The organism is bacterium (assembly GCA_018814885.1).
Taxonomy (GTDB): Bacteria; Krumholzibacteriota; Krumholzibacteriia; order LZORAL124-64-63; family LZORAL124-64-63; genus JAHIYU01.
This window is the reverse complement of the sequence record JAHIYU010000021.1, coordinates 1-40,680: the sequence shown is the minus strand read 5'-3', so window position 1 is coordinate 40,680 and position 40,680 is coordinate 1. Positions and strand designations below refer to the sequence as shown.

The 40,680-nt window shown below is 64.3% G+C and carries 32 protein-coding genes; 11 read left to right on the top strand and 21 right to left on the bottom strand.

Annotation, left to right across the window (positions count from 1 at the left end; genetic code table 11):
- The coding region (locus KJ554_01215) for a S8 family serine peptidase (protein ID MBU0740951.1) at window positions 1-2,080 on the bottom strand (2,080 nt) is incomplete at its 3' end.
- A gap of 173 nt (window positions 2,081-2,253) precedes the next feature.
- Here KJ554_01215 and KJ554_01210 point away from each other — a divergent pair.
- Window positions 2,254-3,438 (top strand): PLP-dependent aspartate aminotransferase family protein, encoded by a 1,185-nt coding sequence (locus KJ554_01210; GenBank protein ID MBU0740950.1) that lies wholly within the window; start codon window positions 2,254-2,256, stop codon window positions 3,436-3,438.
- Between the two features lie 10 nt (window positions 3,439-3,448).
- Window positions 3,449-4,726, top strand: a complete 1,278-nt coding sequence (locus tag KJ554_01205; GenBank protein MBU0740949.1) for a hypothetical protein — start codon at window positions 3,449-3,451, stop codon at window positions 4,724-4,726.
- 87 nt (window positions 4,727-4,813) lie between these two features.
- On the opposite strand, the gene KJ554_01200 is transcribed toward KJ554_01205, so the two are convergent.
- From KJ554_01200 to wecB (KJ554_01115), 18 genes are all read right to left on the bottom strand, one after another.
- Window positions 4,814-6,496: a hypothetical protein gene (locus KJ554_01200; protein ID MBU0740948.1), complete on the bottom strand. Its 1,683-nt coding sequence runs from the start codon at window positions 6,494-6,496 to the stop codon at window positions 4,814-4,816.
- Window positions 6,497-6,601: 105 nt separating this feature from the next.
- Complete coding sequence (locus KJ554_01195) at window positions 6,602-7,786, bottom strand: dehypoxanthine futalosine cyclase (protein MBU0740947.1); 1,185 nt, start codon at window positions 7,784-7,786, stop codon at window positions 6,602-6,604.
- Between the two features lie 12 nt (window positions 7,787-7,798).
- Window positions 7,799-8,653: a menaquinone biosynthesis protein gene (locus KJ554_01190; GenBank protein MBU0740946.1), complete on the bottom strand. Its 855-nt coding sequence runs from the start codon at window positions 8,651-8,653 to the stop codon at window positions 7,799-7,801.
- On the bottom strand, window positions 8,650-9,852 hold the full coding sequence (locus KJ554_01185; GenBank protein ID MBU0740945.1) for a glycosyltransferase family 4 protein: 1,203 nt from the start codon (window positions 9,850-9,852) through the stop codon (window positions 8,650-8,652). The genes KJ554_01190 and KJ554_01185 overlap by 4 nt, the downstream gene beginning before the upstream one ends.
- A 2-nt stretch (window positions 9,853-9,854) precedes the next feature.
- The gene (locus KJ554_01180; protein MBU0740944.1) at window positions 9,855-11,678 is read right to left on the bottom strand and encodes an AAA family ATPase; all 1,824 of its coding nucleotides are present in this window, start codon (window positions 11,676-11,678) and stop codon (window positions 9,855-9,857) included.
- A 167-nt stretch (window positions 11,679-11,845) separates the two neighbouring features.
- Window positions 11,846-13,810 (bottom strand): sulfatase-like hydrolase/transferase, encoded by a 1,965-nt coding sequence (locus tag KJ554_01175; GenBank protein MBU0740943.1) that lies wholly within the window; start codon window positions 13,808-13,810, stop codon window positions 11,846-11,848.
- A 374-nt stretch (window positions 13,811-14,184) separates the two neighbouring features.
- Window positions 14,185-15,756, bottom strand: coding sequence for a hypothetical protein (locus tag KJ554_01170; protein ID MBU0740942.1), 1,572 nt, complete (start codon window positions 15,754-15,756; stop codon window positions 14,185-14,187).
- A gap of 62 nt (window positions 15,757-15,818) precedes the next feature.
- Entirely contained in the window at window positions 15,819-17,288 is a 1,470-nt protein-coding gene (locus KJ554_01165) for an O-antigen ligase family protein (protein MBU0740941.1), read from the bottom strand.
- A gap of 19 nt (window positions 17,289-17,307) precedes the next feature.
- The gene (locus tag KJ554_01160; protein ID MBU0740940.1) at window positions 17,308-18,723 is read right to left on the bottom strand and encodes a hypothetical protein; all 1,416 of its coding nucleotides are present in this window, start codon (window positions 18,721-18,723) and stop codon (window positions 17,308-17,310) included.
- An 18-nt stretch (window positions 18,724-18,741) separates the two neighbouring features.
- Window positions 18,742-19,560 carry a polysaccharide export protein gene (locus KJ554_01155; GenBank protein MBU0740939.1) on the bottom strand — a complete coding sequence of 273 codons (819 nt, stop codon included), beginning with the start codon at window positions 19,558-19,560 and terminating at the stop codon, window positions 18,742-18,744.
- Between the two features lie 140 nt (window positions 19,561-19,700).
- The gene (locus KJ554_01150) at window positions 19,701-20,402 is read right to left on the bottom strand and encodes a hypothetical protein (GenBank protein ID MBU0740938.1); all 702 of its coding nucleotides are present in this window, start codon (window positions 20,400-20,402) and stop codon (window positions 19,701-19,703) included.
- A gap of 315 nt (window positions 20,403-20,717) precedes the next feature.
- Entirely contained in the window at window positions 20,718-21,455 is a 738-nt protein-coding gene (locus KJ554_01145; protein MBU0740937.1) for a sulfotransferase, read from the bottom strand.
- 56 nt (window positions 21,456-21,511) lie between these two features.
- Window positions 21,512-22,342: a WecB/TagA/CpsF family glycosyltransferase gene (locus KJ554_01140; GenBank protein ID MBU0740936.1), complete on the bottom strand. Its 831-nt coding sequence runs from the start codon at window positions 22,340-22,342 to the stop codon at window positions 21,512-21,514.
- A 44-nt stretch (window positions 22,343-22,386) separates the two neighbouring features.
- Window positions 22,387-23,517 (bottom strand): glycosyltransferase family 4 protein, encoded by a 1,131-nt coding sequence (locus KJ554_01135; protein ID MBU0740935.1) that lies wholly within the window; start codon window positions 23,515-23,517, stop codon window positions 22,387-22,389.
- Window positions 23,518-23,561: 44 nt separating this feature from the next.
- Complete coding sequence (gene wecB / locus KJ554_01130; protein ID MBU0740934.1) at window positions 23,562-24,698, bottom strand: UDP-N-acetylglucosamine 2-epimerase (non-hydrolyzing); 1,137 nt, start codon at window positions 24,696-24,698, stop codon at window positions 23,562-23,564.
- Between the two features lies 1 nt (window position 24,699).
- Window positions 24,700-25,818 (bottom strand): NAD-dependent epimerase/dehydratase family protein, encoded by a 1,119-nt coding sequence (locus tag KJ554_01125; GenBank protein MBU0740933.1) that lies wholly within the window; start codon window positions 25,816-25,818, stop codon window positions 24,700-24,702.
- Window positions 25,819-25,822: 4 nt separating this feature from the next.
- Window positions 25,823-26,833 (bottom strand): polysaccharide biosynthesis protein, encoded by a 1,011-nt coding sequence (locus KJ554_01120; GenBank protein ID MBU0740932.1) that lies wholly within the window; start codon window positions 26,831-26,833, stop codon window positions 25,823-25,825.
- 227 nt (window positions 26,834-27,060) lie between these two features.
- A complete protein-coding gene (gene wecB, locus KJ554_01115; protein MBU0740931.1) occupies window positions 27,061-28,161 on the bottom strand; it encodes a UDP-N-acetylglucosamine 2-epimerase (non-hydrolyzing) in 1,101 nt (366 codons plus the stop codon).
- A gap of 139 nt (window positions 28,162-28,300) precedes the next feature.
- On the opposite strand from wecB (KJ554_01115), the gene KJ554_01110 reads away from it, so the two are divergent.
- The 8 genes from KJ554_01110 (at window position 28,301) to KJ554_01075 (ending at window position 39,264) form a co-directional block, all read left to right on the top strand.
- Window positions 28,301-29,284 carry a hypothetical protein gene (locus KJ554_01110; GenBank protein ID MBU0740930.1) on the top strand — a complete coding sequence of 328 codons (984 nt, stop codon included), beginning with the start codon at window positions 28,301-28,303 and terminating at the stop codon, window positions 29,282-29,284.
- A 121-nt stretch (window positions 29,285-29,405) separates the two neighbouring features.
- Entirely contained in the window at window positions 29,406-31,103 is a 1,698-nt protein-coding gene (locus KJ554_01105) for a DNA topoisomerase VI subunit B (GenBank protein ID MBU0740929.1), read from the top strand.
- Window positions 31,104-31,127: 24 nt separating this feature from the next.
- Entirely contained in the window at window positions 31,128-32,639 is a 1,512-nt protein-coding gene (locus KJ554_01100) for a carboxypeptidase M32 (GenBank protein MBU0740928.1), read from the top strand.
- On the top strand, window positions 32,632-33,897 hold the full coding sequence (locus tag KJ554_01095; GenBank protein MBU0740927.1) for a DNA topoisomerase IV subunit A: 1,266 nt from the start codon (window positions 32,632-32,634) through the stop codon (window positions 33,895-33,897). Before KJ554_01100 ends, KJ554_01095 begins: the two co-directional genes overlap by 8 nt.
- A 9-nt stretch (window positions 33,898-33,906) precedes the next feature.
- Window positions 33,907-34,707 carry a M48 family metalloprotease gene (locus tag KJ554_01090; protein ID MBU0740926.1) on the top strand — a complete coding sequence of 267 codons (801 nt, stop codon included), beginning with the start codon at window positions 33,907-33,909 and terminating at the stop codon, window positions 34,705-34,707.
- A gap of 19 nt (window positions 34,708-34,726) precedes the next feature.
- Window positions 34,727-35,380, top strand: coding sequence for an NUDIX domain-containing protein (locus KJ554_01085; protein MBU0740925.1), 654 nt, complete (start codon window positions 34,727-34,729; stop codon window positions 35,378-35,380).
- Window positions 35,381-35,493: 113 nt separating this feature from the next.
- Entirely contained in the window at window positions 35,494-36,483 is a 990-nt protein-coding gene (locus KJ554_01080; protein MBU0740924.1) for a malate dehydrogenase, read from the top strand.
- A gap of 147 nt (window positions 36,484-36,630) precedes the next feature.
- Complete coding sequence (locus KJ554_01075) at window positions 36,631-39,264, top strand: immune inhibitor A (protein ID MBU0740923.1); 2,634 nt, start codon at window positions 36,631-36,633, stop codon at window positions 39,262-39,264.
- Window positions 39,265-39,332: 68 nt separating this feature from the next.
- On the opposite strand, the gene KJ554_01070 is transcribed toward KJ554_01075, so the two are convergent.
- Both KJ554_01070 and KJ554_01065 read right to left on the bottom strand, forming a co-directional pair.
- Entirely contained in the window at window positions 39,333-39,926 is a 594-nt protein-coding gene (locus KJ554_01070; protein ID MBU0740922.1) for a YceI family protein, read from the bottom strand.
- Window positions 39,923-40,069 (bottom strand): CDGSH iron-sulfur domain-containing protein, encoded by a 147-nt coding sequence (locus KJ554_01065; GenBank protein ID MBU0740921.1) that lies wholly within the window; start codon window positions 40,067-40,069, stop codon window positions 39,923-39,925. Before KJ554_01065 ends, KJ554_01070 begins: the two co-directional genes overlap by 4 nt.
- 205 nt (window positions 40,070-40,274) lie before the next feature.
- On the opposite strand from KJ554_01065, the gene KJ554_01060 reads away from it, so the two are divergent.
- Window positions 40,275-40,680 (top strand): hypothetical protein (locus tag KJ554_01060; GenBank protein MBU0740920.1); only part of this gene is annotated, 406 nt, incomplete at its 3' end.

Below are 40,680 nucleotides of genomic sequence, written 5' to 3'. Positions count from 1 at the left end.
GGTTCCCGCCCGAGAAGACGAGCCTGGCGCCCGCCGCCGGGTCGGCGGCCTCCCCCACCACAACGGTGTTCCACAGCGAGAATTCGCGGGCGGGCAGGCCCGAGAGGTCGCCGCCGTCCAGGGCCGCGATCACCCGCGCGCTGTAGACGCCCGGGGCGGCCAGGCGGGCCGCGTCGTAGGTGACGTCGATTTCCATGGCCATGTCGCCGCGGATGTAACGCTGCGACGGCAGGACCTTCAACCAGGGCGCCTCGCTCTTGAACGAGAAGGAGCGGAAGAAGACGTCGCGCTCGTCGGGCGTCAAGTCGGGATGGAAGACGGGCCGCACCCTGAAGGTGACGCGCTGCGGCGCGGCCGGGAAGCCGCCGGGCGTGCGCCAGTACGCGGCGGGCGCCAGGCCGTCGGCCTGGAAGGGACAGGCGGTCTCGATCGCATAGTCGAGAACGCGGTGCGCGGACGCGCTCCGGGCCTGCTCGCGCAAGACCCGCCAGCTGCCTGGAATGTCGACCAGGCCGCCGCCCTGGTCGAACAGGTCGAGTCCCGGCACGCGCACGGCGCCGGCGATCAGGGCGCGCTTGACCATGCCCCAGTGCACGGTCAGGTCCTCCTGGAGCGCCGCGCTGAGCAGACAGGCGACGGCGCCGGCGGTCTGGGGCGAGGCCATCGAGGTCCCGTTGTAGCGGGCGCTGCCGTCCTCGAAGCCGGGCACGGTGGAGAGCGCCGATCCGGGCGCGACGACGTCGGGCTTGGGCGCCTCGCCGCCCCGGCTGGAGAAGGCGAACAGGGTGTTGACCGGCAGTTCGGCCTGGTAGAGCTCACGGGCCGTTTCGCGCGAGAGGTAGGCGCCCGAGGCGATCACGCTGCGGCTGGTGGCCGGAATGCCGCTGGTGGACAGCCCGGGGCCCTCGTTGCCGTTGCTGGTGCATACGTAGAAGCCGGGATGCTCGGCCAGCAGCTCGTCCAGCCAGCCGCCGATCGCATCCTCGTCCTCCTCGACGGAATTGATGCCGAAGCTCATGTTCACCACCACGGGCAGCCCGTAGCGCTCGCCGAAGCCCAGGGCGTGCTCGAAGGCCTTCTTCATGGACTCGGTGCGCGTGGCGCCGCCGCTGAGACGATTGTCGCCGAGCTTGCAGGAGATCAGCCAGGCGCCCGACGCCACGCCGTGCAGGCCGGGCTGTCCGCCGACCTCGTGCCCCGCGGCGATGCCTGCGCAGTGGGAACCGTGGGCGCCGGAGTCGTGGTGGAACTCGACCGTGGGCGCGACGAAGCGGCCGAGCCAGTCCTCGGCGTCGCGCACGTTGACGGACCAGGCCATCATCGAGCGGCTTTCCTCGTCCTGGGGGCTGCTCAGGCCGAAGACGTCCCAGTCCACGTGGTAGTCGCGCAGGGGCCGCTCGTCTTCCAGATGGCCGTCGCCGTCGGTGTCCACGACCACCAGCCAGACGCGCCGGGCGGCGCGTTCGCGCGCCACCGCGCCCGCCGCGGTCTCGTTGAGACCGGCCAGCAGGTCCAGGCCCCTGCCGGCTCCCAGCGCGGTCACGGCGTCCCCTTGCTCCGCCGTGTAGACCAGGAAGCCGAAGACGTCGGCGGCGTCGCCGTCGTCGTTGACATCGGGCACGTCTTGGTTGTTGATGAACTGCTTCTCGGAGATCAGGCCCATGTAGACCGGATACAGGTCGTCGCCGGCGACCGGCGCCACGGGCAGGCCATCGGCTCCCTCCAGCCGATGTCCGTCCGGATGCGAGAAGACGCCCTGCTCGAATTCGGCCTCCACGACCTCCCATTCCCCCTCGGGCGTGAAGTCGCGCACGTCCAGGATCTTGTGGGCGCCCGTCGCGGTGGTCTGCAGCCCCGGAGCGAACTCGTCGACGCCGGTGTCGAGGATCGCCACGACCACGCCGCGGCCATCCCAAGCGGGATGCGCGGCGCGCCAGGAAACGGCGCCGATGTCGCCGGCGGGCAGGTAGGGCCAGAGATCGCCGGCGGGCGGATCGGCCAGCGCCGCGGGACAGCAAGCCGGCGCGGCCAGCGACAGCGCGAACAGGATCCTGGCGAACGGGAACGTCATCCGGCTCATGGGAACCTCCAGCAATACGGGGGCCTTTTACAACTCGCGACGGGGAGTCTATTATATGAGCGGTAGCGGGGGCGAACAAGCCGGATCCCCCGTCGCGGATCGCCGGCAGCCCCCACGCGGACGCCGCCAGGAAGAGCGCCCCGCCGCATTGAATCGGAAAGGAAGCAGAGATGATGGACGCAAAGAACATGCGCATGCATACCAAGGTGGTTCACGCCGGTCAGCACCCGGATCCCGCGACGGGAGCCATATCCGTGCCCATCTACCAGTCGTCCACCTTCCGTTTCCGCGAAGCCGCCGAAGGCGCGGCCCGCTTCGCCGGCACCGACGACGGCTACATCTACACGCGCCTCGGCAACCCCACGACGGCGCACCTCGAGGAATGCATCGCCACCCTCGAAGGCGGCTGCGGCGCCCTGGGAGCCGCCACGGGCATGGCCGCCGTGAACACGGTGTACTTCACGCTGCTGGGCCAGGGCGATCACGTTGTCTGCACCGAGGCGCTCTACGGCCCGTCCCGCACGGTGCTGGAGACGGAATATTCCCGCTTCGGGATCGACGCTACCTTCGTCGACTCGTCGATCATCGAGAACGTCGAGAACGCCATGCGGCCGGAAACGAAGCTGGTCTATATCGAGACGCCCGCCAACCCCACGCTGAAGATGACGGACATCGCCGCCTGCGCTGCCATCGCTCATGCGCACGGGGCCCTGCTGGCGGTGGACAACACCTTCTCCTCCCCGATCCTGCAACAACCCTTCGACCTCGGCGCCGACATCATCGTGCACAGCATGACGAAGTTCATCAACGGCCATACAGACGTGGTGGCCGGCATGGTCGTCGCCAAGAATCCGGACGTCTTCACGCGGCTGCGCAAGGTGCACCGCAACCTGGGCGGGACCATGGATCCCCACCAGGCCTGGCTCGTGCTGCGCGGCGTGCGCACCCTGGCGCTGCGCATGGAGAAGGCGCAGGCCAACGCCATGGATCTGGCCCGCTACCTCGAGTCCCATCCCAAGGTCACCTGGGTTCGGTATCCCGGTCTCGAGAGCCATCCCCAGTACGAACTGGGACTGCGGCAGATGTCCGGCCCCGGGGCCGTGATCTCCTTCGGGGTAAAGGGCGGGTTGGAGGTGGGACGCACGGTGATAGACAACGTCCAGATCCCCACCCTCGCGGTGAGCCTCGGCGGCATCGAGAGCCTGATCGAGCATCCCGCGTCGATGACGCACGCCGGAATTCCTCAGCACGAACGCGAAGAAGCCGATATCACGGATGATCTGGTCCGCTTGGCCGTCGGCTGCGAGGACGTCGAGGACCTGCGGGAGGACCTCGCCAGGGTCCTGGACATGATCTGAAAGTCGAGCGATGCATCAACGCTGGGTAGACGCCTCGAGTCTGGAGACCAGGAACGCGTCCGGCGATCCCTGGGACGTGGACTACAGCGCCCACCCCCTGCTCGACCCGCGGTTCGTGCGGCGTTCCTCGCGCATCGGGCGCTTCTTCCGGCAGATGTACATCCGCATCCGCGACGACGACGACGCCTACCGGGCCGAGATCAAACGCATGCTCAATCCTCCGTTGCGCGACGGTGGCGGCAGCCGCGGGCCGACGGAGCTGATCCGCTACCTGACCGAAGCCGAAACCTACGTGCGGGACCTCGTGTCCCTGCTGCCCGCATCGTCGCGGGAGCACGCGCGTCCAGACGCCAACATATCTGCCTGCAACGACATGCGAACGCTGATGTCCTTCCTCTTCTCGCCGGAGGATCCGCGCACCCGCTACGAGGCGCAGCGCAAGCTCTATCTCGCCAAGCTGCTGCTGGACATCGATCATTCGCGCCAAGTCCAGCTGGGCCCCAAGCACAAGGCCTATTTCGAGCGTCTGCTGCGCGAGGGCCTGTGGGAATACGCCCTGGACACCAACGTCGTGGAGGTCGGTTTCCATATCGACGAGGACGGCGAGTCCATCCACTACAACCTCAAGCCCAAGCCCGGGCAGGAGCGCTTCGAGTTCAAGTCGATCTTCCTGGAGAAGGCGGTCAGCGGGCGCAAGATCGCCCTGGACGTGCTCTACTACAACTGCCGTTTCAAGCGGACGGTGGTGCCGATCTCCTACGAGATCGTCGATGGCAGCCACCGCGTCATCGAGCGCAAGCGCTGGGACGCCACCGGGGAGCGCAGCAGCGGCCCGCTCCTGTCCAAGATAATCCGCAAGGGAATCCAAGATCCGGACGAGATCAGCGATATTCTCGGCGCCATGTTCATCGTCCACGACGAGGACGCCATCAACGACCTGCTGACGCTGCTGGACAGCGTCTTCGGCAATCCCATCTCGTGGCACGACGTCACCGACACGCTGGTCGACAGCCACGACGAGCGGCATCTCGACCGCCACTCGGGCCGCGGCTACCGGGTCTACAAGGGGGATCTGGGCATCCTGCATCCGTCGGACGTTCCCGGCGGCCTGCCCTACCGGTTCCACGTCGAGGTGCAGACCTACGCCCTGGAAGGATTCCTGCGCACCGTCCACGGCGCGCACGACGCCAATCACCTGGCGCTCAAGTTGAGGCAATTCCTCCACGGCCTCGTGCCTATCATCTTCCCGCGCTCCATCTACGGCGAGGACTGGTTGCGCCTGCCTTGACAGGCCGTGGGCGGTCCGGCGCCGGATCTGCCCGATAACAGAAAGCCCGCCCTCGTCGGGCGGGCTTCGCGGACCGGGGACCACGGGTCAGATGTCGATCAGCTCCTTCTTGTCGAGTCCGACCGCCCGATCGGGCTCCAGGTTACCGCTCGCCTCCTCGTCCCAGAACTCGTCGATATCGAGATCGTCCAGGTCGAACCCATCGATGGCGGCGGCCTGCTCCGGACCTGCCCCGACCGGCCAGCACGCGCTTTGCCGATAGGCGGACCGCACAGGTTTCTCGCCGGGGCCGGCCTGTCCGGCGCGGCCGGATTCCCCCGTCCCGCCCCTGCCGCCGGCGATCTGCTGCAACACCTCGATCATGTACACCATCTCGCCGGCCTGGGCCGAGAGCTCCTCGCTGGACGCCGCGGTCTGCTCGGAATTGGCGGCGTTGGACTGGGTCACCTGTTCCATGTCGGCGACGGCGTTGTTGAGCTCCTCGATGCCCACGGCCTGCTCGCCGCTGGCGGTCGTCACCTCGCGGATCAATTCGGTGACCTGCGCGATGCTGTCCGAGATGCTGCGGATGGCTTCGGAAATCTCGGCGGTGACCTTGACGCCGCGCTCGGCGTCCTGCTTGGATTCGGCGATCAGGGCCGTGGTGTCCCTGGCGGCCTCGGCGCTGCGCTGGGCCAGGTTGCGCACTTCCTCGGCCACCACCGCGAAGCCCTTGCCAGCCTCGCCCGCCCGCGCGGCCTCGACCGCCGCGTTGAGCGCCAGCAGGTTGGTCTGGAAGGCGATCTCGTCGATGGACTTGATGATGCGCGCCGTATCGCCCGACGATTTCTGGACCTTGGAGATGGCCTCCTGCATGCGGCTGCCCGCCTCCGCAGAGCGCAGCGACGCCTTGGAGACCACGTCGGCCATGTCGTCCATCTTCGCCGCGTTGGCGGCGTTGAGACGGGTCTTGGCGGAGAGATCCTGCAGGGAGGCGGATATCTGCTCGAGGGTGGAGGCCTGGGTGCTCGCGCCGTGGGCCAGGTCCTGGCTCGATTCGGACAGGTGGGCAGAGGCCGTGGTCACCTGGCCCACGCTCTCGCCCATGCCGACGATCACGCGCTTCAGATCCTTGACGATGTTCCGGGTCAACGACACGACGAGGGCGCCGCCCACCAGCATGCCCAGGGAAACCAATATGAGCAGGACCATTTCGACGCGTTGGTGGAGAGCCTCGATCCGCGCCCGGTAGGTTTCGCAGTAGGCCTGGACCACCGTACGCATGCGATTCAGGATCTCGAACATGCCGTCTTCCGCGGGTATCACGCCATCCTGGTGCATCCGTCTCGCTGCCAGCCATGTCTCCGGCCGCGAGGTGTCGTGAGCCGCGAGCAGCGAGATGATCTCGTTGGCGGCGGCGTGCAATGCGGCGTGACGGTTCTCGATCTGCGCCAGCAGGGATGCCAGTTCGGGCAACAACGTGACGTCCCGGCGTCTGTCCTCGCTCCCGTACCAGACGCCGAACGCGCACCGTGCGGGATCGGTCTGGATGTCCAGGCCGGATACGTCGGCGTTGATGATGGCATCGCCGAGTTCGCGGGTCCAGCTGAGCTGGTCGACCTCGTAAGTCATGAGATCGGTTTCGAGCTGCTGGTTCTCCAGAAAGCGCCGGGTGTTCTTTTCGAGGGAATGGAACCCGAAGGTGGCAATGACCAGGACGATCACCATCAAGCCCATCAGCAGGCCGAAACCGAGACCCAGCTTGCGGCCCAGACTCATTTTCCTTGCCATGTCCATCTCCCACATAGTTCGACGCCGGAACGGTCGCGGGTCTCCGCGCCACAACCTGACTATCTGTTCACTGTATCGGTAGCGAAAGGGATTCATTGAGCGATATCAGGCATCGTCGACGGGGGGAGCGAGGCACCGGACGTTGTAGCCGAAATTCCGCTGGGCAGGGGAGAAACCGGCGCTGCGGATCATCTCTTCGAGGTCGGCCCCGGTCGGGGACCGCGCGACGCCGTCGGCCTGAACCACGCCCTCCTCCGTCATCGTGGCGCCCAGATCGTTGGCGCCGAAGGAGAGGGCGAGCCGGCCCACGCTCTTGCCCTGCGCGATCCAGGACGCCTGGATGTCGGCGAAGTTGTCGAGCGCGATACGCGCGATCGCCAGGGTGCGCAGGTAATCCGGCACCCCCGGATCGCCGCGGGCGGCGGTGCGCGCCATCGAATCGGGCGCGGGCGGGCGCTGCGTGCCGGCCGGCCGGAAGATCCGGGGAGCGAAGGCCGTGTAACCGGACGTCCTGTCCTGGCTCTCGCGCAGGCGCAGCAGGTGCTCGACACGCTCGGGATATGTCTCCATGTGCCCGATCGTCATGGCCGCCGTGGTGGGCAGGCCCAGGTAATGGGCTTCCTCGCTGATCTCGATCCACGCGCGGGCGGTGGTCCCGTCGGGCGCCAACAGACGGCGGACGCGATCGCTGAGGACCCCGGCGTCGTCGCCGGACATGGAATCCAGCCCCGCTTCCTGCAGGCGGCGCAGCACCTCCAGGGTCTGGAGCCCTGACCTCTCGGCGAGGCGACGGACCGCATCGGGCGAGAAGCCTTGTATCCACAGCCGGGGACAGGCCGCCTTCAATTCGCGCAGCATCTTTTCGCGGGTCTCGATCCCAGGGTCGGGAGGTTGCCCGACGTGCGGCAGGATCGGGCGTTCGCCGACGGCGAAGGCGGTGCGGATCTCGGCCATCACCTCGTCCAGCATCGAGCCGTGAGCGGCGACGGCGCCCCCGTGACGGTTGGAGGCGCTGAACCAGCAATCCCCGTGACTCAGACCGGTATCGGTGACGCGGCGGCCGACGACATAGGTGACGCGCCCGGGATCGCAGCGCTCCAGCCGCAAGGCATGAGCCGTGCGTCCCAGGTCGTGCAGGGCCGCTTCCTCGCACAGCAGCAACAGCTCGCCGCCGGTCAGGCGGCGCCGCAGGGACTCGTCGAGGATCTCGAGGGCATCCCCGCTCGAACGCCGGGGCACGCCGTAGGACTCGTCGGGGGCGGTGGGGCCGTCTCCCTCGGGTATGGTCATCGCGGTTCCTCGTCACGTACGTGCCGTGAAATCCACGCCACGGCCGGGTGGGCAGATGGCATGGCGCACACACAGGGTATGAAACCGCCGCAGCCCCGCCATTTCGCGTTCGCCGAGCGCGTAGCACATCGATTCCGCAAAGAACCCGCGGATGACGTCAGCCGAGCAGACGCCCCCCGGGCCGAGACATCCCTCGGCCGCCGCGCGGGCGGCCAGCTCATCTATCCTGGACAGCCCCAAGTCACGGGACCGGGTGAGCAGGGCGACGAGTTCCTCGCGCTCCGCGACGCCCGCTCCGGTCACGAAGCGCCGCCCCAGCGCCCACACCGCGAAAACGAAGGGCAGCCCCGTCATCTGGCGCCAGGTCTCGCCGAGATCGACGATGTGGACATCCTCGCGCCCCTCCGCGCGAAACCGGCCTTCGGCGGCGAAGCCGCGGTCGCCGATGACCAGCGCCGCCTCGTGGTCGTCCAGCAGGGTGTCGACACGGGGTTCGAGCACCTTGAAGTCCGGCTGCACGTCGTAGAGGTCGGCGAAAAGTATGCGCAGGAGCGCCACCGAGGTGCGGCTGCCGCGGTCCACGGCCACGTGGCGTATCCTGGTGGGAGCCACGCGGCTGAAAAGCTTCACGCTGTCCACGCGACGGCCCGTGGCGATGCCCACGCCGGGCACGATGCCGTCCCCGGCGCCGCGCCAGCACTCGACGACCGGGATCAGGGCCGCGTCCGCCTCGTCGGCGTGAAGCAGCTCCGGCAGGACCGACGGTACGGCCGAGATCACGCGCACGCGCTCCGGAGCGAGCTCGTCCAGGGCGTCAACCAGCGGCCGGGCCGCGAGGTAGGGGACCGTGGCGATACGGTAGGTCATGACTTTCCTGCGGTGCCGGCGACGCGGTGGTAGAGGTCGCCCAGATCCCGGCTGACCCTGTCGAGGGAATAATCGCGTCGTACGGACGCCAGGGCGGACGCGCGGCACCGGGCGCGCAGGTCTGCATCGGCGGCCAGGCGCGCGACGGCGTCGGCGAGTCCGGCCGCGTCCGCGGGATCGGCCAGGACGCCGTTGACGCCGTCCTCGATCACATCTTCGATGCCGGGAATGCGGGTCCCCGCGACAGGCAGGCCGGCGGCCATCGCCTCCAACATTACCAACGGCAGGCCTTCCCAAAGCGACGACATGACGAAGCAGTCGGCGGACTGCATCACCCGGGACAGGTCGTCCAGATTGCCGGGCATGACCACTCGCGCCGACAGACCCGACTCGTCGCACAGCCGTCGGTGTTCCTCGCTCAGCGGCCCCTCGCCCGCCAGCACCAGGCGCAATGGGACCCCCCTTGCCAGGAGCAGGACCATGGTTTCGATCAGCGTACGGTAATTCTTCTGCGCGTCGTGCCGCCCCGCCGCCAAGGCCAGGAATTCGCCCTCGCCGCAGCCGAAGCGCGCCCTGATTCGCGTAAGCTCGTCGGATGCCAGGGGTGGCGGTTCGCTCACACCATTGGGTATCACGACCAGCCGGTCGGCGGCGGCCTCCCCCACGCCCAGTTCAACCAGCAACGAGGCCTTCACTTTCTCCGACACGGCGACGACCGCATTACAGTCTTTCAGCATGCGCCGGTAGGCCCAGTGGCGCATCCGGGTCCGGAGAGGATTGGCCGTGTCGCCGTAGGCGAATTCCCGGTTGTTGTGCACCGTGGGGACGACCGCGCACCGTCTCCGCCTCGACAGCAGCAGACCCCAGAAATTGGCTCCGGGTAGATGGCTCTGCAACACGTCGACGCCGTCGGCGGCGAGGGAGGCGGCGAGCAGGCGGTATCCCTCGCGAACGGAGACGAGACATCGCCAGGGACGGGCTGGGGACGCCACGCGATGGTCGAAATAACGCACCGTCACGGCGGGCGAGATCTTGGCCGAAAGAGGGCCAGGGCCGCCCATCACATACAGGTGGGATCGGTCGCCGGCGACGGCGCGGGCGTTGGCGATCTGGACCGCGAGATGTTCGGCACCGCCCATCTGGAGGGCGCCTACCAGCTGGGCCGAGACCAGTGGGCGACCGTCCGCGCGCCCGGCCATCGTCAGCGGATCCTGACGATCATGGTCCAGGTGGAAAGCCTATTGCCTTGCACCACGGCCTGGGCTTGTTGCGCATCCGCCTGATCCGCGTACGGCCCCACATGTACCCGGTACCAGAGCTGGCCGTCGATCGTGACAGCCATGACTTGCGTCGGCATATCGTGGCCTGCGCATTCGGCGGCGAAAATCCGGGCACGCTCGATATCTCGGAACGAACCCACATGGACGTAAAGACCCGGCGGCGGCGCGGGCAGTTCCCTGGCCGCCGGAGTCTCGTCAAGTCCGGCGCCTGCGTCGGTTGCCATCTCGTCCGCGATCCGCGGAGCCGGCTCATCCTCGTCGACGGGCAGCGGGGCGGGTTCCCCCACCGAAAGGGTATCGGTGACTTCCCCGGCGACAAGTCCTTCGTTCCCGGCAACGGCGAGGCTGTCGTCAAGCCCGGCCGCGACGGCGCCGACCGAATCGAAGGGCGCAACGCCCTGCAATCGGTCCACGATTCCGGTGGTGAAACCGTTGTCAGCAACGCCTTCGTCGGCCTCGGCGACAGGACGGGGTTCTGGGAGCAGAGGCAGTTTGATAATGCCCTGGCGATGGGCCAGCAGGCCCAGTGCGGCGACAGAAACCGCCCCGATTATCAGGGCCGACACGAGGATACGCCGCGCGCCACGGGTACGACGCTTGACCGCCATCGGCGCGGACATCTCCGTCTCGACATCTACGCTTTCGTCCTCGTCACCGCCCGCAACGACTGCGGCCGAAACCGCGGGGGCATCAACCTCGCCGTCCGCCCCGGCGGGGGACTCGATCGTGTCGGGCCCCTCGCGTTCGTCCTCGATGGCTGCGGCGGAGGCGGCCAGGGCGGCTTCGGTGATCTCGTCCAGCTCGTCGTCGGAGGGCTGCGGTCCGTCGTCGGCGACAGAGGGCGCGGTTGCAGGCTCGGGTTTCGGCTTCGGCTCCGGCACGGGAGGGGGCGGAGACTCGGAGGACCGTGCGGCGATCGCCGCGGCGATCGATTCCGCGGTGGGCGACTTGGCGAGCGAGGTGTCCTCCTCCACGTGATGCAGGTGCACCTCGTCGTCGCCGTCCACGTAGGCGGCCAGCAGGGCCCTGTCCGCGATCACGTTCACGAGGCGCGGGATGCCATCGCTGAGCGCATGGATGCGTTTGATCGCGTCCTTGCGGAACAGCTTGCGGTCGCAGCCGGCCACCCTGACGCGGTGTTCGAGATAGTCGGCCGTCTCCTCGGGACCCAGCTTGTCGAGATGGTAATGGACCCTGATCCGCTGACGCACCTGGGCCAGCTGCGGCGAGTTGATCTTGGTGCGCAGTCCGGGCTGTCCCGACAGCACAACCTGGAGCGCCTGCTCCTCGGGCGGCCCCAGGTTGGTCAACAGCCGGACGCCCTCCATGGTGGCGTCGTCGAGATTCTGGGCCTCGTCGATGATCAGCAGCAGGCGCTGCCCGCGGCGCATGGTCGCCACCAGCTCCGCCTTAAGCGCGCTCAACAGGTCGGCGCGGTCGGCCGCCGCCGGCACCTGCACGCCCAGTTCGGACAGCAGCATCTTGAGCAGTTCGCGGAAATCCAGTTGCGTGACGTTGATCAGGGCGATCCGGTAGGTCTTGGAGATGTGCTGGGACAGGTTGTACAGCGCCAGGGTCTTGCCTGTACCGATCTCACCGGTGATGAGGATGATGTCCTCGCCGCCCTCGAGGCCGTACACCAGATGGGCCATCGTCTCCTCGAACGCACTCGACCTGAAGAGGAACTGCAGGTGAGGGCTCAGGGAGAACGGAGCCGTGAAAAAGCCGAAATGCTCGTGATACATGGCCAATCTTCGGTTCTATGGCAAATCCGCATGCGGCGCAGACAGACCCGGTAAGCCTGTGCAACGGCCAAACACCCTAAAAGCATCCGGGAGAAGGTACTTGATGATCGACGGCAGGGCAATGATTAGTCTGTCGTTCCCACTGAAGCCTCTCCATATTCCAGGTTCTAGTCGACGTATCCAAGTGCGCGCAATTGCTTCATTTGTTCAGGGTCGATCTTCTGTTCTTCGCCCCTGAACAGAGGCGCGCTGATTTCAAACCGCGCCAACTCACCCTCAAGCAGAGTCGTCATCTCGGTCGCCTTGTCCGATTTCGTTTCGGATAGGTCATTCTGAGCCAACGGGTCCTCAGCGAGGTCGAACAGCATGACCTTGCGTTTGGCCAGGCGGTCCGAATGGTCCAGCTCCTCCGCACCGGACGGTTCCCGGAATATGACCTGCCAATTGCCGGAGATTGCCGATGACCAGAGCTGTTTTTTGTCATCGAACTGGGCGAGCGCGAGATTGGTGCCGGTCGTGTCCGTACCGGAGATCAGGGGTACCAGCGACTCGCCCTCCCAGTACTCGTCGACAGGAATGTCGGCGATATCGGCAAAAGTCGGCATGATGTCGATGCTCTCGACAACCGAGTCGATAACCTGTGATTTCCTCTGCGAAACAGGCTCGACCAGGATTGCGGGCACACAGAGAATCTCCGGGAAGACGGATTTTCCATGACCCCACTTCTTGTGGTCCAGGAACTCCTCTCCATGGTCGGCAGTGATCAGGATCCAGCTGTTGTCCAGAATGCCGTTTTCATCGAACAGTTCGAACAGCCCGGCGATGGACCTGTCGATGGCGGAGAGTTCCTCGCGATAGGCCGACTGCACTTCATCCTTGCGGGTCGCTGAGTAATTGATGATTTGCAAGGGCACGTACGGGTGATGGTAGTACGGCATGTGCGGTTCCATGTAGTGGATGTACATCATCACGGGGCTGTCGGTGGACTGCTTCAGGGACTGTTGGATGGCAGTGTTCAGGCGTGGTGCGTCGAAGTAGCTGGGAGAGTGTTCCGGGCTGAATGCGAAGATGTTGAAGATCCGGAACATGTTCAACCGCCGGCGCAGGAAACTGTAACCGACAAACGATTCTGGGGCCGGGATTTTGAATTCATATGGGGCGACGGAGCTGAATCTGCGAAGTACTTTTTGAAATCCGAATACGGGATCGGTAGCCAAGGTGTTGGAGGTGAACATCTCGGTCCGGTAACCGTTCTCCTGCAGAATCCTGGGCAGGCAGTTGATCGCTTCGGATACCTTAACAGTTGTCTGGTCGCCATTGTCGGACTTTCCGACCGCCAGATTGTAGCAGCCGTGTTGTGCCGGGTACAAAGAAGTGAAAAACGAAGTTACCGACGGCCGTGTTGCAGACGCCACGACGTGGTAGTTGGAGAACCAAGTATTGTCCTGTGCCAGTTGCCAGAGGAATGGAACGTTCTGCCGTGTGAACTCGTCGCGACGGAAAGCCTCGATCTTGACGACGATGAAGTTCGGCGCTTCGTCGGCGGCCCGGCCTGGGGCTTCGACGCTGTACTCCATCTCCGGAGCGCGTTGCTGGTCGGCGTCGAATAGACTCAGCACATTCATTCGCGGGCCCCAGATCAGGGCGTAGATCATGAACATCGCAAACGCCGTTCCGGTCAGCCCCGGCCAGCTGAAGGCACGATGCAAGGCTGTAAGGTTGAACGGGACACGGGAAAGGACAAGCCGGACAAGGGCCAGGAATATCAACAGCACGGCCATGGCAATCAGAACCGGTACATAGAAATACGGGTCAGCCGGATTGATGTAGATTCCTAGAACTGAAATAAGTATGCGGTCCTGGATGTAGATATAAAACGGAGTAAGGATGACGGTAAGGATTGCCAAGGAGTTCATATCGAATTTCAATCTTAATATGAAGTTTCCTGCGGTGAGCATGACTAAGAATCCGAGCATCATCAGAAAGTAGACAGCATACAACAGAATGCCGGTTCCCAGGAGATTCAGCGCTCCGGTCCAGTTGGCGGGGGACAGCAATCCGGGAGCGCGGAAAAACAAGAGTACCATGTCAGCCAGGAAGAATCCCAGTGCAACAGCAAACAGTCTTAGCATGACCTGTCCCGATCGGGCCTTTTGTTCACTAGCCATCTTTGTTCCCTTTCAACCCAATTGGTTCACGGCATCAGCCCGATAAAGGCCAATGCACCCACGGGAGGATTGGGCATAAATGGATATGGAAATCCAATGCCGAATCCAAGCGAGGTGCACCATGGTTGTCAGTCTCGCACACCCATGATTTGATATCAACAACTCAATCCGAACGGAGCCCCGCCCTGGGAACAGGGTCGACGACGCAGGCGACCTGACACTGCGTGAAGCCATGCATAACAAGGGATCTTGGCGCTCACACAGCAGCGTGTCGTCGATGCGCTTGAAAACTGGCTGAGCCATCGAGATTAGAATGAGACTCATCCGGGAACATCAGATCAGTGTCGATATCGACCGGCACTGCGCCGCGCAGTCATGGCCCGCCATACCAGGAACAGCCCCAAGTAGACGATGAACACGAAAGCACCCTTGCAGATGCCGATGACGATGTCTCCGGCGTTGGTGCCGTGAATCGACCAGGCCGACATGAATCGCCCGAAACCGGTCGCCAGGTAGATCAGATATGTGCCGACGGCGATGATGTGATTCTTCAACAAGACACCGAACCAGCCGTCTATGCCCAGACCCAGCCGGTATCTCCGCAGCACCCATAACGACAAAATCAAGTGCAAATAGATGGTGATGGATGAAGCAAGGGCGAGACCCATCACCTTCAGAGGACCGATCATGAGCGCGTTGAGGGCGACGTTCGTCACCAGGTACTGGATTCCCAGCCAGATTCTTTCTTTCATGCGCTGCAGGGAGTGGAAAATGCGGGCGATGATCAGGTTCAGGATCAGCGCCGGCAATCCGAGCACGTACATGGCCATGACGCTTGTCGTCCGTTCAGCGTCGGCGACCGTGAATTCGCCCCGCAGGAAAAGGACCCTGACGATCTCCTCGCTCGCCAGGCAGAACACAAGGGTAGCCGGCAGCACCAGCCGCATCACACGGCCGATGTTGTCTCTGATGTATTCACCGCATCTTGCGATCTCGCCCGCGGCGATCATCTCTGAGATCCTCGTGAACATGACGGTGATGAGAGTCAATTGAAAGAGCTGGATGCCGAATGTCTTGACCGTTAAGGCATAGGCCAGCGAGGAGATGCTGCCCGTCTCCAGGGTCGAGGCGAACATCTTGTCGATGAGCTGATATAGCAGGAGTATGGCCTGGGTCAAGATCATGGCCCAGCTCAAAGACCACAGCTTGCCGGTCACACCATCGGGCAGGTACGGCTTGGCGAACACGACCAGCCCGAGAGAATACGATCGTAGCCAGAGCAGGACCGTCTGAATCACTTGTGAGACCGCGAAACCCAGGGCGATGGACCAGATCCCCATACTCTCGTGAAAAGCGATGAGGGTGAACAATATGATCAGGGCGTTAACCATGGTCATGCTTGTCGCCAGGCGGAACTTGTTGTGGATATTGAGGATCGCCTTGCCCATAGCGACGGTCAGTATGAAGATGCCCGGTAGCGACAGCAGCCTCACCATCCGGACGGCGTACGCTCGCGTTTCGTCGGGCAATCCCGGGCCGGCGACATCTACAACCGCACCCGGCCAGCACAAAAGCAGAAGCGCGAAGATCAGCGCCGGAATGCCGAACAGGGCCGTGATGGCGTTCTGAAAGCCCATCAGTTCGTGAGTCGTCAGGGAACGGCGAAGTTTGATGATGTAAGGGACGATAACGCTCGTGAACACGTTCCCGATCACCGAGCCGACGTACATGACGAGGAAGATGGCCAAGGCATACGCATCATATTGTGGCCCAGCGCCGAAATACTTGGCCAGCAGCATCTGGATAACGATGGTGAGCGGCTTGACAAGCAAGACCAGCGCCATCAGGCGAAGGATCTCGGCATCGAACAGGTGTTTCTTCAGGAATGATCGAATATTACTCGATATCATCTTCAGACCTCGATGGGCAACATACGCAACATACCACCAGAGGCCGGATTGGTGTGACGTTCCTAGGCATGAACGGAGTACCCTGGACCGTGTTTGGGCTCGATCGGATATCCGTATATTACACCCATGATAAGATAGGCAATCACGTTGATCAGGTCGAAATAACGGTAATCGATGACCATGCCACCGACCATATAACAGGCCGCTATCGCAGCCATCACGGTCATGGTATCACGGTTGAACCAACGCCCCCCAGGATCGATCCGCCACTTCCTCACGAACTCCTTGCCCACGAGCACACCCATGGCCAGCAACAGGGAGATGCTGATCAGGCCCTCGTCGGCCGCACGTCCCAGATATATATCATGAGGGACCGTGTTTCGACCGGCTCGCTTGCTGATATAGCCGATGAAGGGGATGTACCCTCCCTGGTTGTACAGCCAGTGTTTATTCTTCGCCGTAAAATACCCTACACCGAACAACGGGTGGTCCGCGATCATTTTCGCACTCATGAGGAAGAATGCGTAACGATTCTCGGTGGTCCCCGAATCGTCTAAGCGTTCCTGTAGAAAATCGCTGTTGGCGAGTCGGAACAACCCCAGCGTGGCGACCAACAGGCCGACGAGGGTCAGCACGATGAGCGTCTTCCTGAACTTGGGTCTCAACAATCCCAGGACCAGGAACGAGATCGACGCAGCGAGCCATGGTCCTCGCGTATAGGCGAGAAGCAAAGCGACGAGACTGCAAACAAAAGAGAGGGCGAGGAGAGCCTTGGCAAACAAGCTCGTCTTGCGGGTCAGAAATATGAAATAGACGGGTATGAACATGGCGATCAACTGGCCGAACAGGGGCGGATGCATTACCGGTCCGCGCGCACGACCCGGGTGCCACAACTGGCCGACTGTCGGGTCGAGAATGGCCTTGGGCCAGACCAGCTGACTCCAGCCGAAATGTTCACCGATCGCGGTGATGTAATAATAGACGGAAAGCCCCAGACAGAAAATGAATATTGTGCGTAACTGACTGTCCGCCTTGATGATGTGCCTGCCGTACAGGTATGCGAACAAGGGTACCAGACTGCTCATGAGCCAGGCGGGGAAAGCGTCCGGCCGCGAGAATATCATGCTCACGAAGATGTAGACGGTGTGGACGATGATCAGGATGTCGACGGTAAAGGGTCCCTGGAGCTTCTTCTTGTAGATCACGAGCTGCAAGAGAAACATGATGATGATCCAGATCAACAGCAGGCGATCGATGGACAGGTCGGGCAATCCCGGCATGGCGAGTCGGACCGAGTATTGAAAACCGGACATGGACAGGAACCAGAGGACCATGGCTATCGAAAGATCCCTGGTGGAAATCTTGAACAGCAGAAATACGCCGATGACTCCGCCCAGGACGACCACGAAATAAAGCAAGCCTAACCATGTGAGAACGAAATAACTGGCAAGGGCCGAAAACGAAACCAGCAGAGACAAGACGATGGAATCGCCCCATACACTGTGTCTGGCTCTGGCTTCGAATTCACTCATGTCCTGGCCACTCCGTGGATCACGATCCCGAATCGGCGGGATCGGTGGATATTGACCCGAGAACAGGGACATTGAGGGCCTGGACGGCCTGGGAGCGGTCGTAGATGCGGTGATCTTGGTTGTCGACGAACCAACCGGTGATGAGCCCCAAGACCATGGCCAGCAGGGCCGCCGTAGCCAGATAGATCGATTTCTTGCTGCCCACCAGAGACATCGTGATGAACGGCTCGTCCAGCCGGAAGATATTGCTGACGCGTATATCGGCCCCGGCTTTCAACTTCACCTCGCCGCGCTTCATCTCCAGGGTTTCCAGAAGGTCCAGCTGGGACTTGATCTGCACGTCGATAGCCTCGATACGGCGTTGCACGTCCGGATAGTCCTCCAGTTGTGCTTCCTGTGCCAGTATGCTCTCCCGGAAGGAATTCTCCCGCTGGGTCAGCTCGTTAATCTCGATCAGGAGGCCGCGCAGGTAATAGTCGCGTTCGCGGCTGATCTCTTTCCAGACTTCCCCCAGCTGTTTCTCCTTGTTGGTGATCCTGCCCGACCCTTCCTGCAACCGGCTGCGAAGATCGGCGAGTTCGGTGAGGAGCTCATCGGCGCGTTTTTTCAGGGTTTGTGAATACGCTCCCGTGCTCGAAGTCGGCAAATAGCTGGGATCGTTCAGGATGGCGTCCTCGATATCCTCCATCCTCGCTTCGAGGGCCTTCCGCTCGGATCGGATGGAGAGCATGCTCGTTTCCAGCTGCCGGATCTGGTGCATGATCGCCGACGTGTTGCCGGCCAGCGCTGCCACTCCCGCTTTGTTCACGATATCCACGCGATGCTGGAACAGGGTGTCGATCTCGACGTGCAGGTTCTCGATTTGATCCGTGTAGTACTCCACGGCCGGCAGATTCTGCTGCGACTTGATGCTGAAACTCATGTAGGCATCGATGATATGCTCGACCACGGCCAGGGCGTATCCACTGTGGATGTGCGAGTAGGTGATGGCGAGGATGTTGGATTCCCCGACCTGTGTGCAATCGACTTCACCCGCCAGCGTCATCAGGACGTCATCGACCGAATTGAAGACGGGGAAGGTCGGATCCGCACCGGACATCACCGACACGCTGTCGAAGAGCGCACCTGCGGCCATTCTCGCAACCGGCAAGCTCATGACGACCTGCGCGGCCGAACTCAACTCCATGTCCCAGTTGATGGTCCCTTGCAAGAAATCCGGCGTCTCCGGCTGTCGGCCGATGATCATGAGCCTGGCCTTGGCGGTTGTTTTGTCGGTGGCTCTCAAGGTCACGAAGGCGGAGACCAGGATGATCGGCAATGCCACGCCCAGTATGATCCAACGCCGCCTGATGAGCAGGGACAACAGGAACTTGAGCTCCAGATCGCTGCCCGACGAAGGAGCCGTTGTACCTTGCTCTGGACTACCTGCCTGCATTTCGATCCAGTCCTTCCCCTACCTGACGAGCCGATCGATCTTGTCGATGTTCGTGATGGCATAGATATCCCAGAAGAGATCGCCCACAGACAGCACGCCGGCCAGCATGGTCCTCCTGAAGAACGAGAAGTCTCCCATGGCGGACTGCGGCACGTAGATGACGTCGTAGGGTTGCAGATCGTAGATTTCCGGCGCCATGAAGGCCCGTTTCTCGAGATGTGAGAGGTCCAGGTGACGGTACTGATACCCCTCCGGCGTGATACGCACGTGCAGCACTTCGCTCATCGAGGCGTCTTCTGTGAAGCCGCCGGCTTCGGCCACCGCCTGCAACACGCTTGCGTTCTCGCGCTGCAGGATCACGGAACCGGGTTTGAAAACCTCTCCCAGCACGTACACGCTGAGTTCGCCGAATTCCCTGATCACGATGGAGAGTTCAGGGTCGAGATACTCTTCGGCGTATCTGCTGGTGATCGCGCTGTCCAGCTGGCTGATGGTCAGACCGACAGCCATCGTCCTATCGATATGAGGCAGGGCGACTCGCCCGTCCGGCAATACTATCATTCTGATCTGATCCATATCCGGATAATATTCGAAAAGGACATCGAAGACATCGCCCTTGTGCATTCGGTACTCGGCGGTGCTCGCCTGGTCCCATGCCAGCTGTTCCTCCGGCGTGAACGGCTGCATCTCAGTGTTCACAGAACGGAAACTGCTGGAGGCACAGCCACCGGCCGTCAGGCAGATACCGGCAGACACCAGGAAAAGGGCCGGGAGAGCCAGCCGCCAGACTTGCCGTACGGCATTTTCGGGTTGAGTGGCTGAGCCGAGCAAGATCACGAGCCTCCTTGCCGAACACGGACGAGCGAGCGGGCGTCTGGATCCAACGGGCCACCGGCTGCTATAATGTCCCCCGATTTGTCGGGCGGCAACCATCAAGATCTCTTTCGCCGGGCTTCCCGTACCGACGACTTGGGTACTCACACGCCGACGATTCTCCGGTAGAGAAAATCGGGTATGTCGAAGGTCCGCTTGTTCAGAACGGTACCGATCACGTTGACGCCCTGGTTACGCATGTCCTCGATGTTGCGCAGGATGATCTCGTGCTTGAGCCGCCGGGTTTCAACGACGATCACCAGACCGGCTGTCGGCTTGGCGATATGCCCTACATCGATGGACTGCGTGATCGGGGGCGCATCGATGATCGTGAAGGCGAAGTCCTTGTTCAACTGTTCCAGAAGATCCAGGTAACGGTTGCTGAGCAGGATATCCGTTTGCTTCATTGGCCGGTTACCGTGAGGAATAACGGCCATTTGACCGGTTCCTTTCAGCTTGTCGGCGAGCTGCGGATCCAGCAGAAGGTTCCTGAAATCCACAGGGCTGTCGATGGGTTTCCTGAGCGGCGAGATGAAGTTGGCGTCGATCCAGGCCACGCGCACGTCGAGGATAATCGAGAGATGTCGGGCTACGTTGAAGGAAACATAGCTGTTTCCTTCGCCCTTGATGGAACTCGCGAAGGTGACCACAATCCCCGATGCGCCACCGAGCATCGCTATCATGGAGTTGGCGAGACGTTCGAACTCCGCCATCTGCGCCCCTGGCGGCTTGGGAAACAGATCCCCGCTGTCGAGGGTCTTTAGCTTGAACTCAAGATCGAGTCCCTGCCCCGACTTCTTGCGCATGGCTGACATAATCTTGCTCAATTTAGGTACGTCCTCACTCCATCGAACCCGACTGGGCTATGCGGGGCGCCAAGCACGACGGCCGAAGCACGCCCCCTGCGTCGCCGGAAGGGGATGTCAAGCCCCGGGAACAAAATACATCTCTTGCCACATCTATGCCATCGTCACGGCTATGACATGCTTTAGCAAGAACTCGTACCTGACTCCCGGAGTTGGAGTGAAGGAAGAAAAGCTGTTCAAGAGAGTAATCAGTATAACAACATACAGTTAGGGTGTCAAGGCAGAGCTACGGAGCGCCAGGAACTCCCACCTGCATCACCGGCGATACTCATCGAGTCTCGCCAGGATCTCGTCCACGCTGAGGCCGCGGTTCCATTTCAACATCCTCTCGGCAACCATGAGCAGGAGATTGGCGCGGTTGCGACTGCGGAAGAGATCCTTGCGGCGGCGGTCAACGAGTTTACGGCCCACGAATCGCTGCAATCGCTCGAACTCCTCGTCGCTCTGCATCAGTTCCGAGTACGAGAGAACCAGGTATTCACACGAAGTCGAACGCAAGTATCTGAGAATATTCATGTTATGTTCGTGCCAGCGAATCATGTACTTCCATGCGGAAAAGGGCATCTTGTAGCTGCCGAGCAGGCTGTGTCCGGCGAAACGCTTCCAGAGCTGGCTGGGATGACGGTAGACCACGATCACCTTGTGCTCGGGCAGGGACTTGCTCCACAGCGGATAGACCAGACAGGTACGCGGATCCTTGAAGCCCCAATCCCCGTACCGGGCGGCGTTGTCCTTCACGATCCGGTTCATCCGCGCCTGCTGATCCGCCGAGATCTCCAGTCGTGTCGGGGCTGCGAGATCGATCACCTGGTAATCCCGCACGCCCAGGATCTCCATGTTCAGGTGGAGAATGGTCTGCCGCTCGTACTTGTTACCCTTGTCATACGAGATCGACTCGTCCAGATCGTCGACCATGTTTATGCCCGAATGGTGGAGGATCTGCGATATCAGTGTCGTACCAGACTTGTGCATTCCCAGCACAACGTAGATCAAGACAAGTACTCCTCAGGTTTGATGAACCCCGTGGCGCGGGCGGCCGGACCGCCGCGCTAGCCCTTCCGTTTCCCCTTGCGGGTGTAGTAGTCCGGGATCGAGAAGGAATCGTTCCTACGCACCACCGACTCCCAAAACAGCCGCGGGATGAGTCCGAAGAGCACCCTCAGACCTGCTGCGAAGAGAAGATCGTACAGACGTCTCGGCTCCTGGAAGAAACGATAGAGCCAGGTTAGGCTGAGCTTCTTTACGAGCCGCGGGATCGGCTTTGTCTTGCCGGCCAGGATATCGATGGTGCCACCGACGGGAGCCAGTACGGAGGCCTTCAGCTCATGCCGATAGCGATGCACGAACTCCTCCTTCTTGGGCGATGACATGCCGATCAGGAGGATGTTGGGATTGCGCTCGTTGATCAACCTCACCACGGCCTGTTCTTCTTCGGGACGGTAGAACCCGTGCATGCCTGGCAGGACCTTCGCCCCGGGGAAGCGGGCTCGAATGTGGTCGGAGGCGATCCGGTTCGAAACTTCGTCGGTACCGAACAGCATGACCGAGAATCCGCGGGCGTCTGCCAGCTCGAGCAGCGACTCGGTTATCTCGGGCAAGGAATCGTCCGACCGCAGGGGCACGCCGAACATGCGCCACAACAGATAGAAGCCCCGGCCCTCCGGAGCCATGATCTCGAACCTGTTGGCGATTTTCGGGAGCTGCGGCATGTGAACGAATCTCTCAAAAACGGTCAGGCTGTAGCCGTAGCAGACGGCCTGCCCGCCCTCCTCTATGCAGGCCTCGAAGAAGCGCATCAGGTCGGGCGTGTCGAACGCCGTGACCTTCACGTCGAAGAGGTCGTAGTTCTGTATGTTGAACCGATCGAGATCCGGATGCATGTCTTTCCGTTTCGCCGCTCCGTCCGTACGGGGCCCCGGAGGCGTCAACCGTTCCGGGCGAGGTCCCTGTACATCTCTAGCAACTTCTCTTCCTGTGTTCCCCAGTTGTAGCGCGTACGCGACAGCTCCCTGGCCTTGTCCTTCATGACCGGCAGGTCATCAGGGTTATCGGTCAGCGCATGCAAGCCCTTGACGATGGATTCCACGTCGTCGGCGTCCACGGCGACGGCGGCGCCCGGTTCGACGAACTCCTCGACGAAGGCATCGAGATCTGAGCTCAGGATGGGCAGACCCGCGGCGAGGTACTCGTACATCTTGTTGGTGCTGCAGTAACGGACGTTGAGTTCGTCGAAGGGGTTGGTCAGCAGGTTCACCGCCACGTCGTATCGGGAGATGGTGGGGATGACCTCGCTGGGATTGACCAGAGGCACGAAACGGACCCTGTCCTGGAGCCCCAGTTCGTCGACCTTGCGCTTGAGGACCTCCTCGCTGTCCTGGTAGCCGAAGGCCAGCAGATACAGGTCGACGCCCGGTACCCGGCGCAAGGCTTCGAGCAGGAGATCGAGACGATTCCCGTTCAGGTTGTAGCCTCCGCTGAAGATCATCCGCAGCGGCCCCTCTTCGCGGGCGGCGGTCGGCGCCGGCTGCTCCCCCTCGAGCCGGGGATAGTTGGAGACGATGGTGAACCGTTCCAGCGGGATACCGAACCGCTCGCCAACCGCCCGCGCCCGCCCCTGGGAGGCGTTGATCAATCCCTCGGCCTCGTGGATGAACCGCGCTTCGAGCCAGGCCGCCAGCCGCGAGGCTTCCCATTGCACCTCGTGTGCGTCGTAGACGAACCGCCCCCCGTGCAGCCTGCTCGACAGGTACATGCCGACCAGGAACATGGTATTGTGGGCGTGATAGAAATCCGCGCGCGTGAAGAGCAGGATGAGATTGATGATGGCCACGTTCACCAGCCCGGCCAGGTTGCGGAGGAACCTGTACCTGCGGGAAAACACCGGCAAGGTGTACAGGCGGAAGGGGAAGGTCTGACCCGCCGGCGCCTGCCACGCGCCGCGGAAACCACGGACTGTCACGTCGTACCCGCAACCGGCCAGGGACACGGCTTCCTTCTGCACGCGGTAATCGTGGTAGATGTCCGACGATTCGGCCATGACGACGCGCAATGGCATGGTACAGTCCTCCGGGCGATGAGATCCTGCGGCGCCGGTCGGCGTCAGGTGTCCAGCCGTTTCAGCCAGATCTTCTGGTTCACGAAATCGATGTGGCTCAGGATGATCTTGGCGACCTTCCAGGAGACCTGATCCACGTCGTAGTCGTCCGGGATGCGGCAGGGGCCGAAACGCTCGAACTGGGAGAGCGTCAGCTCGATCGCCTGCAGGACCCGCTCCTTGCGGATGCCGCTCATGACCAGGACGCCCTCGTCCATGCCCTCCGGCCGCTCGTGGGCCTGGCGGATGGTGATGGCCGGGAAGCCGAGGATGGAAGACTCCTCGGTGATGGTGCCGCTGTCCGAGAGGGTGCAGCGGGAGTCCTTCTGCAGGGCCACGTAGTCGATGAAGCCCAGGGGAGGCATGACGCGGATCCGGGGATCGAGGTTCAGGCCCCGCGCTTCCAGCCGCTTGCTCGTCCGCGGGTGGGCGGAGAAGACCAGGGGCTGGTCGTACCTCTCCGCGACGCCGTTCAGGGCGTCGACTAGGCTGTCGAGGTGGACCTCGTCGTCCACGTTCTCCTCCCGGTGCATGCTGACGGTGAAGTATGCGCCCCGGGCGAGGCCGAGGCGGTCATGCACGTCCGAAGCCGAGATCGCCGCGGCGTGGTGATCCAGCACCTCCTTCATGGGCGAGCCGGTCTTGATGATCCGGTCCTGCGGCAGGCCCTCGGCGATGAGGTAGCGCCGGGCGTGCTCCGAGTAGGTGAGGTTGAAGTCGCTCACGTGGTCCACGATGCGACGATTGATCTCCTCGGGCACGCGCATGTCGAAGCAGCGGTTGCCCGCCTCCATGTGGAAGACCGGGATCTTCAGGCGCTTGGCCGCGATGACGGACAGGGCGCTGTTGGTGTCGCCCAGGACGAGCATCGCGTCCGGCCGCTCCGCCTTGAATACGGCATCCGACCTGGCGATGACGTTGCCGATTGTCTCGGCGGCGGTCTCGGCCGCGGCATCCAGGAAGATCGCCGGCCTGGTGATGCCCAGCTCGTCGAAGAAGATCTCGTTCAGCTCGTAGTCGTAGTTCTGGCCGGTGTGGACGATGACATGCTCGGTCACCTCGTCCAGCACGGACATCACGCGAGAGAGCCGGATGATCTCGGGGCGCGTGCCGACCACCGTCAGAACCTTGATTTTCTCCACGTCAGACCTTCTCCCAGTAAGTGTCCGGAGCCTCGGGCCGGAAGATCTCGTTCGCCCAGAAGATGGTGATCATGTCGTGCCCGCCGCAGTTCTCGATGGAATGCGTGTAGCCGGGCGGGATGTCCACGATCTCGATCTTCTCATCCGAGACCTCGTACGCGACGATCTCCTCCTCCCCCAGCTTGCGCAACCGGATGACGCCCCGGCCCCGGATCACGCAGAACTTCTCCACCTTGGTGTCGTGGTAGTGGTCGCCGCGCGTGATGCCCGGCCTGGTCTGGGAGACGAAGATCTGGCCGAAACCGGGGGAACGCACCAGCTCGAAGAGCCAGCCGCGGTCGTCGGTCCTCATCTCGGCCGGGACGGAGAAATCGCCGGCATCGAGGAAGGACAGGTAGGTCGAGTACATGTAGCGCGTCAGATCGTCCGAGAAATCGGGCACGATGGCCCGGGCGCGCGCGTCGCGGAACGAGACGATGAGGTCGTGCAGGTCCCCCAGGGTGATCTCGAAGGTCTCGTCCAGCTCGTGGTATTGCCGCGAGGTATCGAACGCCTCGCTGTCCATCAGGGAAATGAAAGTGCGGACCACGGTGTCGACGTAGCAGAAGTGGATCACGTTCGATCGGTCGCTGAGTTGGACGGGCAGACCGCGGGAAATGTTGTGGCAGAGGGTCGCCACCACGGTGTTGTAGTTGGGCCGCGACCATTTGCCGAAGACGTTGGGCAGCCGGTAGATGAAGACGGGCGAGTCGTTTTCCCGGCCGTGCCGGGCCAGGATATCCTCCGCCGCCTTCTTGCTGACGCCGTAGGGATTGTCGCGCTCGGCCTGGATCGAGGAGGTGAAGACCACGGGTACGCGCCGGCCGTCGGCCTTCAGCAGATCGAGGAGGCGGGACGTCAGATCGACGTTGCCCTCGCGGAATTCGGCGGGATCCTCCGGGCGGTTCACGCCGGCCAGGTGGAAGACCCAATCGACCTCCCGGATCAGATCCTCCAGATCGGCGGGGTCGTCTTCGATGTCCAACCCGTGAACGACCGTGTCCGGCAGGCGGCCGAGGGCCAGGCAGAGATTGCGGCCGATGAACCCGGCCGCGCCCGTGACCAGTACTTTGCGCGTCATCCCCTCAAGCTCCCAGTTCCTGCTTGATGTAGTCGAGGTCCAGCAGCATCGCCTTGAGCTCGTCGTCGCTCAGCTGGGTCGTGTTTTCCGAGGTGTAGTCCTCTTCCCGGGATACCTTCTGCTCGCCCTTCTCGAAATAGAGCTCGTAATTCAGATCCCGGGTGTCCGAGGAGATCTGGTAATACCGGCCCAGATCCCTCGCCCGGATCATCTCCTCGCGATTGAGCAGCGCCTCGTGCTTCTTCTCGCCGTGGCGCGTGCCAATGATCTGGACAGGGACGTCGGATGCGAAGATATCCGTCAGGACGCCGGCGAGTTGACCGAGGGACGCCGCGGGAGACTTCTGCACGAACGTGTCCCCGGAGTTGCCTTTTTCGAGTGCGAAGAGCACAAGATTGGTGGCGTCCTCGAGAGACATCATGAACCTGGTCATCTCGGGATCGGTGACGGTCAGCGGCTGACCGGCCTTGATCTGGCTGACGAACAGGGGGATCACCGACCCCCGCGATGCCATGACATTGCCGTAACGGGTCACGCAGATCGTCGTTTCATCGGGAGCCAGGTTCCGCGACTGGGCGATCGCCACCTTCTCCATGAGAGCCTTGGAGATGCCCATGGCGTTGATGGGATTGACAGCCTTGTCGGTACTCAGGACGATGGCGCTGCGGACCTTGTTATCGATGGCCGCCTTGAGGGTATTGTCGGTCCCCAGTACGTTGGTGCGAACTGCTTCGATGGGGTAGAACTCGCAGGACGGGACCTGCTTGAGGGCGGCGGCGCTGAAGACGTAATCAACCCCCCGCATGGCGCAACGCAGGCTGGCCAGATCGCGGACATCGCCGATGTAGAACTTGATCTTGTCGCTCTGATACAGGTGCCGCATATCGTCCTGTTTTTTTTCGTCTCGACTGAATATGCGGATCTCGCCGATGTCGGTATCCAGGAACCGGCGGAGCACGGCATTGCCGAAGGAGCCCGTACCGCCCGTGATCATCAGGGTCTTGTCATTGAACATGCGGTGATCCCCGTTTCCGGTTTTCACGGTGAAGACAGCAGAGATTTCCACTCGGGGATGGCAGCCCCGGCAAAACCCCGTCGTCGCGTCAAGTGTCCGAGAATGATAGAACACCCCGGCTTGAAAGCCAATGTATAATGACGTGCAACGGCGACTCGTCAAAAAGCGTATCGGCGGGAATCACGATAGCATTAAAGAAATTACGGCATCGGTCGGGCCCGGGGCGCTCAGGCCCGGGCACCCAGCCAGGTCCGCAGGATCGCGACGATGCGCGTCCCGGTCTCGCCGTCCCAGAGATCGGGCACCCGTCCCTTTTTCCATTCGCCGGCGAGGATGCGCGCAACCTGTCCCGGCAGGGAATCCAGCGTGGCCAGCTCGTTGGTCCCCACATCGATGGTGATGGGCCGCTCGGTGTTGGGCCGTAGTGTCAGGCAGGGGATGCCCAGATAGGTGGTCTCCTCCTGAATGCCGCCGGAATCGGTGAGCAGGAAGCGGGCGTGCATTGTGAGATTGAGGAAGTCGTCGTAACCCATCGGTTCGGTGAGAGTGACCTGCGAGTCGTCGCCCGCGAATCGGTCCGATAGCCGGTTGGCCGCCATGACCTTGCGTGTGCGCGGGTGGACTGGAAAGATCAGGGGCGTGCCCAGCGCATCCAGGCCGTCGCAGAGCCTGCGCAGCGAGGCCGGATCGTCGACATTGGCCGGCCGGTGCAGCGTGACCAGGCCGTAGCCGCGGGAATCGAGTCCGAAATCGGCATGCTTGGCCAGAGCCCGCGATTTCTTCACCGCATTGACGAGGCTGTCGATCATGACGTTGCCGACCAGCTTGATGCGCTCCTCTGCCACGCCTTCGGCGCGCAGGTTATCGTCCGCATCCTGGGACGGCGTGAAGAGCAGGTCGGCCACCGCGTCGGTCAGGATGCGATTGACCTCCTCGGGCATGGTCCAGTCGCGACTGCGCAGCCCCGCCTCCACGTGCGCCACGGGGATGCACAGCTTCTTGGCCGTGATCGCCGCGGCCATGGTAGCGTTCACGTCGCCCACGACGAGCACCAGGGCCGGCCGGTCCTCGCGGCAGATGCGTTCGAGCTTGAGCATCACGCCGGCGGTCTGCTCGGCGTGGCTGCCGCTGCCCACGCCAAGGTGCAGGTTCGGGCGGGGCAAGCCGAGATCGGCGAAAAACACGTCCGACATGTTCATGTCGTAGTGCTGGCCAGTATGGATCAGGACGGGCTCGAGACCTTCGGCCTTCACCAGAACTCGCCAGATCGGCGCGATCTTCATGAAGTTGGGACGGGCCGCGGCGATGAGGAAGATCTTCTGGGACATGGAACGACCTTGGTTTATTCTTGATCGAGATACGGGTTTCCAGGTTCGGACGGATTCTAATGTGCTTCAAGCCTGGATCATTTGCAAGATCGCCCCGGCGAAAACCGACGCAAGGGCAACAGGGACACGGGCGGCTGTCATGAGATTCATTCCATCCTTGCTCGTCGCGGCGATGCTGATCCTCTCGTGGTCCGCGACGTCCCCCGCCGCCCCCCTCCCCTTCGCCGTGCCCAAGGACGAGCCGGCGCCCGCCCGGCCGGCGTTCCGGGCACCACGGGGCGAGATCCCGCCCTGCGGGGGCGCCCCCACGCTCGTCGTGACCCTGGCCACCGACGAGACGCAGTCCGGCGACACCACCGGCGGCGCGTCCGCGGTCGCTGGCTACGCCTGCGTGGCTTGGCAGGAGACCGGTCCGGAAGCCGTCTATCTGCTGGACGTCCAGCAGGACGTGAACCTGCACGTGCGCCTCGACGCAGAGGTGGACCTGGACCTTTTCCTGCTCACCGACTGCGACAGCGATTCCTGTGCCGCCTGGCACAGCAGCGAGTTCGTGGTGAACCTGCCGTCGCGCGCCGAACCGTATGTCCTGATCGTCGACGGCTACCTGGGAGCCGAGGGGCCGTTCGCGGTGGACCTGCACGGTTACGCCTCGGGGCCGCCGCCGGGCGTCTGCGGCGACGCCGTGGCGGTCGTCTGCGGCGAGGAGCCCGTCGGCCTCGACGGCAACCTGTTCGCACAGCCCAACCAGCTGCTGGCCGACGCCTGCGCCACCTACCTGGAGCGGGGCGGGGAACAGTGGTACGCGGTCTCCCTGTCGGACAGCGCCGAGGTGACGGCCGGCATCTCGGAGCATTTCTTCGACGCCGCCATCTGGCTCTTCGACGGCTGCGAACCCGGCTCGCAGTGCGTGGCGTTCGCCGACGGGGCCGGCGTGGAAGGGGCCGAGGAATTGATCCACCGGAACCTGACCGGCGCCGGACAAACCTACTACCTGGCCGTGGACGCCTTCCACGAGGTGCAGAGCGAGGGCGCCGGCGCCTACCTGCTGACCTTCTCCTGCACGGACCAGATCGTGCCGGCCGAGACATCATCCTTCGGCGATCTGAAGGCCATGTTCCGTTGACAGCCTCTGACGACGTGTCCCGAGAATCGTTGCTTTGCCGCGAATTCTTGATCTCCCGCGTCCCGACCTGTAGTCTATCTGTCTGTCGCCGCCAATTCCGGGCCCGAAGGGATGGAGCCAGATGCCCGCAACCAGAAAAACCCACGCCAGAGCCACCGCCCAGAGCATGGCCAGCAAGCAACGCGAGATATCCATCAGCGAGTTCTTCACCAAGAACCGGCATCTGCTCGGCTTCGACTCGCCGGCCAAGGCCCTGCTGACGACCATCAAGGAGGCGGTCGACAACTCCCTGGACGCCTGCGAGGAGGCCGGCATCCTGCCGGAGATCCTGATCGAGATCGAGCCGGTGGCCGCCGCCAACGGCAACGGCAGGCGCAACGGAGACAACGGCAAGGACGACGAACCCGTCGCCCTGGAGCTGAACGGCGACAAGCCGAAGGCCGGCAGGCGCAAGGGCGCGGTGGCGCCTGTCAAGGAGGAGCGCTACCGGGTCGTGGTCCAGGACAACGGCCCCGGCATCGTCCGCCAGCAGGTGCCGCGCATCTTCGGCAAGCTGCTCTACGGGTCCAAGTTCCACAGCCTGCGCCAGAGCCGAGGCCAGCAGGGCATCGGCATCTCGGCCGCCGGCATGTACGGCCAGCTCACCACCGGCAAGCCGGTGGTGATCGTCAGCCGCACCCAGCAGCAGCCCCTGGCCCACCGCTTCGAGCTGATCCTGGACATGAAGAAGAACGAACCCGTCGTCCAGCAGGACGAGGAGCTGGACTGGGAGCAGGCCCACGGCACGCGCGTGGAGATCGAGCTGACCGGCTCCTACAAGCGAGGCCAGCATTCGGTCGACACCTACCTGCGCCAGACCGCCGTCGCCAACCCCCACGTGAGGCTCGTCTACCGCTCGCCGCGCGGCGAGGAGATAATCTATCCGCGCGCCGCGTCGGAACTGCCCGTCGAAACGAGCGAGATCCAGCCCCATCCCTACGGCGTGGAGCTGGGCATGATGCTGCGCATGCTCAAGGAGAGCAAGCAGCGCAATATCGGTGGATTCCTGCGCAAGGAGTTCTGCCGCGTGGGGCCCAAGACCTGCTCGCAGATCCTGGAGAAGGCCGGCATGCCGCCGCGCAAATCCACGCGGTACATGGATCGCGACGACGTGCAGGCCCTGCTGGACGCCGTCAACGACACCCGTATCCCCAATCCGCCCACCGATTGCCTCTCGCCCATCGGCTCGGAATTGATCCTGGCCGGCCTGCGGCAGGGCTTCGACTGCGAGTTCACCACCGCCGTCACGCGCCCCCCCGCGGTGTACAGGGGCAATCCCTTCCAGATCGAGGTGGGACTGGCCTACGGGGGACGCCTGCCCGCCGAGGAGCCGGCGCAGATGCTGCGCTACGCCAACCGGGTACCCCTGCTCTACCAGGCCTCGGCCTGCGCCATCCACAAGGCGGTGTTGGCCAACAAGTGGCGGAGCTACGGGCTGCAGCAGGCCAGGGGCGCCCTGCCGTCGGGGCCGCTGGTGATCCTGGTGCACATGGCCTCGGTGTGGGTGCCCTTCACCTCGGAGAGCAAGGAGGCCGTGGCCCACTACCCGGAGATCGTCAAGGAGATCAAGCTGGCCCTGCAGGAGGCCGGACGGCAGCTGCACCGGCACGTCCGGCGACGCGTGCGGGAAAGCGAGGCGCTGAAGAAGCAGTCGTACATCCAGAAATACATACCGCACATCGGCGACGCGCTGCGCGACATGCTCGGACTCGCCGAGCGGGACCGGGAGGAGATAATCGTCGCCCTGACCGATACGCTCGAACGAAGCCGCAAGATGTAACCAGCAGTGGGGGGAGAACTGCGGATGCCGAAAGCATATGAACGATATCGGGAGCACATGGCGGAGATTCGCGCCCTGAATTCGGCGCAGGGTCTGCTGTCCTGGGACCAGGAAACCTATATGCCCGTCGACGGACTGGCCTCGCGGGCCGAGGCGCGCGCGCTCTTGAGCGGACTGGTGCACGACCGCACCGTGAGCGTCGAGCTGGGCGACCTGCTGGCGGAACTGGCCGCGTCCGAGCTGGACGAGGCGCGCGCGGCGAACATCCGCGAGACGACCCGCGACCGCGACCGCGCGGTGAAGGTGCCGCGCGAGCTGGTGACCGAGCTGGCGCGCGTGACCACGCTCGCCCAGCAGGCCTGGGCCCGGGCGCGCGAGAACGACGACTGGGCCCTCTTCAGCCCCCTGCTCGCCGAGGTGCTGGAGCTGCGCCGTCGCCAGGCCGAAGCCCTGGGTTACGCGAACGAGCCCTACGACGCCCTGCTCGACGAATTCGAGCCGGGCGCCGACACGTCCGAGGTCGCCGCGATCTTCGCCGACCTGCGCGCGCAGCTGAAACCGCTGGTCACCGCCATCGGCGAGACCGGGCCGCACGACGACGCCCTGTCGCGGCGCCGCTTCCCCGAGCCGGCCCAGATCGCCCTGAGCCACCGCGTGCTCATAGCCATGGGCTTCGACTTCAAGGCGGGACGGCTGGACAGGTCGACGCACCCGTTCACCACGGGCGTGGGCGCGCGCGACGTGCGCCTGACCACCCACTACGACGAGCGCGACCTCGCCAAGTCGCTCTACTCCACGATCCACGAGGGCGGCCACGGGCTGTACGAGCAGGGGTTGTCGATGGAGGAGGCCGGGCTTCCGCTCGGCGAGGCGGTGAGCCTGGGCATGCACGAATCGCAGTCGCGATTGTGGGAGAACCAGATCGGGCGGAGCCTGGAATTCGTCACCTGGCTGATGCCGCAGCTGCATGGGTTCTTTCCGGGCGCGCTCGACGACCTCGGGCCCGGCGATTTCTACCGCGCCGTCAACATCGTGCGCCCGACACCGATCCGCATCGAGGCCGACGAGGTCACCTACAACCTGCACATCATCCTGCGCATGGAGCTGGAACGCGCCCTGCTGCGCGGAGACATCGGCATCGACGACCTGCCCGGCCAGTGGAACGAGCGCATGACCGAGGACCTGGGCGTGACCCCGCGCAACGACGCCGAGGGCGTATTGCAGGACATCCACTGGTCGTTCGGACTCTTCGGCTACTTCCCCACCTACGCCCTGGGCAACATCTACGCGGCCCAGCTCTTCGCGTCGGCGAGCGCCGAGCTGTCCGATCTCGACGGAAAGATCGAGCGCGGCGAACTGCTGCCCCTGCAGCACTGGCTGCGCGACAAGATCCATGTCCACGGCCGCCGGCACACGGCCGGCGAGCTCTGCCGGCTGGCCACCGGCCGCACCCTCGACAGCCGGCCCTTCGTCGACTATCTGCGCCACAAATTCGGCGCGCTCTACAACTTGGCAACAGGAGACATCCGTGCCTGAGACACCCGAGAGGAAGCAGCAGGCCGAGCTGGACTTCGACGCCGCGAAGCCGCCGCGCAAGAGCGCGGGCAATAAGAAGACCACGGCCGGCAAACCGCAGGCCCGGCCGAAGGCGAAAGCCGGACCGAAGGCGAAACCGGCGGTCGGCGCCGCGCCCAAGCCGGCGCCCGTCTCGGGCACGTCCCTGCTGAAGCGCATCAAGGAAGAGGCCGGCGTGGTGCGCACCAGCATCCTCGAGGGTCGCAAACCGTCGCTGCGCTTCCCGGTGCGCTCCCTGCAGAACGTCAAGTACCAGCCCAAGGTCGGCTACTTCGAGCTGAAGGGACGCAACAAGGAGCGCACGTTGACCGTCAGCACGGTCAAGACCTTCGCCCAGACGCTCAAGATGATGTCGCTGTCGCAGGAACTGGTGCGGACCGACGACATCGCCACCAAGCGAGAGGCCTACTACGTCAGCAAGAACTGGCAGGAGGCGCGCTTCAGCGAGCAGCCCGAGTCGGACGCGGTGATGGAGGACGTGGAGGCCTTCTTCTCGGTCAACCGCGAGCAGTTGGGCTTCGTCCCCGAGGAGAAGGGCGGCGACGTGGCGGGCCGGCTGGTGGTGATCGACCACGACCGCGACACGGGCGAGGAGTTGAGGATCGACTGCACGAAGTTCGGCAGCGGCGCCTACTCGATCCCGATCTCCGTGGAACATCTCGGCTTCGAGACCGATGCCAGATTCATCCTCTGCATCGAGACCGCGGGCATGTTCCAGCGCCTGGTCAAGCACAACTACTGGAAGCAGACCGACTGCGTGCTGATCTCCCTGGGCGGCGTGCCCACGCGGGCCTGCCGGCGCTTCGTGCGGCGCCTGTCGGACGAGAAGAAGATCCCCGTCTACGTCTTCGTGGACGGCGATCCCTACGGCTTCTCCAACATCTACCGCACCCTGAAGGTGGGCAGCGGCAACGCGGCGCACCTGAACGAGTACTTCTGCGTGCCGCGGGCGCGTTTCCTGGGCATCACGCCCCAGGACATCGTCGACTACGAGCTGCCCACGCATCCCCTGAAGGACGTCGACGTCAAGCGGGCCAGGGACGCCCTGAAGAACGACCCGTTCATCCTGCACCACAAGCCGTGGCAAATGGCGCTGCTGCAGATGATCAAGATGGGGGTCCGCGCCGAGCAGCAGGCGCTGGCCAAGCACGGGCTCAACTACGTCATCGAGGAATACCTGCCGCGCAAGCTGGGCGACGTGAAGGCGTTTCTTCCCTAGGAGGCTGTCGTGAAGACCATGCGTGACCTGCTTCTGCTGGCGTCTATCACATTGATCGCCGGCTGCGCCACAACCGGCCCCCAGGGGGAACAGAGCCTGATCCTGATCGACACGGGCACCGAGATCCAGATGGGCCGGGAGACCGATACGGGCATCCGGCAGGAATACCCCGTGGCGGACGATCCGGCCCTGGCCACCTACATCCAGCAGATCGGCTCCCGCGTCGCCGCCCGTAGCGACCGCAAGGACGTGCAGTACACCTTCACGGTGCTCGAGAGCGACATCGTCAACGCCTTCGCCGCCCCCGGCGGCTTCATCTACGTGACCACCGGCCTGCTGGCCCTGGCCGACGACGAGGCGGAGGTGGCCTGCGTGCTGGCCCACGAGACCGGGCACGTGGTCGGCCGCCACTCGGTCCGCGCGATCCAGAACGCCATGGGCATATCCCTGGCGGCGGAGCTGCTGCTGGGCGAGGAGGGCGAGGCCTGGGGACAGCTCGCCGGGCTGGGCGCGGGATTGTTCATGATGCGCAACAGCCGCGAACACGAGTTCCAGGCCGACCAGTTCGCCGTCAAGTACGCCGTGGCCGCTGGCTACGACCCGGCCGGGACGGTCCGCTTCTTCGAGAAGCTGGTCGCCCTGCACGGCGCGGGTCCCGGCGGCTTCGCGGGCTGGCTGAGCACCCATCCGCCCACCGACGAGCGCATCGTGCGGGCCAACAACGAGATCGGGCGCTACGACATGAGCGGGCACCCGCGCACCCGCAACCGCGATGCGTACCTGCAGGCCACGACGAGCCTTCGCAACTGACCGGCAAGAGGAGATTCCCGTGCGCAGCATCCTGGTCGTCGAACGCAAGCATCTGTTTCCGGGCCTGAGCCCGCAGGGGTTCCTGCCCCGGAGCGCGGTGGACCTGGACGTCCTGCAACCCCGCATGTTCTTCGCCGAGCGTGCGCACATGGAACAGGATTCCCACTACAAGCAGATCATCCCCTACCTGGTGCTGACGCGCGGCGAGGGCGCCGACACGCACGTGCTCTGCTACCAGCGCCTCGCCAGGCACACCGAACGGCGCCTGGGCGGCCTGTGGTCGGTGGGCTTCGGAGGCCACATCGAGCCGCTGGACCGCGACGACCCCGACATCGCCGAGCAGGGCCTGCTGCGCGTCAGCGCCCTGCGCGAGCTGGTGGAGGAGACGGGCCTGCGCGTCGACGGACAGGATCTCTCCCCCGCGGGCTACATCAACTCCGACCGCGAGGACGTCAGCAGCGTGCACTTCGGCGTGGTGTTCCGCATCCGTCTGGACAGTCTCGACGGCGACGACGAGGCGCTGCTGGCGACGGTCATGGCCCAGGCCGAGCCGCACCAGGCGCGCTGGGTGCCGGCGGCGCACCTGCCCGGCATGACCTGTCCGGGCGACGGGCCGAACGGCGGCAGCTTCGAGGACTGGTCGCGGATCGCGGTAGAGGGGTTGTTCGGCTAGAATTTCGCGTTGAAACCCGCGCATCAGAACACTACATTCGCCTGAGCATCCAACCGGGACCCGAGCCGGACACGTCCGGCGTGTTTCGTCTACCTCTAGCAAGGAGTACCCCGATGGTGAACAAGATCGGACTCGTGGGCGGCGGCCAGATCGGCGGCGTGCTGCTGGCGGAGATCGTCGAACGCAGGTTGGCCCGCGAGGTCGGCCTGGTCGACATCAAGCCCCCCGCCCTGGCCGAGGGCAAGTGCCTGGACGTGGTCGAGGGCTCGCCGGTGATCCGCAGCGACGTGGACTACGTCGCGTCGAAGGACTTCAGCGCGCTCAAGGGCGCCCAGTACGTCATCAACACCGCGGGCGTGCCGCGCACGCGCCGTCCCGACGGGTCGATGCCCACGCGCGAGGAACTGCTGACGATCAACCTGTCGATCACCGACGAGGTCGCCAAGGGCATCAAGCGCTACTGCCCCAAGGCCACGGTCATCTCCATCGCGAATCCGCTCGATGCCATCGTCTACCGGCTCTCCCAGCAGCTCGACCTGCCCAAGAACAAGCTGTTCGGCATGGCCGGCGTCCTCGACAGCGCGCGCTACCGCTACTTCGTGGCCAAGGAGGCCGGCGTGTCGGTGGAGAACGTCGAGGCCATGGTGCTCGGCGGCCACGGCGACACGATGGTGCCCATCCGCAGCTGCTGCCGCGTGGCCGGCATGCCGGTGGAGCAGTTCGTGAACAAGACCCAGCTGAAGAAGATCGAGGACCGCACGCGCAAGGCGGGCGGCGAGGTCGTGGGCCTGCTGGGCAGCGGCTCGGCGTTCGTCAGCCCGGCCTGGTCTGCCCTGGAGATGCTCGAGGCCATCATCTTCGACAAGAAGAAGATCATCCCCGTCTGCGCCCTGCTCGAGGGCGAGTACGGCGTGAAGGGCCTGTACGTGGGCGTGCCCTGCGTCGTGGGCAAGGACGGCGTGGAGAAGATCATCTCCGTGAAGATGACCGCCGACGAGAAGAAGCTCTTCCGCCACTCGGTGGGCGCCGTGCAGAAGACCTGCGACGAGGTCAAGAAGATGACGCGCAAGGCCGCGCGGCAGAAGAAGGCCGGGAAGAAGTAGAAGGCATCGTCGGCCGAAGACGCGCCCGTTCCGGCAGGAGCGGGCGCGTTTCTCATGTCTGGTCCGCCGCCGGGGTTTGTGTTATACTGGATCACCCGCCACTCGACCCGGATGCCGCACTCTTATCCCCCTCGCCTGGAGGCTGGAATGAGACGCTTCGCCCTCGCTTGCAATCGGCACGTCATGCCGGTTGCCGTCCTGATCGTCATCTGCCTCGCCGGCGCGACCGTCCTGGCCGCCGACGTCGACAAGTACTCCCTGGTCCGCGTCCATCTGGACTCCCCGGGCGCCATCGAGACCCTGCGGTCCAATCCCGGCCTGGACATCGTCCGGATCAAGCCGGGCAGCCACGCGGAACTCGTGGCGCGTCCCGGCGATCTGTCCTGGCTGGACGGCGCCGGCCTGCGCTACGACACGGTCCACCAGGACCTCGCGGCCCACTACGCCTCGCGCGCCAAGGGCCCCAACTTCGGCCTCTTCCACACCTACAGCGAGGCCGGCGACTGGCTCGACCAGATGCACCTCGACCACCCCGACGTGGTCAGCGCCAAGTGGAGCCTCGGCACCAGCCACGAGGGGCGCGACATCTGGTGCGTGCGCGTCTCGGACAATCCCGAGGTCGACGAGCCGGACGAGCCCGAGATCCTCTTCGACGGCATGCACCACGCCCGCGAGATCATGGCCTCGGAGACCGTGCTGATGCTCATCGACATGCTGGGCTCGGAGTACGGCGACGACCCGGAGATCACCTGGCTGCTGGACAACCGTGAGCTCTACCTGGTGCCCATCGTCAACCCCGACGGCGTCGTCTACAACGAGACCACCGATCCCAACGGCGGCGGCATGTGGCGCAAGAACCGCCGCAACAACGGCGGCGGCAGCTACGGCGTCGACCCCAACCGCAACTATCCCTACGAGTGGGTGGGCCCCGGCAGCAGCACCGACCCCTGGAGCGAAACCTATCGCGGGCCTTCCGCCGGCAGCGAGCCCGAGGTGCAGGCCCTGATGGGCCTGGTCAACGCCCACGCCTTCGTCACGGCGCAGAGCTTCCACACCTACAGCAACCTCACCCTCTACCCGTGGGGCTACACCATAGCCGACTCGCCCGACGAGGCGACCTTCCAGCACATGGCCGGCATCATGACCCAGTACAACGGCTACGAGCCCGGCCAGGCGCCGGAACTGCTGTACGAGGTCAACGGCGGCTCCTTCGACTGGGTCTACGGCGCCCAGGGCGAGCATCCCAAGTGCTTCGCCTTCAGCAACGAGATCGGCGGCAACAACGACGGTTTCTGGCCCGATGAGAGCCGCCGCGACCCCCTCTTCGCCGAGAACGTGGGGCCGTCGCTCTACCAGATCATGTGCGCCGGGGCGTACGTGAGGGCGGGCGCGCCCGTGGTCGTCGGCGGCGACGGCAACGGCCGCCTGGATCCCGGCGAGACGGCGGGCCTGGCCTTCGACCTGTCGAACCTGGGCGTCGTCGACGACGCGTCAGACGTCGTGGTGACCCTGTCCACGCCTGATCCGTACCTGCAGCTGCACGAGACGTCGCGCGCGCTGGGCGTCATCGCGGCCCGCGGCGCACTGGATCTCTCCGCCGCCCCCTTCTCCGCGACCCTCGATCCGGCCTGTCCCGACGGGCGCGCCCTGCCCGTCCTGGCGCAGATCACCTGGGACGGCGGCACGGTCGACCAGAAGCTGGTCTATCCGGCCGGCTCGGCCCAGATCCTCTTCGCGGACGACTTCGAGGGCGCCTTCACCCAGTGGACCGCGACCGGGCAGTGGAACCTGACCAGCAGCTACAGCCATTCCCCCTCGACGTCGCTAACGGACTCCCCGTCGGGGAATTACAGCGACGAGACGCTGACCTCGGCCACCCTGACCACAGGCATCCCGGTGCCCGCCGGCGGCACCCTGTCGTTCTGGCATCGCTTCGACATCGAGGAAGGCTGGGACTACGGCTACGTCAAGGTCTCCGGCGACGGCGGCGCCTGGAACACGGCGGGTACCTACACCGGCCTGCAGGGCGCCTGGACCCAGGTCGAGGTCGATCTGGCCGCCTACGCCGGCCAGTCCGTGCGGGTGCGCTTCGAGCTGGACACCGACTACTCGGTCACCGAGGACGGCTGGTACGTGGACGACGTGGTCATCGAGGGCATCGGCTCGTCCAACCAGCTGCCGCCCGCGCCGGCCCTGCTCGACCCGCCGCCCGGCGGCGAGACCCCGGCCGCCGCCACCCTGACCTGCGGCACGGTGACCGATCCCGAGGGCGATCCCGTCACCTACGGATTCCGGGTGTACGACGACCCCGAGCTGACCAGCGTAGTGTTCGCCACCCAGGGCGTGGCGTCCGTCGGTGCCCAGGCCCAGGCCGAGGTCCCCGGCCTGACGCCCGGCCAGACCTACTGGTGGCGCGCCTTCGCGGCCGACACCCTCGAGTGGGGATTGATGAGCGACGCGCGGGACTTCACCGTGAGCACCTCCACCGGCGTCGACGTCGCGATCCTGGGGCTCGACCTGCGTCAGCTCGACCGCACCGGCGGCGAGAATGCGCGCCTGTCGTTGAACCTCCCCCACGCCGGCGACCTGACGGTCACGGTCTACAACGCCCGCGGACAGGCCGTGCGCACCCTGGCCAGCGGCGAGCACGCCGCCGGCGGGCACGTGCTGACCTGGGACGGCCGCGACAACGACGGGCGCGGCGCCGCCTCGGGGGTCTACTTCGTCCGGGCCCGCGCCGGCGGCGAGACCGCCGTCAGCCGCGTGCTGATGGTGCGCTGACCCCGCCGACAACAGCGAAGGGGCGGGCCGTCCATGGCCCGCCCCTTCGCTTACCGCCGGAGATGTCGCTACTGCCTGACGGCCTCGATCTCCAGGGAGATGGAGACGTCGTTGCCCACCACGATGCCGCCCTTGTCCATATCCTTGTTCCAGCTCATGCCGAAGTCGCGGCGGTCCAGCTTGCCCTCTGCCGAGAAGCCCGCGCGGTGGTCGCCCCACGGGTCGGTGATCTCGCCGTTCAGCGCCAAGGCCAGCTCGACGGGACGGGTGACGCCCATCAGCGTCAACTCGCCGGTTAGCACGTAATCGTCGCCGTCGATCTCGACGCCCGTGGACCGGAAGGTCATCTCGGGGTGCTTCTCCACGTCGAAGAAGTCGGGACTGCTCAGGTGCTCGTCGCGCTTGGCGTCGTTGGTGTTGACCGAGGCCATGTCGATGACGGCCTCGACCGACCAGCCCTGCGGCTTGCCTTCCTCGAACTCCAGGGTGCCCGAGAAGGTGTTGAAGGTGCCGGCCACCTTGCTGACCATCATGTGACGCACCTTGAACGAGACGCTGGAATGAGCGGCGTCGATGGCATAGGTGGCGGCCTGGGCGCCGGCGGCCAGCACCAGCAGGCCGAGCAGCGCCAACGCGATGATCCTCTTCTTGAATTCGATCATTTCGATCTCCCTTTCTGGTATAACAGGTGCGAACCGTCGCAGAACGGCTGGTTCGTCGATTCGCCGCAGGCGCAGTAGACATGGCGCCCCGACGCGGGTTCCAGGACCACGGGTTTCGTCCCGGCGACCTTGGGTTTGTTCATGTCGTCTATCGCTTGTTCGGGTCCGGCCGGACCGTCCACGGAACCGTCCGGCCCGTCTGGGTGTCGTATCGCGGCGAACCGTTACATAAAATACAAGAGTGTTTTCAACTGCAACCCCGCCTTTGACCCATTGCGGCGTCGCGGGTATCCTGGCAAGAACTTACGTTGTCGCGCCGCATCCCCAGCATCCGGTGAAGAGGGGAACATGACGCTCCGCACGCGCATGATCGTCACCCACGCGCTGTTGACCCTGCTGCCGCTGCTGGCGCTGGGGCTCGGCCTGCGCCATTTCATGTCGCAGAGGCTCGCCGAGCAGTACGACCGCCGAGTCGAATCCCTGCTGTCCGCCATCGACGAGCGCCTGCTCACCCATCAGGACGAACTGGCGGCCCGTCTGACCGCTCTGCGCGATGCCGCGGCGATCGACCAGTCGTTCCTGCTGTCGGTGGCCGGGCTGCGCGAACGCGCCAGCTACCTGGACGAGTTCGTCGAGAGCGGACGCGGCCTAGCCGGCCTGGACCTGCTGGTGTTGATCGACGACCGGGGCGAGGTACGGGCCTGCTCGCCGCGTCTGTCCCTGGCCGACGACGGCGCCCTGCCCCTGCTGCGCG

Coding starts and splice junctions, on each gene's coding strand:
- KJ554_01120 (MBU0740932.1), bottom strand. CDS start 26,833: ATGTTCAATGACAAGACCCTGATGATCACGGGCGGTACGGGCTCCTTC.
- KJ554_01110 (MBU0740930.1), top strand. CDS start 28,301: ATGAGATTCATTCCATCCTTGCTCGTCGCGGCGATGCTGATCCTCTCG.
- KJ554_01200 (MBU0740948.1), bottom strand. CDS start 6,496: ATGGCAAGGAAAATGAGTCTGGGCCGCAAGCTGGGTCTCGGTTTCGGC.
- KJ554_01165 (MBU0740941.1), bottom strand. CDS start 17,288: ATGAGTGAATTCGAAGCCAGAGCCAGACACAGTGTATGGGGCGATTCC.
- KJ554_01070 (MBU0740922.1), bottom strand. CDS start 39,926: ATGATCGAATTCAAGAAGAGGATCATCGCGTTGGCGCTGCTCGGCCTG.
- KJ554_01080 (MBU0740924.1), top strand. CDS start 35,494: ATGGTGAACAAGATCGGACTCGTGGGCGGCGGCCAGATCGGCGGCGTG.
- KJ554_01105 (MBU0740929.1), top strand. CDS start 29,406: ATGCCCGCAACCAGAAAAACCCACGCCAGAGCCACCGCCCAGAGCATG.
- KJ554_01175 (MBU0740943.1), bottom strand. CDS start 13,810: ATGCTAAGACTGTTTGCTGTTGCACTGGGATTCTTCCTGGCTGACATG.
- KJ554_01140 (MBU0740936.1), bottom strand. CDS start 22,342: ATGCATCCGGATCTCGATCGGTTCAACATACAGAACTACGACCTCTTC.
- KJ554_01065 (MBU0740921.1), bottom strand. CDS start 40,069: ATGAACAAACCCAAGGTCGCCGGGACGAAACCCGTGGTCCTGGAACCC.
- KJ554_01100 (MBU0740928.1), top strand. CDS start 31,128: ATGCCGAAAGCATATGAACGATATCGGGAGCACATGGCGGAGATTCGC.
- KJ554_01190 (MBU0740946.1), bottom strand. CDS start 8,653: ATGACCTACCGTATCGCCACGGTCCCCTACCTCGCGGCCCGGCCGCTG.
- KJ554_01075 (MBU0740923.1), top strand. CDS start 36,631: ATGAGACGCTTCGCCCTCGCTTGCAATCGGCACGTCATGCCGGTTGCC.
- KJ554_01150 (MBU0740938.1), bottom strand. CDS start 20,402: ATGCGCAAGAAGTCGGGGCAGGGACTCGATCTTGAGTTCAAGCTAAAG.
- KJ554_01135 (MBU0740935.1), bottom strand. CDS start 23,517: ATGCCATTGCGCGTCGTCATGGCCGAATCGTCGGACATCTACCACGAT.
- wecB (MBU0740931.1), bottom strand. CDS start 28,161: ATGTCCCAGAAGATCTTCCTCATCGCCGCGGCCCGTCCCAACTTCATG.
- KJ554_01205 (MBU0740949.1), top strand. CDS start 3,449: ATGCATCAACGCTGGGTAGACGCCTCGAGTCTGGAGACCAGGAACGCG.
- KJ554_01185 (MBU0740945.1), bottom strand. CDS start 9,852: ATGGCCGGGCGCGCGGACGGTCGCCCACTGGTCTCGGCCCAGCTGGTA.
- KJ554_01125 (MBU0740933.1), bottom strand. CDS start 25,818: ATGACGCGCAAAGTACTGGTCACGGGCGCGGCCGGGTTCATCGGCCGC.
- KJ554_01160 (MBU0740940.1), bottom strand. CDS start 18,723: ATGCAGGCAGGTAGTCCAGAGCAAGGTACAACGGCTCCTTCGTCGGGC.
- KJ554_01170 (MBU0740942.1), bottom strand. CDS start 15,756: ATGATATCGAGTAATATTCGATCATTCCTGAAGAAACACCTGTTCGAT.
- KJ554_01210 (MBU0740950.1), top strand. CDS start 2,254: ATGGACGCAAAGAACATGCGCATGCATACCAAGGTGGTTCACGCCGGT.
- KJ554_01195 (MBU0740947.1), bottom strand. CDS start 7,786: ATGACCATACCCGAGGGAGACGGCCCCACCGCCCCCGACGAGTCCTAC.
- KJ554_01180 (MBU0740944.1), bottom strand. CDS start 11,678: ATGTATCACGAGCATTTCGGCTTTTTCACGGCTCCGTTCTCCCTGAGC.